At 70.8% G+C, this 41,099-nt stretch carries 36 protein-coding genes and 1 riboswitch; of the genes, 18 read left to right on the forward strand and 18 right to left on the reverse strand.

Features of this window, described 5'->3' with window-relative positions; all coding sequences use genetic code 11:
• The first annotated feature begins 566 nt into the window (after positions 1-566).
• Entirely contained in the window at positions 567-1,751 is a 1,185-nt protein-coding gene (locus AB0395_RS38210) for a xylan 1,4-beta-xylosidase (RefSeq protein ID WP_366289867.1), read from the forward strand.
• A gap of 85 nt (positions 1,752-1,836) precedes the next feature.
• Here the strand turns inward: AB0395_RS38210 and AB0395_RS38215 are convergent, their stop codons facing one another.
• The 8 genes from AB0395_RS38215 to AB0395_RS38250 all read right to left on the reverse strand — a co-directional run bounded on the left by AB0395_RS38215 (position 1,837) and on the right by AB0395_RS38250 (position 11,281).
• The gene (locus tag AB0395_RS38215; RefSeq protein WP_366289870.1) at positions 1,837-3,336 is read right to left on the reverse strand and encodes an FAD-dependent oxidoreductase; all 1,500 of its coding nucleotides are present in this window, start codon (positions 3,334-3,336) and stop codon (positions 1,837-1,839) included.
• Complete coding sequence (locus AB0395_RS38220; RefSeq protein ID WP_366289872.1) at positions 3,333-4,259, reverse strand: VOC family protein; 927 nt, start codon at positions 4,257-4,259, stop codon at positions 3,333-3,335. The genes AB0395_RS38215 and AB0395_RS38220 overlap by 4 nt, the downstream gene beginning before the upstream one ends.
• Before the next feature lie 45 nt (positions 4,260-4,304).
• The gene (locus tag AB0395_RS38225; protein WP_366289875.1) at positions 4,305-5,489 is read right to left on the reverse strand and encodes an acyl-CoA dehydrogenase family protein; all 1,185 of its coding nucleotides are present in this window, start codon (positions 5,487-5,489) and stop codon (positions 4,305-4,307) included.
• On the reverse strand, positions 5,486-6,517 hold the full coding sequence (gene dmpG, locus AB0395_RS38230) for a 4-hydroxy-2-oxovalerate aldolase (RefSeq protein ID WP_366289877.1): 1,032 nt from the start codon (positions 6,515-6,517) through the stop codon (positions 5,486-5,488). The genes AB0395_RS38225 and dmpG overlap by 4 nt, the downstream gene beginning before the upstream one ends.
• An 18-nt stretch (positions 6,518-6,535) precedes the next feature.
• A complete protein-coding gene (locus AB0395_RS38235; RefSeq protein WP_366289880.1) occupies positions 6,536-7,444 on the reverse strand; it encodes an acetaldehyde dehydrogenase (acetylating) in 909 nt (302 codons plus the stop codon).
• A gap of 198 nt (positions 7,445-7,642) precedes the next feature.
• Positions 7,643-8,677, reverse strand: coding sequence for a ferredoxin--NADP reductase (locus tag AB0395_RS38240; RefSeq protein ID WP_366289883.1), 1,035 nt, complete (start codon positions 8,675-8,677; stop codon positions 7,643-7,645).
• Between the two features lie 25 nt (positions 8,678-8,702).
• Entirely contained in the window at positions 8,703-10,415 is a 1,713-nt protein-coding gene (locus tag AB0395_RS38245) for an FAD-binding protein (RefSeq protein WP_366289886.1), read from the reverse strand.
• Positions 10,412-11,281 carry an alpha/beta fold hydrolase gene (locus AB0395_RS38250; protein ID WP_366289889.1) on the reverse strand — a complete coding sequence of 290 codons (870 nt, stop codon included), beginning with the start codon at positions 11,279-11,281 and terminating at the stop codon, positions 10,412-10,414. The genes AB0395_RS38245 and AB0395_RS38250 overlap by 4 nt, the downstream gene beginning before the upstream one ends.
• Positions 11,282-11,528: 247 nt before the next feature.
• Here AB0395_RS38250 and AB0395_RS38255 point away from each other — a divergent pair, with 247 nt between their 5' ends.
• The gene (locus AB0395_RS38255) at positions 11,529-12,107 is read left to right on the forward strand and encodes a flavin reductase family protein (RefSeq protein WP_366289892.1); all 579 of its coding nucleotides are present in this window, start codon (positions 11,529-11,531) and stop codon (positions 12,105-12,107) included.
• A gap of 32 nt (positions 12,108-12,139) precedes the next feature.
• On the opposite strand, the gene AB0395_RS38260 is transcribed toward AB0395_RS38255, so the two are convergent.
• Positions 12,140-13,030, reverse strand: a complete 891-nt coding sequence (locus tag AB0395_RS38260; protein ID WP_366289895.1) for an IclR family transcriptional regulator — start codon at positions 13,028-13,030, stop codon at positions 12,140-12,142.
• Positions 13,031-13,239: 209 nt separating this feature from the next.
• Between AB0395_RS38260 and AB0395_RS38265 the strand changes: the two genes are divergently transcribed.
• The 3 genes from AB0395_RS38265 to AB0395_RS38275 all read left to right on the forward strand — a co-directional run bounded on the left by AB0395_RS38265 (position 13,240) and on the right by AB0395_RS38275 (position 17,597).
• Positions 13,240-14,115: an LLM class F420-dependent oxidoreductase gene (locus AB0395_RS38265; RefSeq protein ID WP_366289897.1), complete on the forward strand. Its 876-nt coding sequence runs from the start codon at positions 13,240-13,242 to the stop codon at positions 14,113-14,115.
• Positions 14,116-14,156: 41 nt separating this feature from the next.
• A complete protein-coding gene (locus tag AB0395_RS38270; protein WP_366289899.1) occupies positions 14,157-14,699 on the forward strand; it encodes a nuclear transport factor 2 family protein in 543 nt (180 codons plus the stop codon).
• A 456-nt stretch (positions 14,700-15,155) separates the two neighbouring features.
• Positions 15,156-17,597: a M14 family zinc carboxypeptidase gene (locus AB0395_RS38275; protein WP_366289901.1), complete on the forward strand. Its 2,442-nt coding sequence runs from the start codon at positions 15,156-15,158 to the stop codon at positions 17,595-17,597.
• A gap of 178 nt (positions 17,598-17,775) precedes the next feature.
• Here the strand turns inward: AB0395_RS38275 and AB0395_RS38280 are convergent, their stop codons facing one another.
• Positions 17,776-18,930: a methyltransferase gene (locus tag AB0395_RS38280; RefSeq protein ID WP_366289904.1), complete on the reverse strand. Its 1,155-nt coding sequence runs from the start codon at positions 18,928-18,930 to the stop codon at positions 17,776-17,778.
• Positions 18,931-19,037: 107 nt separating this feature from the next.
• Here AB0395_RS38280 and AB0395_RS38285 point away from each other — a divergent pair, with 107 nt between their 5' ends.
• From AB0395_RS38285 to AB0395_RS38310, 6 genes are all read left to right on the forward strand, one after another.
• Positions 19,038-19,586, forward strand: a complete 549-nt coding sequence (locus AB0395_RS38285; RefSeq protein ID WP_366289907.1) for a hypothetical protein — start codon at positions 19,038-19,040, stop codon at positions 19,584-19,586.
• A 120-nt stretch (positions 19,587-19,706) separates the two neighbouring features.
• On the forward strand, positions 19,707-20,300 hold the full coding sequence (locus AB0395_RS38290; protein ID WP_366289910.1) for a copper resistance CopC family protein: 594 nt from the start codon (positions 19,707-19,709) through the stop codon (positions 20,298-20,300).
• Positions 20,301-20,389: 89 nt separating this feature from the next.
• Positions 20,390-20,962, forward strand: coding sequence for an MFS transporter (locus AB0395_RS38295; RefSeq protein WP_366289913.1), 573 nt, complete (start codon positions 20,390-20,392; stop codon positions 20,960-20,962).
• A 259-nt stretch (positions 20,963-21,221) separates the two neighbouring features.
• Positions 21,222-21,857, forward strand: coding sequence for a copper chaperone PCu(A)C (locus AB0395_RS38300; protein ID WP_366289916.1), 636 nt, complete (start codon positions 21,222-21,224; stop codon positions 21,855-21,857).
• Positions 21,857-23,092: a Dyp-type peroxidase gene (locus tag AB0395_RS38305; protein ID WP_366289919.1), complete on the forward strand. Its 1,236-nt coding sequence runs from the start codon at positions 21,857-21,859 to the stop codon at positions 23,090-23,092. The genes AB0395_RS38300 and AB0395_RS38305 overlap by 1 nt, the downstream gene beginning before the upstream one ends.
• 231 nt (positions 23,093-23,323) lie before the next feature.
• On the forward strand, positions 23,324-24,475 hold the full coding sequence (locus tag AB0395_RS38310; protein WP_366289922.1) for a cytochrome P450: 1,152 nt from the start codon (positions 23,324-23,326) through the stop codon (positions 24,473-24,475).
• Here the strand turns inward: AB0395_RS38310 and AB0395_RS38315 are convergent.
• Together AB0395_RS38315 and metE are read right to left on the reverse strand one after the other, a co-directional pair.
• Entirely contained in the window at positions 24,442-25,275 is an 834-nt protein-coding gene (locus AB0395_RS38315) for a (2Fe-2S)-binding protein (RefSeq protein WP_366289925.1), read from the reverse strand. The genes AB0395_RS38310 and AB0395_RS38315 overlap by 34 nt on opposite strands.
• Positions 25,276-25,503: 228 nt before the next feature.
• Positions 25,504-27,828, reverse strand: a complete 2,325-nt coding sequence (gene metE, locus AB0395_RS38320; protein WP_366289928.1) for a 5-methyltetrahydropteroyltriglutamate--homocysteine S-methyltransferase — start codon at positions 27,826-27,828, stop codon at positions 25,504-25,506.
• 152 nt (positions 27,829-27,980) lie between these two features.
• A riboswitch (cobalamin riboswitch) is annotated at positions 27,981-28,173 on the reverse strand.
• A 211-nt stretch (positions 28,174-28,384) separates the two neighbouring features.
• Between metE and AB0395_RS38325 the strand changes: the two genes are divergently transcribed.
• On the forward strand, positions 28,385-29,032 hold the full coding sequence (locus tag AB0395_RS38325; RefSeq protein WP_366289931.1) for a hypothetical protein: 648 nt from the start codon (positions 28,385-28,387) through the stop codon (positions 29,030-29,032).
• Positions 29,033-29,169: 137 nt separating this feature from the next.
• Positions 29,170-30,072 carry an AEC family transporter gene (locus tag AB0395_RS38330; protein WP_366289934.1) on the forward strand — a complete coding sequence of 301 codons (903 nt, stop codon included), beginning with the start codon at positions 29,170-29,172 and terminating at the stop codon, positions 30,070-30,072.
• A 26-nt stretch (positions 30,073-30,098) separates the two neighbouring features.
• On the opposite strand, the gene AB0395_RS38335 is transcribed toward AB0395_RS38330, so the two are convergent.
• The gene (locus AB0395_RS38335) at positions 30,099-31,340 is read right to left on the reverse strand and encodes an MFS transporter (protein WP_366289937.1); all 1,242 of its coding nucleotides are present in this window, start codon (positions 31,338-31,340) and stop codon (positions 30,099-30,101) included.
• Between the two features lie 86 nt (positions 31,341-31,426).
• Here AB0395_RS38335 and AB0395_RS38340 point away from each other — a divergent pair, with 86 nt between their 5' ends.
• Positions 31,427-32,098 (forward strand): TetR family transcriptional regulator, encoded by a 672-nt coding sequence (locus AB0395_RS38340; RefSeq protein WP_366289940.1) that lies wholly within the window; start codon positions 31,427-31,429, stop codon positions 32,096-32,098.
• A gap of 32 nt (positions 32,099-32,130) precedes the next feature.
• Here the strand turns inward: AB0395_RS38340 and AB0395_RS38345 are convergent, their stop codons facing one another.
• Positions 32,131-33,084: a glucosyl-3-phosphoglycerate synthase gene (locus AB0395_RS38345; protein ID WP_366289943.1), complete on the reverse strand. Its 954-nt coding sequence runs from the start codon at positions 33,082-33,084 to the stop codon at positions 32,131-32,133.
• Between the two features lie 129 nt (positions 33,085-33,213).
• On the opposite strand from AB0395_RS38345, the gene AB0395_RS38350 reads away from it, so the two are divergent.
• Positions 33,214-34,866, forward strand: coding sequence for a hypothetical protein (locus AB0395_RS38350; protein WP_366289946.1), 1,653 nt, complete (start codon positions 33,214-33,216; stop codon positions 34,864-34,866).
• Here AB0395_RS38350 and AB0395_RS38355 read toward each other — a convergent pair.
• A complete protein-coding gene (locus AB0395_RS38355; RefSeq protein ID WP_366289960.1) occupies positions 34,851-36,287 on the reverse strand; it encodes a helix-turn-helix domain-containing protein in 1,437 nt (478 codons plus the stop codon). The genes AB0395_RS38350 and AB0395_RS38355 overlap by 16 nt on opposite strands.
• 271 nt (positions 36,288-36,558) lie before the next feature.
• Here AB0395_RS38355 and aceA point away from each other — a divergent pair, with 271 nt between their 5' ends.
• Positions 36,559-37,851, forward strand: coding sequence for an isocitrate lyase (gene aceA, locus AB0395_RS38360; RefSeq protein ID WP_366289948.1), 1,293 nt, complete (start codon positions 36,559-36,561; stop codon positions 37,849-37,851).
• Positions 37,852-38,016: 165 nt separating this feature from the next.
• Here aceA and mihF read toward each other — a convergent pair whose 3' ends face one another.
• The gene (gene mihF, locus AB0395_RS38365) at positions 38,017-38,325 is read right to left on the reverse strand and encodes an integration host factor, actinobacterial type (protein ID WP_366289950.1); all 309 of its coding nucleotides are present in this window, start codon (positions 38,323-38,325) and stop codon (positions 38,017-38,019) included.
• 160 nt (positions 38,326-38,485) lie between these two features.
• On the opposite strand from mihF, the gene AB0395_RS38370 reads away from it, so the two are divergent.
• A complete protein-coding gene (locus AB0395_RS38370) occupies positions 38,486-38,659 on the forward strand; it encodes a hypothetical protein (protein ID WP_366289952.1) in 174 nt (57 codons plus the stop codon).
• Positions 38,660-39,070: 411 nt separating this feature from the next.
• Positions 39,071-39,358, forward strand: coding sequence for an HU family DNA-binding protein (locus tag AB0395_RS38375; RefSeq protein WP_271217174.1), 288 nt, complete (start codon positions 39,071-39,073; stop codon positions 39,356-39,358).
• 119 nt (positions 39,359-39,477) lie between these two features.
• Here the strand turns inward: AB0395_RS38375 and AB0395_RS38380 are convergent, their stop codons facing one another.
• Together AB0395_RS38380 and AB0395_RS38385 are read right to left on the reverse strand one after the other, a co-directional pair.
• Positions 39,478-40,293, reverse strand: coding sequence for an ATP-binding cassette domain-containing protein (locus tag AB0395_RS38380; RefSeq protein ID WP_366289955.1), 816 nt, complete (start codon positions 40,291-40,293; stop codon positions 39,478-39,480).
• Between the two features lie 80 nt (positions 40,294-40,373).
• On the reverse strand, positions 40,374-41,036 hold the full coding sequence (locus tag AB0395_RS38385) for a hypothetical protein (protein ID WP_366289958.1): 663 nt from the start codon (positions 41,034-41,036) through the stop codon (positions 40,374-40,376).
• Positions 41,037-41,099 lie beyond the last annotated feature (63 nt).

Here is a 41,099-nt window from a genome sequence, read left to right on the forward strand (position 1 = left end):
AGCCGTGGTCGAGCCCGGCCATCCGGATGACCTTGAGGACGGGCTCGGTGACGTCTCCATCGATTGTCGGCACGTTCCGGTGAACTCCGCCAACACTTGAACTCCGGTTTTAAGAACGGGCGCGAAACGGCTGATCGCCCTGGCGCGCCTCGGGATTCGGGGGGCTTCGGGGGGATTCGGAGCGTGTCCGCGCACGGCTTCGATCCGCCGGGCGGGCAGGCCGCGAGGCTCAACAGGTCGGGCCGAGTCGGCCATAACACTTGTCTGTGAACCATCCTCTTAATTCGCCTCTTTTGCCTCGCCCATGGAACGCTCTGAGCAAAACGAACAGTGAGAATCGGGTGGGGATCACGGTGTCATCGGGTAACACAGGGTCGGCGTGGCGACGCCCTGGTCGAGCGATCGCCTCAGCAGCGGGGGTCGTCGCGACCATGCTGGTCATGGCGAGCTGTTCCTTCGGCACCACCGCGGGCCAGGCGGCTCCCGCCACGCGGCAGTCCGCTGCTCCGTCATCCGCTGCTCCGTCAAAGGGAGCGTCCGACACCAAAATCCGGAAACCACCCACGGTGGACCCCGCATGGCCTCGCTGGGGATTCACTCACGCGGGGGTCAGCGCCAACAATGTCACCGAGCGCTTCGAGCAGGACGTGTCCCAGCGGCTCGCCCAGACCCCAATGCTGCAGAACCAGCACATCATGGGGTTCGGAGCGCTCAACCCGGAACCCCGCCCGCAGGAGTTCTTCTGGGAGGACCTCGACAGCCGGACGAACCTCATGAAGCAGTCCGGCGGCACACAGGTCATCACGCTCTGCTGCGCCCCTGACTGGATGAAGGGCGGTCCCGAAGGCCCGACCGAGGAGTCGGCCTGGGCCGAGCACCTGGAGGACGCCCCTTACCCCGAGCACTTCGACGACTTCGCCAAGCTGGCGGCGGCCGTCGCCTCGAGGTACCGCGACGTCAAGTACTTCATGGTCTGGAACGAGCTCAAGGGTTTCTGGAAAGACCACTCCCAGCCCGCGGACTTCAAGGGCTACACCGAGCTCTACAACAAGGTCTACGACGCGGTGAAGGCCGTCAGGCCGGACGCCAAGATCGGCGGACCCTACATCGGCTTCGACAGCAACAAGACCGGCGAGTCCGAGCTGCGGGGTCCGTGGGGAGTCGTCAACCAGAACGCCCTTGACGCCTTCGAGTACTGGTTCAAGAACAAGAAAGGCGCCGACTTCATCGTGGTCGACGGCGCCTCACCGACCGACGCCCACGAGTTGCTGCCCGACGCGTTCGGGGCGCTGAGCAAGTTCAGCGCGGTCACCACCTGGCTGCGCGACAGGACCGGCGACCTGCCGATCTGGTGGTCGGAGTGGTACTTCGTCCCCGAGGACGGCACCACGTGGCCCGAGACCATGCGGCTCGCCGTCCAGGCCGCCTCGATGATCGAGTTCGCCAGGAGCGGCGCCACCACGGCGCTTTACTGGAATCCGCAAACCAAGGGGGGAGCCTGCCAGGCCTGTATGTGGGCCCCGCAGACCGGTGCCGAGCTGCCGACCGGCCGCCTGATGAGCGACTTCGCCAGGTGGTTCCCCGCCGGAGCCGAGCTGCAGGACGTCGCCTCCTCCGACCCCGGAGTACGGGTGCTGGCGCAGCCTCAGCGACTGGTGATGGTCAACACCACCGACGGGCAGGTCACCACGACCGTGGACGGTAGGAAGTTCACCCTCAAGCCTTACGAGATCAAGTGGAGCGACCGCTGATCCCTCCCGCGCGGGCCGCCCGACGGTGCGACGTCCCGGCGAGCCTCCGCCGGTGACGTCGCTCAGGAGCCGAATCCTCAGGAGTTCACCGAACGGGGACCTGGAGCGGGGAGAGGCCGGTCTCGTGTGCTGCGGCCCGGCCCGCCCTGCGGCCGAAGAACGTGCCGTCACCCAGTGACGTCCCGCTGATGTAGCCCTCGCCGTGTATGCCCGAGCTGGCCCTGCCCGCGGCGTACAGGCCGAGGATCGGCTCGCCGGACAGGTTGAGCACGACTCCGTCGATCGTGGTGTGCAGACCGCCGAGGGTGAAGCCCGCGACGCCCGTGCCCGCGCCCGCGCTCTCCCTGCTACCGGTGTTGAAGCCCAGACGCGGGTCGATCGCCGCGAAGGGCCCCTTGAGCGGCCGCAGCCACTTGGCGTCCTTGTGGAAGTAGGGGTCCTCGCCCTGCTCCGCATGGCGGTTGTAGGTGGCGACCGTCGATTCGAGCGCCCCGGGAGGCATGCCGAGCGCGTCCTCAAGCTCGGCGAGCGTCTCCGCGACGTGCTCGGGATGAACTCCCCACAGGTCTCCCGCGGGAATGTCCTCGTAGCCCTCCTCGTCGATGATCGCCCAGTACGGTCCCGGCTGGTGCTGCACGGCGGCGACACTGACCAGGCCCGGGTAGACGTCCTCGTTGATGAAGCGCTGCCCGTGGGCGTTGACGAGCATGCCCCGCGTGATCATCGCGGGCAGCACGGTCAGCGCGATCTCGACGACCGACATACGCCGGGTCGCGGCGCCGATCGCGGCCGCCATCCTGATGCCGCCGCCGTCGTCGAGACCGTCGCTGACCTTGCCGTGCCCCAGGAGCACCGGGGCGTGCTGCTCGAGCATCTCCTCGGAGTCGACGAAGCCACCGGTGGTGAGGATGACCGCCTTGCGCGCGCGGTAGGTCACCCGCGTGCCGTACCGCCGCGCCACCACGCCGACGACGCGTCCCTTACCGTCGACCACCAGGTTGGTGGCAAGGGTGTCGGGGTGGGTGACGGCCCCGGCGGACGTGGCGGCCTCGACGAGCTTCTCCATGATCAGCCAGCCGCCGAAGTTCTCGGCGGCCGGCCGGTGACCCCGGGGGGCGGGCTTGGCGACGGTGTTGTACGGCCAGGCGTTCTCCCCCAGCCACATCAGGCCGTCGTCCGTCGGCGGCATCCAGCTCGGCGCGTCGTAGAGGCGCTCGTTGAAGGTCAGCCCCCGGTCGCGAAACCACTGGAAGTGCTCGACGCTGCCGTCGCAGTACAGGCGCAGCTTCTCCTCGTCCGCGTGCGGGCCGAGCGCCGCCCTGAGGTAGGCGAACATCTCGTCGGGGGTGTCGTCGAAGCCGCAGGCCTTCTGCACCGACGTGCCGCCGCCGAGGTAGAGCTCGCCGCCCGACAGCGCCGAGGATCCTCCTGGGCCACCCGCGCGGTCGAGCATGAGGACCTTCGCCCCCGCGACGGCCGCCTCGTAGGCCGCGGCCGCTCCCGCGCAGCCGAACCCGACGACGAGGACGTCGCATTCGTGGTCGTAGCCGGTGAGCGAGGCGGCGACCGGTTCGACCGGCCTCATGACGCCGTGGATGGGGTGAAGGCGGCCAGCGGCTCGGAGCCTGACCAGTCGTGACCCCAGTAGCTGTCGGCGGTGATCTCCTCCGCGGTGTAGTGCGTCTCGTCGACGAGCATGCCCTCGGTGCCGTACTCCAGGTCCCAGCCGCCGGGAGCCCGGACGTAGAAGGAGACCATCTTGTCGTTGGTGTGCCTGCCCAGTGTCGAGGAGACGGAGAAGCCGAGCCTGCGCACGTTGTCCAGCGCCCGGCCGACGGCGTCGAGGCTGTCGACCTCGACCATGAGGTGCACCAGGCCCGGGTCGCCGCCGTGCGGGGCGGGGCAGACCGCGAGGCTGTGGTGACGCCGGTTGACACCCATGAAGCGCACGCGCCTGGCGGGCCCGTCCCCCTTTCCGCCGCCGAGCCGGATGGCCCCGCGGGGCAGAAAGCCGAGCACCTCGGTGTAGAAGGAGACGGTCTCCTCCATGGAGGTGGTGGGCAGCACCACGTGGCCCATTCCCTGCTCTCCGGTGACGAAGCGCTGACCCATGCCGGTGAGCACCGGGCTGTGGTCGAGGACGGGGGCGAAGAAGACCTCGACAGGGGTGCCGGACGGGTCGTCGAAGGCGATCACCCGCTCGGCGTCGCGTTCTGCGGACTCATGCTCGGAGAGCACCTTGACCGCCGTGCCCGACGCCTCGACGGCCCTGCCGACGGCGGCGAGCGCGAACTGGTCGCGGACCTCCCAGCCGACGGCGAGGACACGGTCGGTGTCGCCGGGCAGCACGACGAGCCGTGCCCGGCGTTCGTCCATGCGAAGGTAGAGCCCTTCGGGGTCCGGTCCCGAGCCCTCGGCGAAGCCGAGGGCGTCGATCACCAGTTCGCGCCAGCGCGCGACGTCACGCGTCTGGACCCTCAGGTAGCCGAGTCCACGGATCTGCGTCATTTTCTCCACCCATTCGTTCGTTGGCGGGTTTCCTGCGACCGGGTTCTAGATCATCGAGCGCATGGGGCCCTGCGGGGGCTCGATGTCCAGCTGCGTCAGGGCGGAGGCGTGGAAGACGGAGCCGGGCACGTGGATCGCGTGCGCCAGACCCATGTGGGCGTCCCGCCAGAAGCGCTGGATGGGGTTGTCCACGCGCATCGCGTTGCCTCCCGAACGCGCCACGATCTCGTCGACCGCCCGCACGGCCCGCCAGGCCGCCTGGACCTGGACGCGGCGGCCTCTGGCGCGCTCGTCGAAGGTGATCTCCCGTCCGGAGGCGACGGCGTCGTACATCCGCGAGACGTTGTCGAGCAGCGCCGCCCGCGAGGCCTCGATGTCCGCGGCGGCCTCGCTGATCGCGTAGAGCACGTACGGATCGTCCTTGATCTTCGTGCCGGTGACCTGGACCCGTGTCCGCTGGTAGGCCAGGTGGTGGGCCAGGGCGCCCTCGGCGATGCCGATCACCGCGGAGGTGATGCCGAGCGGGAAGGCGCAGGAGAAGGGCAGGAGGTAGCCCGGGTCGGCCAGTCCCGCCTCGCGCTGCGCGCTGCCGTCGACGACCTTGGAGTACAGGAGGGTCCGGTAGGCCGGGACGAAGGCGTCCTTGACGACGATGTCCTTGCTGCCGGTGCCGCGCAGCCCGACCACGTTCCAGGTGTCCTCGACGATCTCGTAGTCCGAGCGCGGCAGGATGAGGTGCAGCGAGACGGGCGGCTGGACCGGCCTGCCCTCGTCGTCGCCGAGGAAGCCGCCCAGGAAGATCCAGTCGCAGTGGTCGGTGCCGGAGGAGAACTGCCAGCGCCCGTTGAAGACGTAGCCTCCGTCGACGGGACGGGCGACCCCCATCGGCGCGTACGGCGAGGCGATCCAGGTGTCCTGGTCCTCCCCCCAGATCTCCTGTTGCACCTTCGGGTCGGCGAAGGCCATCTCCCACGGGTGCACCCCGACGATGCCCGCGACCCAGCCGGTCGAGCCGTCAAGGCTGGCGATCTTCATCACCGTCTCGGCGAACTCCCTGGGGTGGACCTCGAGACCGCCGTGGGCGGCGGGCTGGAGCATCCTGATCGCCCCGGCCTCGCGCAACACCTTGGCCGCCTGGTCGTCGAGCCTGCCGAGCGCCTCGTTCGAGGGAGCCAGCGTGCTGATCTCCTCGGCGCGCTCCGTGATCGTGTCGAGTACCCGGTTGGTCATGGCTGCTGTCCCTTCCCCGCGAGGGCGACTGCGATTTCGATGAGCTGGTCCTCCTGGCCGCCGACGAGCTTGCGGCGCCCGGCCTCGATGAGGATCTCGGCGCCGGAGACGCCGTACCTCCTGGCCTGCCGGTCGGCGTGCTTGAGGAAGCTGGAGTAGACGCCCGCGTAGCCCATGGTCAGCGACAGCCTGTCGAGCAGGCACTCGCCGTCCATGATCGGCCGCACGACGTCCTCGGCGGCGTCGATGATCTTCAGGGTGTCGATGCCGGTGTGGATGCCGAGCTTCTCCGCGACCGCGACGAACCCCTCGACGGGGGTGTTGCCCGCGCCCGCCCCGAACCTGCGGGTCGAGCCGTCGATCTGGAGGGCGCCCGCTCTGACCGCGAGGACGGAGTTGGCGACGCCGAGGCCGAGGTTCTCGTGGCCGTGGAAGCCGACCTGGGCGTCCTGCCCCAGCTCGGCGACCAGGGCGGAGATGCGGTCCGAGGTCTGCTCCATGATCAGCGCACCGGCGGAGTCGACGACGTAGACGCACTGGCAGCCCGCGTCCGCCATGATCCGCGCCTGCTTCGCGAGAACCTCCGGCGGCTGGGTGTGCGACATCATCAGGAACCCGACGGTCTCCAGGCCGAGGTCCCTGGCCAGCCCGAAGTGCTGGGCGGAGATGTCCGCCTCGGTGCAGTGCGTGGCGATCCGGCAGATGCTTGCGCCGTTGTCCGCGGCCTCGCGGATGTCGTCCTGGACTCCGAGACCCGGCAGCATGAGGAAGGCGATCTTCGCCTGCTTCGCGGTCTCGACCGCGGCTTTGATCAACTCCTGCTCCGGGGTGTGGCTGAACCCGTAGTTGAACGAGGAGCCGCCGAGCCCGTCCCCGTGGGTGACCTCGATGACCGGCACTCCGGCGTCGTCGAGAGCGCCGACGATGGCGCGGACGTGCTCGACGGTGAACTGGTGCTGCTTGGCGTGCGAGCCGTCACGCAACGACGAGTCGGTGACCCGGATGTCCAGGTCGGCGCCGTGGGGCATGGGTGGATCTCCTTGTGACTAAGAGGAAACGCGCTCGGAGACGACGCGCTGCGCGAAGCCCTCGCCGACCTTGGTGGCGGCGGCGGTCATGATGTCGAGGTTGCCGGAGTACGGCGGGAGGAAGTCGCCCGCGCCCTCGACCTCCAGGAAGACGGCGACCCTGGCGAGCCCGCCGCTCACCGGCGTCGGGTCGTCGAACTGGGGTTCGGCGCGCAGCCGGTAACCGGGCACATAGGAGGCCACGTCGGCGACGACGTCCATGATCGAGGCTGCGATCGCGTCCCGGTCGGCGTCCTCGGGGATCGCGCAGAACACCGTGTCCTGCATGAGCATCGGCGGCTCGGCCGGGTTAAGGATGATGATCGCCTTGCCGCGCGCGGCGCCGCCGATCGTCTCGATGCCGCGGCTGGTGGTCTTGGTGAACTCGTCGATGTTGGCCCGCGTCCCGGGACCCGCGGACGGCGAGGCGACGCTGGCGACGATCTCGGCGTAGGCCACCTCGGTGATCCGGGAGACGGCGTGGACCATCGGGATGGTCGCCTGCCCGCCGCAGGTGATCAGGCTGACGTTCGGCGCGTCCAGATGGGCGCCGAGGTTGACCGCGGGCACGACCGCGGGTCCGATCGCCGCGGGTGTCAGGTCGACGGCCTGGATGCCGAGCTCCCGGTACCTGGGAGCGTTCGCCCTGTGCACGTAGGCGGAGGTGGCCTCGAAGACGAGGTCGGGAAGCTCGTCCTGGGCGAGCAGCCAGTCGACGCCCTCCGCGGAGACGACCATGCCCTCCGAGGCTGCCCGCTTCAGGCCGGGGCTGTCGGGGTCGACGCCGATCATCCAGCGCGGCTCGATGGCCTCTGAGCGGAGCAGCTTGTACATCAGGTCGGTCCCGATGTTTCCCGAACCGACGATCGCGGCGGTCGCCTTGGTCACTTGTCAACCTCATTCGAATCGGGCGGTCGCGGAGCCGAGTCCGGCGGCCTCGGCGCGAGGGTGTTGCGGGGCCCGGTGCCTGGCCGGGTCGCGCCGTGCTCTGGCCTGCGGGGCTCCCGAGTCAAAGATTTCAACGACGCCTCGTCGGGGGGTGGGCGTCTCCCGCTCAGTGGGAGTCCTCCTCTGGCCCCCTGAGGGTCAGCCGTCGTAGGTGATCCTGAGCCGTTCGCTGACCGGGATCGCCTGGCAGGCGAGGATGAGGCCGTCGGCGATGTCCTGCCTGTCGAGGACCTCGTTGTTGTCCATCGTGACCTCGCCCTCGACGAGGACACAGGCACACGCGCTGCACGCCCCCTCCCGGCAGGAGAACGGCGCGTCCAGCCCGGCGGCGAGGAGCGCGTCGAGCAGATGGTTGCCCCTGGGCCAGGAAACGGTCGTCGTCTCGCCGTCGAGCTCGACCTCGACCGTGCTGACCCCGGCCGAGGTGTCGAGGACGACCTCGGAGTCGGCGAACGGGTCGGCGGCGAGCGAGGAGAACCGCTCGACGTGCACCCGCTCGGGCGGCACGCCGAGACCGGTGAGCGTGGCGACCGCGAGGTCCATGAACGGGCCGGGACCACAGACGAAGGCCTGCCGTTCCGTGTACGGCCGGGCCAGGGCACGAAGCCCTTCCACCACCGGCAGGCCCTGTACGGACTCGAGCCAGTGCAGGACGGTCAGCCGCTCACCGTGTTCCCTGGTCAGCGCGATCAGTTCGTCCCGGAAAATCACCGAGTTCTCGTCCCGGTTCGCGTAAACCAGGGTGACGGCGCCGGTCCCCGCGTACAGGCAGGACTTCAGGATCGACATGACCGGCGTGATGCCACTGCCTCCCGCCATGAGCAGCAGGTCCTCGTCGAGCGTCGCCGGGGTGAAGGTGCCGGAGGGTCTCAGCACCTCCAGCACGTCGCCCTCGGTGACGTTGTCGCAGATCCAGTTGGAGCCGTAGCCTCCCCGGGTGCGTTTGACGGTCACCTTGAGCTTCTCGTCGCGGATCGGGGAGCTGCACAGGGAGTAGCAGCGCGCGGCCCCGCCAGGCCGGGTGGTCGGCACCCGGATCGTGAGGAACTGGCCCGGCCGGTAGCCGAACCGGTCGCGGTCCCCCTCTGCGGGTTCGAGCACGAGCGAGTGCGCGTCCGCGGTCTCGCGGACGACCTCGACGACGCGCACCTTGAGGGATTTCGGCTGCGTCACGGTTGTCTCCTGGATCTGCGGGCCGTCAGGCGGGCCGGGACTGTACGGGGCGCCCGCTCTGACCGGACGGGCGGGACGAGCCGGAGCCCGCGGCGGCGTGCCTGGCGGCGATGTAGCCGAAGACGATCGAGGGGCCGATGGTCGCGCCCGGACCGGCGTACTCGTTGCCCATGACCGACGCCGAGGTGTTGCCCGTGGCGTACAGCCCCTCGATCACCGATCCGTCGCCGCGCAGCACCCGGCTGCTCTCGTCACTGACCAGGCCGCCCTTGGTGCCGAGGTCTCCGGCCTCGATGCGGAACGCGTAGTACGGCGCCTTGTCGATCACGTCGAGGTTCGGGTTCCTCAGTGTGGGGTCGCCGTAGTAGCGGTCGTAGGCGCTGTCACCGCGGCCGAAGTCCTCGTCCTTGCCCGCGCGGGCGAACCCGTTGAACCGTTCGACGGTCTCGGCCAGCGCGTCGGCCGGGACGCCGATCTTCTTGGCGAGCTCGGCGACGGTGTCGGCTCTGTAGGCCAGGCCCTGCTCGTAGAACTCCTTGGGGATCGGCATTCCCGGGACGATCTGCGCGAACGGGTAGCGGGAGCGGGCCTTGGCGTCCATCACGAACCACGCGGGGACGTGGTCGCCGTCGAGCTGGTCGTGGACGAAGTTCACATACGGCGAGGACTCGTTGGTGAAGCGCCGTCCCGCCGCGGACACGATGACCGACGGGGGGATGCACCGCTCGGAGACCAGCGGGATGGTGGCGCCCGCGGGATGGCGCACCGCGGGCATCCACCACGCGTCGTCCATCAGGTCGAGGGCGGCGCCGATCCGCTCACCCGCCAGGATGCCGTCGCCGGTGTTCTCCCTGGCGCCCATGCTGAAGTCGGCCTGCCCGCCCTCGGGGAGGTAGCGGGCGCGCATCTCGGGATTGTGGTCGAAGCCACCGGTCGCGAGCAGGACGCCGCGCCTGCCGCGCAGCCGCAGAGTCTTGCCCTCGCGTTCGACGACGACGCCGGTGACGGCACCGTCGTCGCCGACGACGAGGTCGGTCATCGTCGTGTTGAGCCACAGCGGGATGCCCGCGTCCTTGAGCGCCATCCGCAGCCGCGCGACGAGGGACCGTCCGCCGGTCGCCATGTGGCGGCGGCGGACCACGTTGGAGGAGACCCGCCACGCCGCCACGACCGAGGCCCAGCGTCCGCGCCAGGTGCGCTTGACCATGGCCAGGTCGTGGTAGTCCTTGCCGGTGATCCACAGGCCCAGCGGGCCCTTCATGCTGTTGGGGCGCTGGTACTTCTCGTCGGCGCCGAGCTTGCGGGTGTCGAACGGCAGCGCCTCGACGGACCTGCCGAGCGGACGGCCGCCCTCGAGCTCGGGGTGGTAGTCGGCGTATCCCCTGGTCCAGAAGAAGCGCATCCACTTGCTCCTGCCGAGCAGTTCCATCGCGGCCGGGCCGTTGTCGACGTAGGCGTCGAGCCGTGCCGCGGGGACGCGTCCCTCGGTGAGCAGGTCCAGGTAACGGCGGATGGACTCGCGGCTGTCGTCGTGGCCCTTGGCGCGCAGCGTGGGGTTGTTGGGGATCCAGATGCCGCCGCCGGAGATGCCGGTGGTGCCGCCGTACATCGAGCCCTTCTCGACGATCAGCGTCTCGAGGCCGCTGTCGGCCGCGGTGAGCGCGGCGGTCATGCCGCCTCCGCCGCTGCCGACGACGACGAAGTCGAACTCGGCGTCCCAGGCCTGCCCGGCGCTCACGCCTCGTCCTTACGGGTGAGGAAGGCCAGCACAGCGCTCTCCCAGGCGGCCTTCTGCTCGATCATCACCCAGTGCCCGCAGTTGGGGAACACGTGCAACTCGACCTCGGGAATGGTCCGCATCGGCAGCAGCGCCATGTCGACGGGGCTGACCCGGTCGTCACGGCCCCAGGTGATCAGCGTCCTGGCCTTGACCTTGTGCAGCATCGCCCAGTACGGCGCGGCCTCGGACGCCGCCGCGGCGGCCGCGCGGGCGTTGAGCGCGGCCCTGCCGTACATCTTGCGGGCGCTGGCGAGGGTGGCCGGGTCGACGGCCTGCGCCCAGCGCTCCTCGATCAGTTCCTCGGTGACCAGGGACTGGTCGTAGACCATGGAGTTGAGCCACTGGACGAGCGCCTCGCGGGTCGGCTCCTCGGTGAACTCCACGAGGAGATTGATGCCCTCGGCCGGGGACGGCAGCAGCAGGTTCTTGCCGATCCCGCCGATGGTGACCAGCCTGCGGACGCGCTCGGGGTGGCTCATCGCGACCTGGGTGCCGACGATGCCGCCCATGGAGTTGCCGATCACGTCGACCTGGTGGAGGCCGAGGCCGTCGAGGAAGCGGACCACCGCGGCGGAGGCGTCGGCCATGGGGTGGCCGCCCGTCGGGTCGCTGACCCCGAAGCCGGGGAACTCCAGGACCAGGCAGCGGAAGTGCTCGGCGAAGACGGCGAGGTTACCCCGGAAGTTCCGCCAGCCGGTGACGCCGGGACCGGAACCGTGCAACATCAGCAGGGGCGGCCCCTGCCCGGCCTCGTGATAGCGCAGCACGCCCTGGTCTGTGGGGAGTTCGCGCAGCGTCGACTCGTAGCTCAGCTCCGTGGTCATCGTCCGCCTCAGTCGATAGGAATGTCAGCTTCGTAGGAACGTAGTCAGGGCGACCTCACGATCGCCGTGACGATCCCGATCAGCGAGACCGGAGGCGGTCCCGCCGGCGCCCGGGAACCGGGCCCGCCGATGCCGTCAAGGCCTTCCACTCAACGGGATCCGGTCTCCACCGGCGCACGCCGCGCGCCTTACGTTCGTCCCCTGAGCAGCCGCGACGCTACGGCCGCACGGATATCCGAGGTGAACCATGACCGCTGAGCCCGCCCTCGCGACGGACCCCGTCGATGTGGCTCCTCCGACTCCGCAGGAACTCAGACGCGCGATGAGCAGCTTCGCCAGCGGTGTCACCGTGATCACCGGCACCCACGACGAGGAGGCGGTCGGCTTCGCCTGCCAGGCGTTCGCCTCGGTTTCGCTGGAACCGCCGCTGGTGCTGTTCTGTGCCGACCACAACGGCCGCACCTGGCCGCGGATCCGCGAGTCAGGGCACTTCTGCGTGAACGTGCTGAGCGAGGAGCAGACCGACATCTGCGGCCGCTTCGGCTCCAGCAAGGGGAAGAAGTACGACGGGCTCGAATGGGACAGCTCCCGGTGGGGCACCCCTGCCCTGCGCGACGTGCTCCTGCGGGTCCACTGCGAGGTCTACGACGTGCACGTCGCGGGCGACCACGACGTGGTGATCGGCCGGGTCCTGGAGCTGGAGACGGTCACCGCACAACGTCCGATGATCTTCTATCGCGGGCAGTTCGGGATCGACCAGGACGAACCACCCGCGCAGTCGCACAACGGGCCGCCCCTGTGGGGATGGGGCGATCACTGGGGTTGAGGTGGCCGCGCCCCGGGACCTCCGGGGCACGGTCACATCCAGTCGCCGTTCTGGCTGGTCGCCAGGAGGCGGTTCATGGTCTCCGCGGACCACGTGCGGTCGGGCACCGCCATCATCCAGCGGGACCGTCTCGGTGCCTCCAGGTCGGGGAACAGGGCCAGCGAGGCCTGACGCGCGGCGTCGATCACCAGCGGCGCTACCTTCTCCAGCGGTGTCCTGGCGTCGCCGACCAGGGAGATGCCGGCCACCGGCCCCTCGTGTCCGCGGATCGCCGCGGCGACACAGGCGATGTTGGGGAAGCACTCCCCCCGCTCGAACGCCAGTCCCCTGCGCTGCCTGATCCGGTTCAGCTCCTGGTGCAGGGTGCCCATCTCGCCGATGGTGCGGTTGGTCAGCCTGCTGATGGCTCCGCCGATCTGCGCGTCGACCTGCTCGGGTTCGAGCCAGGCCAGCATCGCCTTGCCCAGTGCCGTCGAATGGGCCGGGGCCCGGCCGCCGACCCGGGAGGGAACGGACGCGGCGAACCGCCCGCCGACCTTGTCGAGGTAGAAGACCTCGGTGCCGTCGAGAACCGCCAAGTGAACAACCATTCCAGTTCTGATCTGAAGGTTGTGCAGCAGCGGCGCCGCGGCCTCGCGGATCTCTCCATGGCTTCCGTCGCTGCCACCGAGCCCGAGCGCGCGCCGCCCCAGGCTGTAGCCGAACGAGGTGTGGTCGAGCCACCGGAGACGCACCAGCTGATCGAGAATCCGATGTGCCGTTGAGCGCGGCAGATGCGTGCAGCGCGCGACATCCTCCAGCGTGAGCCTGGTGGAACGGCCCGCGAACGCGTCCATGATCAGGGTCATCCGCTCAACCATCGACGGCGGCAGTTCCCGACGCGCGGGCGCGGTCAGCTCCGGCGAAGAACTGGGAACGGTCATTGAGCCCTCCCGGCCAAAAACTGAAATGAATTCTTGTCGTGGAATGTAGCAGCGACATGGGTCACCCGGAAGGGTTCGGATGAGATTTGGAGTGATCCGGGACCCTCCCACCTCCCCGTTCCGGTCAGCGGGACGCCTTGTACGGCGCGCCTTCAGGCCCGGCTAGGAAGGGTTACAAAGATTTGGTCAAGGTGACGAGAGGTGTGCCGATGCAGATCGGGATCGTCAGTCCCGTGGTGGTGCGGCTGCCGGGCGCGCACTCGGAGTGGGAACGCACGGCGGGGATCGAGGAGCTCGGGAGGATCGCCGAAACCGCGGACCGGCTCGGCTACCACCATCTGACCTGCAGCGAGCACGTGGCCATCCCGGCCGCGGTGGCCCGGGAGCGCGGCGGCGTCTACTGGGACCCGCTGGCGACGTTCGGCTATCTCGCGGCGCGCACCACCCGAATCCGGCTGGCCACACAGGTGCTCGTGCTCGGCTACCACCACCCCCTGGAGATCGCCAAGCGCTACGGCACCCTGGACCGGGTCAGTGGCGGGCGGCTCGTCCTCGGCCTGGGCGTGGGCAGCCTCAAGGAGGAGTTCGAGCTGCTCGGCGCGCGGTTCGAGGACCGCGGCGCCCGCGCGGACGAGGCGATCGCCGCGCTGCGCGCCTGCCTGTCCCAGCGGACACCGGAGTTCCACGGCGAGTTCTACGACTTCTCCGGGCTCGTGGTCGAGCCGCACGCGCAGCAGGCGCGGGTGCCGCTGTGGATCGGCGGCAGGACAGGGCGCTCCCTGCGCAGGGCGGCGGCCCACGGCGACGGCTGGGTCCCGTTCGGTCTTCCCCTCGACAGGCTCGCGGAGATGCTCGGCGGGGCCGACCTGCCGGACGGCTTCGAGATCGTGCTGAGCGCGGGGCGCGCGCTGGACCCGATCGGCGCGCCGGACCTGGTCGAGCGCGCGCTGCTGCGCGTGCGGGAGGCGGGCGCGACGGTGACCGGGATCGGCCTGGCCGCGGGCTCGGCGGACCACTACTGCGAGCAGCTCGAGGCGCTGCGCGCGCTGGGCGACGGGCTGGGCGTCCGGTTCCAGGACCGATGACCGGCGGCCTCCAGGCAGGCGACCGACGTTTCGAGGATGAGATGACCGACGTTCCGGAGGATGGGATGACCGACATCGAGCAGCGGCTGGCGGGGCTCGAGAAGCGCCTGCGACATGTGGAGGACGAGCTGGCGATCACCCGCCTGATCCTCTCCTACGGCCCGCTCGTCGACAGCGGCGGCGCGGACGCCGTCGCCGCACTGTGGGAGCGAGACGGCGTCTACGACGTGGACGAGCTGGTGATGAACGGGCGTGCGGAGATCGCGGCCATGGTCAGGTCGGACGCGCACCAGGGCTGGATCTCCGGCGGATGCGCGCACGTCGTCGGCACGCCGCGGGTCACCGTGACCGGCGACGAGGCGGTCGCGGTCTGCTACTCGCTGATGATCCTGAACGGCGGGCCGCAGGGCGGGTTCACGGTGCGCCGTGCCACCGCCAACCACTGGCGGCTGCGCAGGGGCCCCCAGGGGTGGCTGGTCACCACCCGGACCAACCGTGTGCTCGATGGCCGCCCCGAGTCACCGAAGCTGCTCGCCTCCGGCTTCCCCGACCAGGGGGAACTCAAGGAGAACACGGTCCCGTGACGCGGTGAACGACCTCCCGCTCCGACAGGAGAATTGACAAGGCATGTTTTCCCAGCGTTCCACGCCTGGCCGCCCCAGGGCCACATGGCCGGCCAGGACATCCGGGACGCGCATTCCCCCACGAGGGAGCGCACCCATAAGTCAAGGGCGCATATCCCGGAAAATCCAACGAAGGGCGACGTTGACCTAGGGGAAAACAGCGGACGACCTGGCCAACCGCCGAGCGCACACACCTCAGAGCCCGCAGCCACCGGCATCCAGGCCACCCCAGATAACGCACTACAAACGACACATAATGAAATTTCACTTTTAATCGACGGGAATCATATAACCCTACGCCCTCCGAACTGGGGGGCTTGACGAAGATTATCTTATCGATCAAGATTTCTCTCCGATTGCGTGCTCATTCCGTGACACCCCCTACTCGGCCGAGCACGCCAACTGGAGGAATCTCGCATGAGAAGTTCTCTCAACGGCAGGAGGAGCGGCCGCGTCGTGGCCGCGCTCGTCCTGCCCGTCGTCCTGGCGCTCGGCGCTTCCCCGGTTCTCGCAAACCCCTCCCCCGGCGAGGTCACCCCCGACCGACAGCCGAGCACCTCGCAGGACGGGGTCGCCCTGCTGCGGATCGTCGTCCCCGACCAGGCGGGCCTCGACCGCCTCAACTCCCTGGGCGTCGACCTCGCGGAGTACCGCAAGCCCGTCGACGGCGGGATCGAGGTGCACGCCGTACTCAGCCCCAAGGAGACACAGGAGCTGCGCACGCGAGGATTCGACGTGCGCGACGCCATCTCCGACCAGGGCGACTTCGCGGCGAACCAGAGCGAGCGGCGGTCCGCGATGGCCGCCGCGGCCACGGCAACGGCGGCTACCGACACACTGACCCCGCTGCGCGCCGAGTGGTTCACCAGCCTCGACAACCGGCGCTTCCTGTCGGTCGAGGTGAAGTCGACCGCGACCGACGCGGAGACCGTGCTCACCGCCACCTGGGACTCCGGCCCGGGGACCGCCCCCGACTCGGGCGGCACGGCGACGATGTCGCGGTTCACCGACGCCGGCCAGTACATGTACCACCGATTCGACTACCCGCTGCCGGTGGCGGAGACCCCGACCAGGGTCACGATCAAGAGCAGCCGCGGCGGCTCGGTCACGGTCCCGGTGACCAAGTGGCTCGGGGCCAAGCGCAGGGCTCCCGGCAGGCACTACGTCTCCGACTTCGTCGACCACTACATGGACCCGACCGAGGTCACCGGGCGGATCACCGCCCTGGCCAAGGAGTTCCCCAGGATCGCGCAGGTCATCGACCTGCCCTACAAGACCAACGGCTACCGAAGGGCCGCGCAGGCGCAGTTCGGCACCGTCCCCGCGGGCACGTTCTACGTGACCTCGAAGGCGTACGGCTCGCAAGGCGGCAACGACGTCAGCGTGGCCCTGGTCAAGCCTGACGCCACCTCGGCCCCGCTGACCGTCTCGACCGGCGGCAAGGACGTGGTGGTCAACCTGGCGACGGACGGGTCCGGTGCGGTCGCCAGCACCACCCGCCAGGTGGTGGACGCGCTCAACGCCGACGCTGCCGCCTCCGCGTTGCTGACCGCGGCCACCTACCGCGACGAGGCGGGCACCGGCCTGGTCGCCGCGACCCTGGCGACGAGGCTGACCGATGGCCTGAAGGCGCCACAGAGCGTCTCGCGCGAGCCGTTCCAGGTGAAGGCGCTACGGATCGGCGGGAAGCGGGACGGCTCGAAGGTCGGCGTGTTCCTCTACTGCCAGGAGCACGCCCGCGAGTGGGTGACCCCGCTGGTCTGCGTGGAGACGGCGGAGCGGCTGCTGCGCAACTACGCCCGCGACGAGCGGACCAGGAAGCTGGTCGACGGCCTCGACATCTTCGTCCTGCCGACGGTCAACCCCGACGGCGCGCACTACAGCTTCTACGACTACAACATGCAGCGCAAGAACATGACCAACCACTGCCCGGCCAAGGCGGCGGACCCGGCCTCACGCAACTCGTGGGGCGTCGACCTGAACCGCAACTTCTCCGTCGGCTCCCTGTTCGACGGCTACACCGGCGCCTCCCAGGACTGCACGAGCGCCGTGTTCGCCGGTCCCGCCGAGCTGTCCGAGCCCGAGGCGCGCAACGAGGTCTGGCTCACCCGGCAGTACCCGAACATCAGGTTCGGGATGAACACGCACTCCTACGGCGGCTACTTCATGTGGCCTCCCGGCGCGTACAAGGCCGCGGGACGCGAGGTGCTGCCCCGGGTCGACCTGGGTACGGAGAACTACTTCTGGGAGTCCTCCCGCAACATCCTCTCCGCGGTGCAGGAACGGCGCGGCACCGCGATCTGGCCGGGCCGTACCGGGCCTGTTCCCGACGTGCTGTACTCGGCGGCGGGCAACAGCGCGGACGAGCACTGGTACAACCGCGGCATCATCGGCTGGGACTTCGAGGTCGGCGCCGACCTCTACGACCCGGCGACCAAGCAGTTCCAGCCGGTCGGCTTCCAGCCGCCGTTCGCGGAGGGGCACGAGGAGGCGCTGGAGTTCTCCGGAGGCCAGATCTCCATCCTGGAGGCCGCCAGGGCGTTCGCCGAGGACCGTGAGCGCCCCGAGTCGAAGCTGAAGGTGACCGGCAGGACCGACGCCTCGACCACGTTCACCTTCACGATCGACGAGCCCGCGAACATCTACTACACGCTGGACGGCAGCAGGCCGACGCTGAGCTCCCGCAAGCTCACCTCCTCTGGGGTGCGCGAGGGAACGCAGCAGATCACGGTCGACAGGACGACCGAGGTGCACTGGTTCTCCGTCGACATCGCGGGCAACGTGGAGCGGGGCTACCGGCCGGACGGCACGGACGGCAAGTACCGGAAGGAGAGAGTGGAGGTGCGCGGGAACCGCTGACCCGGGGCGGCAGACGTGCGGGCGGCCGCCGGTCCTCTGACCGGCGGCCGCTGCCGCGCGAGCCGTACGGAGCACACCGGCCCTGCGGTCCTCACGGGCCGTCACCACCGCGCGGAAGCCACGCGGGTCACGGAAATCCCCGCTGAGCCGTCCCCTGAGCCCGGGCCGCGGGGTGTCGTCAGTTCTTGACCGCCCGCAGGATGACGAATTTCGGGTCGCTCGCAACGACCTCGCAGTTGCCGAAGAGCCTGCGCAGCTTCACGTGGTATCCCAGATGCCGGTTGCCGATCACCCACAGCTCGCCGCCGCGGCACAGCGCGGCACGCGACCCGGTGAACATGCGCCAGGCCGTCGTGTCACTCGTCGTCCGCTGGGTGTGGAACGGAGGGTTGTTCAGCACCAGGTCAACCGACCCGGCAGGCGCTCCGGAAAGGCCGTCGCCCACCAGGAACTCCGCCTTGGCGGCCGTCGTGACGTTCGCCAGGAACGTGGCCTCCGCCGAGGCGACCGCCTGGTAGGACTCGTCGACGAACGTCACCTCGGCCTCGCCGTTGGCCAGCGCCGCCGCCATGCCGATCACCCCGTTGCCGCAGCCCAGGTCCACGACACGCTCCGGGCCGCCGCGCCGCGGCAGGTTCTTCAGGAAGAACCTGGTGCCGACGTCGAGGCGGTCCGCGCAGAAGATCCCCGCGTGGTTGGTGACGGTCAGGCCGGAGACCACTCCGACGTCGGCGGGCAGCGCGTAGCTCAGCGGCCACGGGTTCGCGGCCGGGACGGGCCGGGGATCCGGCGAGCAGAAGATGAGCCGCGCCTTCCTCTCCGCCAAGGACGTCCTGGTCGGCCCGAGGATCCGCTCGAACAGCCTCAGCGTCGAGGTGTGGATCTCGGTGACCATCCCGGTGCCGACGACGACGGTGCCCGCGTGCACGCGGGGCGCGAGGCGGTGCAGCTGGTCCTCCAGGAGCGCGAGGCTCTTGGGCACCCTGACCAGCAGCACGTCGATCCGGTCCGGGGGCGTGTCCCTGGTCGACAGGAGCCGCACCGCGTCCGCGTCGGCCCCGTTGCGGCTCAGGTTCGCCCGGGTCGCCTGCTGGGTGAGGAAGGAGTCGGTGATCTGCACGGGCCGGTGACCGGCGAGCACGGTGACCAGGGTGCCCCACCGGTCGCCCAGCACCACCACGGTGCCGGACAGGTCGACCGGCTCGCCGCCGCCTCCGTCGAGGTGCCGCAGGAGGTACTCATCGGCGGCGTCCCAGGCGCGAAGCGTCTCTCGTGGACTCTCGGGAAAACGGGCGAGGTCGAACTCACCTCTTGACGTCGTCAAACGGTTCATCGTGCCCTCAGGCTAGCCCAGCCGCGCCTTCCCTCAGGCAACACCTCGGGCGGCATCCCGGTCTTCTCCGCGGATCACCCGGCTGACAGGATGGCATCGTGGCCCCAGTGGCGTCAGCGCTCCGCCTGCCGCGAGCACTCGTCTTCGCGACGTTGTGTCTCGTGGCCTCCGGTGGTGGCCACGCCCTGGCCGGCGGCGGGCCGGTGCCCCCGCTCCTGGGGGCTCTCGGCGGGGTGATCGCCTTCTGTCTCGCCTACGCGCTCAACGGGCGTGAGCGCGGTCCCGGGGTCGTGCTTCCCGCGACCGCGGGCACGCAGGCGCTGCTGCACGATTTGTTCACCCGCGCCGCACCCGCGCCGCACCCGGCGCCCTCCCCCCTTCACGGCCATCCCGGCCTGGGCATGACGGCGGTCCATCTCGCGGTCGCCCTGCTGACGGGGTGGTGGCTGCAGCGCGGTGAGAGCGCGCTCTGGCTGATGATCCGCCTGTACGGCGTGCGGATACCGGTGGTCCGGCTGTTCGTCATCGCCGTCACCGGGCTGCCGGGGGCGGCTCCGCGAGCCGTACCCGCCTCGGACGTGCGCCCCTACGACGGCTGGGAGGCCTCACCGGTCCTGCGCAGGCGTGGGCCGCCCGCGCCCGCGCGCGTCGGCTGAGAGACCTGGGGGTCCGGCGGCCGACGTGCCCCGCGACCAGGCGCTCCCCTCCCCGGGAAGCGTTTCCGGCCTGCCCGGCCGTGCCAGGAGCACGATCCGGGAGTCTCCATGGAGTCCGTGATGGCGTATTTGCCGCGATTCATCCGCAGAACGGTCCTGGCGATGGTGTGCAGCGGGATTCTCCTCCTGCTCACCGCACCCGCCGCGCTCGCCCATGACCGCCTGAAGAGCAGTTCCCCGGCCCAGGGCGCCGTGGTCTCGTCCATCGAACGGATCGAGCTGGAATTCAGCGCCCACGTCCAGTTCCCCACCGTCGTCCTGCGAAAGGCGGACGGCACGCAGGCGGCGATCGGCAAGCCCGTCGCCGAAGGGCCGACGGTGACCGCCGAGGTCGCGGGACCGCTGCCCGCGGGCGGATACGTGATCGCCTGGCGGGTGGTCTCCTCCGACGGCCACCCCATCGAGGGCGAGATCCCCTTCACCGTTTCGGGTTCCGCGGCCTCGGCACCCACGGCGCCCACGGCTCAGGTCTCCTCGCCGCCCCCGCCCCCGCCCACGACGTCGCCGTCGGCGACCTCCGTGGCGGACGGCAGGGGCGCCTCACCGGGCGTCCCGTGGTGGATCTGGGGCGGCCTCGCCGCGCTGGCGGTGATCGGGGTGATCGTCTGGTCCAGGACCCCACGGCGTGACGATCCCCCCGCCGCCGAGGAGTGACCCTCCGGCACGGTCCTGGGGGCGGCGGTCACCCGCCGCCCCCTCCTCGATCACCGGGCGCCGGGGCGGCGTGCGATGATTGCCGCATCATGCCCGCGACCCTGCCGTTCCGTCTCATCCGCGCCACCGCCTTCGCCGCGGTCTGCCTGGGACTGAGCGTGACGGCGCATGTCTTCACCGGAGGGACGGTCTCCGCGCGAAGCGCGGTCCTCGCCCTCGCGCTGGCGTTCGTCGCGGCCCTCTGCGTTTCCGGGCGCGAGCGCACGCTTGCGGTGATCCTGCCGCTCATGGCCGGGCTGCAGGCCGTGCTGCACGTGGTTTTCTCCCTCGCGCACGCCGCATCCCCCGCCGCGTCCTCTTCTGCGGCCCTCGGGCACGTCCACTCCGGACTGGTGCCCGGCCTGGGCATGCTGGTCATGCACGGCTGGGCCATCGGGCTGACCTCGATGTGGCTGGCGCGCGGCGAGGCCGTGCTGTGGACGCTGCTGCGACGGCTCGGCGTACGGCTGCGCCACGTGCTCGTCGTGTACGTGGCACCACCGGCCTACACCTCGTTCCTCACCCCGCGCGCGATCGAGCCGAGGGCGCTGCGCTCGGCCGTACTTCGCCATGCCGTGAGCAGGCGCGGCCCTCCCGTGATCGTCACCGCCACCTCCTGCTGACCGTCCGGGCGCGTCGCGCCGGCCCTCGCATGACGAGGCGCTGACCCGCCCGAAGTCTTGGAGGCGTTTCCTCTTTTTCTCCCCGGCCCACGTGCCCAGGTTCTCCCCTGGCCCGCGTGCACGGGCCCGCGCCGACGCCGCCACCCGGCCGCTCGGCGAACCGAACCAGCGTGACAATCCCGGCTGCCCGTCCGGCATGGCCACATCAAGGCGGCATTGCGCCGCGGCCTGCCGGCTCCGCCGGAGGAAAGGCATCAACGTGTTCTCTCGTCCCATCGTCCCCGCCGCGATCCTGACCGCGGCCGTGATGGCGCTCAGCGGGTGCGGCTCGCAGGGCGCGACCGCACCGGCCGCCGTCGCCAGTCCCGCGGCGGCCACCGGCGCCGCCTCCCCCTCGACCGTTCCCTCCGCCGCCCCCTCGGCCACCGGTCCCGCGCTGACGATCACCGACCCGTGGGTGAAGACCGCGAAGAAGGGGATGAGCGCCGCCTTCGGCACCCTGGTCAACAACACCGGCGCCGAGGTGACCGTCGTCTCGGGAAGCTCGCCGCTGTCTCCGAGGATCGAGCTGCACGAGGTGGTCGACTCGAAGGGGAAGATGATCATGCGTCCGAAGGCGGGCGGGTTCGTCATCCCGGCCCACGGCACGCACCAGCTCCAGCCAGGCGGCGACCACATCATGCTCGTGGGGGTCGCGGAGGAGGTGAAGCCGGGCGCGCAGATCCCCTTCACCCTCACCCTCAAGGACGGCGGGACCCTGGAGTTCACCGCGGTCGGCAAGGACTTCGCGGGCGGCAAGGAGGACTACCAGCCCGGCATGGACGGCGGGAACACGAGCGGGGACATGGGCGGGGACATGGGCGGGGACAACGGCTCGGACGGAGGCAAGGGCTGATGCGCCAGCCCCGGCTGACCCGCAGGGGCCTGCTCGCGGGAGGCGCGGCGAGCGCGGTCGGCGCGCTGGCCACGTACGCCTCTCCCCGGGGCGCCGCGGAGACCTCGGCTCAGGCCCCCGCCGCGCCCTCCCCTCTGGCCGCGGCGGCCCCGGTTCCCGGTGGCTCCGCCCGCGAGCCCTTCCACGGCGTCCACCAGGCCGGGATCGCCACGCCCCCGCAGTCAAGCGCCGTGTTCGTCGGCCTCGACCTGCTGCCCGGCACGGGACGCGAGGCGATCGTCCGGATGATGCGCCTGCTCACCGACGACGCCCGCCGCCTCACCGAGGGCAGGCCCGCGCTGGCCGACACCGAGCCCGAACTCGCCGTGCTCCCCGCCCGGCTGACCGTCACCTTCGGTTTCGGTCCCGGCCTGTTCACCGCCGCCGGGGTCGAGGACCTGCGACCCGCGTCGATAGCGCCCCTGCCCGGCTTCGTCATCGACAAGCTGGAGCGGCGGTGGACCGGCGCCGACCTGCTCCTGCAGATCTGCGCGGACGACGCCGTCACCGTCGCCCACGCCCTGCGCATGACGGTCAAGGACGCCCGCGCCTTCGCCCGCGTGCGCTGGACCCAGCGGGGGTTCCGCAGGAGCCCGCAGACCCAGGTCCCCGGCACGACCCAGCGCAACCTCATGGGTCAGCTCGACGGCACCGTCAACCCCGCGCCGGGCACCCCCGACTTCGACCGGGCCGTGTGGGTCGGCGAAGGCCCCGGGTGGCTGCGCGGCGGTACCACGCTGGTGCTGCGGCGCATCCGTGCGCGGCTGGACAAGTGGGACGCCGCCGACCGGGTGGCCAAGGAGTTCGTCATCGGCCGCCGCCTGGACACCGGCGCCCCGCTGACCGGGCAGGCCGAGCACGACGAGCCCGACTTCGACAGGCTCAACGCGCTCGGCTTCCCGGTCATCTCCGAGTACGCCCACATCCGCAGAGCCCATGTGCGGGACCCCGGCATGCGGATCCTGCGCCGCGTCTACAACTACGACGAGGGACTCACCCCCGAGGGACAGCCGGACTCCGGGCTGCTGTTCGCCTCCTACCAGGCCGACATCGCCCGGCAGTTCGTCCCCGTCCAGCGGAAGCTGGCGGAGGCCGACCTGCTCAACGAGTGGACGACCCCCGTCGGCTCGGCCGTGTTCGCCATCCCGCCGGGCTGCTCCCCTGACGGCTGGATCGGGGAGACCCTTCTCGGCTGAAGGCAGTCGCCTTTTCCCCGTTCTATGGTGAAACCGCACCCGGTTTTCGCCCCGTTGACACCGGGCCCGGCCTCCACCGGGCCCGCTACGACCGCTCACACCGCAGGGCCCGCCGGGCCTGCCCCGGCGGGCCCGCGCGTCCGGCTCCTCGCAGGCCGGTTCCCGCTCCTGCGCCACGGCGCCCGCACGCACGACGACGAGGATCCGATGTCAGAAGCAGAGTTTCCCCTCATGCAGTTCACGCGCGAAGGCATGGACCCGGTGGCCGAGCTCGGCCGCGTCCGTGCCGAACAGCCTGTCTGCCCGCTGCCCATGCCCGGCGGCTCGACCGCGTGGCTGGTCACCCGCTACGAGGACGTGCGTTCCGTCCTCGGCGACACCGGCAGGTTCAGCAACGACTTCGGCAACGTGACGGCGGCCGGGTCCGTCCAGGAGGACCCCGGCGGCCTCGGTTTTCGCGACCCGCCGGAGCACACCCGGCTGCGCAGACTGCTCACCCCGGAGTTCACCGTACGGCGGCTGCGCAGGCTCGAACCCCGCATCAGGGCCATCGTGGCCGAACACCTCGACGCGATGGAACGGGAGGGCTCCCCGTGCGACCTGGTGCGGTCCTTCGCTCTGCCCATCCCCTCGCTGGTGGTTTGCGAGCTGCTGGGCGTCCCCTACGCCGACCGGACCGACTTCCTACGCCTGAGCACCGACCGGTTCGACCTGTCCGCGGGCCCTGAGGCCTCGCTCCAGGCGGTCAACGACTCGCTGGCCTACCTGACGGACCTGGTCGCCAGACAACGCCGGGCCCCCGGCGACGGCCTGCTCGGCATGCTGCTGCGCGAGCACGGGGACGAGATCGGCGACCGCGAGCTGGCCGGCCTGGCCGACGGGCTGCTCACGGGCGGCCACGACACCAGCACGAGCATGCTCGCCCTGGGCACACTGTGGCTGTTGCGGAACCCGGAGCAGTTCCTCCTGGTCCGCGAAACCGACGACCACATCGACGCTCTGGTCGAGGAGTTGCTGCGCTACCTCACGGTCGTGCAGGTCGCCTTCCCCCGTTTCGCCCGCGAGAACCTGGTCCTGGCGGGACAGCCGATCTCCAAGGGAGACATGGTGCTGTGCTCGCTGACCGGGGCCAACCGTGACCCGGCGCTCGGCCGGGACATCGACAGCGTCGTCCCTGGCCGGGAGGGCCTCTCCCACCTCGCCTTCGGGCACGGCGTCCATCGATGCGTCGGCGCGCCGCTGGCTCAGATGGAGCTGCGCATCGCCTTCCCCGCCCTGCTGCGCCGATTCCCCGCCCTACGCCTCGCCGTACCGGCGGAAGAGGTCGCCTTCAGGAAGATCTCGATCGTCTACGGGGTTGACTCTCTACCCGTCGAGTGGTGATCGCGGCCGGGCCGGGGACGTGCCAGGGCGCAGTCGCCGCACATACCTCCGCCCGGCACACGGTAGTAGAGGCAGCAACTGCGCCTGGCGAAGGAGAGCCGTCCCCGCGTCGGCCCGGCCAGCTCACCGGTGCCTTCGAGCACCCCGAGGGAGAGCAGCCCGCGCCCCAGCGCGACCGCCCTGGCCGCCAGCTCTGGCCGCTGCCCGGCGATCGTGCCGAGCGTCCCGGCCAGGGCCGAGGCCGCGTTCCCCCACAGCAACGCGGGAGCGATCTTCGTGGTCTCCTGTACGGCCAGCGCCAGCGGCTCCAGCAGCCCGGTCACCACGTTGTGGTACAGCGGTTCCACGACCTGGCCCGGCTCGGCGATCTCCCACCCCGGCAGATGGGGAGTCCACAGAGGAAGCGGCCCGGTCGGCTCGGGGCGCCAGTGGACGCGCTCCGGAGTCAGGTCGACGAAGAGGTCGCAGACGACGGCCGCGCCGACGGCCGGTGACCACAACCTCGCGGCCAGGCCCTGAAACAGGATCGAGGCGGCGACCCTGGTCTCCGTCGTGTTCAGGCGTCCCCGGAAGTTCGCGATCATGGCCGTCAGCGCGCCCAGGTCGGTGAACAGAACGCCGAACGGCCGCCAGGCCTGGCCGGTCCGGTCTTCGGGGTCCGTCGAGACCGCAAAGTAGGCACCGATCGTGGACACCTCGGCCATGACGCCGGCGACCAGCCCTGCGGGTGCGGGCCGTGACGCCGGCCAGGCTCCCCTCGGGCCGCCCGGCGCGGGGGCGTCATGCCGAAGGGGCCACATGACGTTCACCATCCTCTCCGTGAGATCCGTCCCCGGGCCCGGCACGTGCCGGGCCCGGGGAGACCACTGTCCCGCTTACTGTCCCGCTTACTGTCCCGCTTTCCGTGTCCGCCCGCGCGTCGTGAACGCTCCCCTCCGCGTCCGCCCGCGCGTCGTGAGCGCTCCCCCACCGGCCGGGAGCCCGGTGAGGGCACAGCGAGGACACAGCGGCGGGCCCGGAGCTGTCCGCTAGCCGATCGCGCCGGTCACCTCGGCTCGAACCTCGCGGGCCGCGGCGACCAGGTTGTCCAGGGACGCACGCACCTCGAGCCACCCCCGGGTCTTCAGGCCACAGTCGGGGTTGACCCACAACCGCTCGGCCGCGATCCCGTCCAGCGCCTTGCGCAGCAGGGACGCGATCTCCTCGACACCCGGGACGCGCGGGGAGTGGATGTCGTAGACCCCAGGCCCGGCCTCCCTGGGATATCCCGCCTCCGCGAGCTCATGGGCGACCTGCATGTGCGAGCGGGCGGCCTCCAGGCTGATCACGTCGGCGTCCAGGTCGTCGATGGCGGCCAGGATCTCACCGAACTCGGCGTAGCACATGTGGGTGTGGATCTGGGTCCGCGCCTGTACTCCGCTCGTGGCCAGCCGGAAGGCCTCGGTGGCCCAGGCCAGGTAGGCGGCCCGGTCGGCGGCGCGCAGCGGCAGGGTCTCGCGCAGCGCGGGCTCGTCGACCTGGATGACGACGGTGCCCGCCGCCTCCAGGTCGGCGACCTCGTCGCGCAACGCCAGAGCCACCTGGCGGGCGGTGTCCGCCTGCGGCTGGTCGTCGCGGACGAAGGACCAGGCCAGCATGGTCACCGGCCCGGTGAGCATGCCCTTGACGGGACGCCCGGTCTGGGACTGGGCGTACGTCGTCCAGCGCAGCGTCATCGGCTCGGGCCTGGAGACGTCCCCGGCGAGGATCGGCGGCCGCACATAGCGGGTGCCGTAGGACTGCACCCAGCCGTGCTGGGTGGCCAGGTACCCGTTGAGCCGCTCGGCGAAGTACTGGACCATGTCGTTGCGCTCCGGCTCGCCGTGCACCAGCACGTCGATGCCCGCCGCCTCCTGGAAGACGAGGACCGAGCGGATCTCTGAGGCGATCCGCTCGTCGTAGGCGGCCTGGTCGATCCGCCCGGCCCGCAGATCCGCGCGGGCCGCCCGTAGCTCGGCGGTCTGTGGGAAGGAGCCGATGGTGGTCGTGGGCAGCGACGGCAGGCCAAGAGCGGCGCGCTGCGCTGCGGCCCGCTCGGGGTAGGGCTGGGGACGGCGCGTGTCCTGCGGGGTGACCGCGGCGCAGCGGGACCGTACGGCAGGATCGCGGGTGAGCGCGGAGGCCGCGCGCGAGGCGAGGTCGGCCCGGTTGGCCGCCAGCTGCCCGGCAACCGCGCCGGTGCCCTCGCTCAGCCCCCGGGCGAGAGTGGCGATCTCGGCCGTCTTCTGCCTGGCGAAGGCGAGCCAGCGGCCGACCTGCGGGTCGATCCCGTGCTCGAGCGCGGTGTCCAGCGGAACGTGCAGCAGCGAGCAGGAGGCCGCCACATCCACCCGGCCCGCCAAGCCGAGGAGGGTGGCGAGGGTGGACAGCGACCTGCCCAGGTCGTTGATCCACACGTTGCGGCCGTCCACGACCCCGGCGATCAGGCGCTTGCCCGGCAGCCCGCCCACCCGGGCCAGGTCGTCCAGGTTCGCCGCGGCCGGGCCGGTGAAGTCCAGCCCCAGGCCCTCGATCGGCGCCTCGGCCAGGACCGGCAGGGCCTCGCCGAGGCGGTCGAAGTAACTCGCGACGAGGATCTTCGGCCGGTCGGCGAGGGTGCCGAGCTCGCGGTAGGCGCGGGCGGCGGCCTCAAGCACGGTCCGGGGCCTGTCCTGGACCAGGGCGGGCTCGTCCAGCTGCACCCACTCGGCTCCGCCGGCCCGCAGGGCGGCGAGCACCTGCGCGTAGACGGGCAGCAGCCGGTCCAGCAGGGTGAGCGGGTCGAAGCCGGGGTCGGCGCCGGGCTCGGGCTTGGCCAGCAGCAGATAGGTGACCGGGCCGACGAGCACGGGACGCGCGGTGTGACCGAGCTCGACGGCCTCACGCAGTTCGCCGACGGGCTTGGTGAGGTCGGCGATGAAGACGGTATCCGGTCCCAGCTCGGGCACCAGGTAGTGGTAGTTGGTGTCGAACCACTTGGTCATCTCCAGCGGGGCGACGTCCCGGGTGCCACGCGCCATGGCGAAGTAGCCGTCCAGGGTGTCGGCCTCGATGGCGGCCCGGTGGCGTCCGGGGATGGCCCCGACCATGACGCTGGTGTCCAGCACATGGTCATACAGCGAGAAGTCCCCGGTGGGAACCTCCCGCACGCCCGCGTCCGCCAGCTGCCGCCAGTTGCCGCGGCGCAGCCTGGCCGCGACGTCGCGCAGCTCTTCGGCGGTGACGCGACCGGCCCAGTAGCCCTCGATCGCCTTCTTCAGCTCACGGTCCGGTCCCTGGCGCGGATAGCCGTGGACGGTGGCGATCGATGAGGGGGTGGCGGAAGTCTCAGCCACGAAACTCTCCTTCGCGAGTCATGGAGGACCCCGGTGCTCCCGAGAGGCGCGAAGGAACGGCTGACCGGCGGGCACGTCGTGCCCGCCCGCACCGCGACCCGCCCTCGAGGTCACCGAAGTCACCGCGTACGTGGTCGCGCGCGGGCAGTGGCAGGTCTTCGGACTCGCGGGCACGCCATGGCGTTCTTCGCGCCTTGGCATCTACTGGCCGTCGCTTCCCCGATCCGGTGTCCGGATCCAGTGCGTATGACGGCGGTCGTTCCCACTCACCGCTGCGGGGCAGTCCCGGAATTGGCGAGCTCGCGAGCCAAACAGGCGAGCGCTGCCGCACCGGGTTCCCTCTTACGACGCGCCTGCCTGGCGGGCAGGGCGAACCGACTGCGGGTCCAGCCTAGGCGCATTCCGCGCCCCGGGCGACAGGAACTCCGTGTGGCGGTGCCATACGAACCGACGCGAAGCCGTACGAAACGGCGCGAAATGGCCGGTGCCGTCCCGAAGGCGGCTCCTCCTCCCCGGCGGCGTCGAACCATCACGCGGCGGGATACGTGGTGAGAGCATGTTGAGGCATCGAGTTCTCACCGTTCTCCTGCTGCTGGCCGCGACCGTCGTGATCACCCCCGGTACGGCATGCGCCTGCAGTTGCGCTCCGCTGGGACCTGCGGAGCAGGTCGGCAGGGCAGCCGCCGTCTTCACCGGGACGGTGGTCTCCGCCCGCCCGGCCAAGGGCGATCCGCTCGGCCCCAGGCCGCCGATCATCTACACCTTCAGGGCCGACCAGGTCTACAAGGGCAGGGCCGACGCCGAGTACCAGGTGGCCACCAACGCCGACAGCGCGGCCTGTGGCTACGGCTTCACCGTCGGTTCCCGTTACCTGGTCCTCGCCTCGGATGAGAAGACGGGCCTGTTCGACACCGACCCGGGCGTCCCGCTGCACACGGCGTTGTGCGACGGCAACCTGGCGGTCCGCGCCGGTGAGGGGCCGTTGCACGCGCAGGACGCGATCCAGAACGGGGAGCCGCTCTCCGCCGGACTCCTGTCCGCGCTCGGTACGGCCACCCGTCCCCGCCCCACCTCCTCTCCCGCCGCGACCCCCGTCTCCTCCCCCTCCGCGGCGATCTCCCCGTGGCTCTACGCGGTCGGAGCGGCGGCGCTCCTCGCTCTCGCCTTCGCCGGATGGCGGCTGTCCGGGAAACGCCGGATGTGAGGTTCCGTTCTCCGGCCGCCGAGTACGGCACAGCGCGCGGCCGGAGGAGTGCCGGCGGAACCCCCGGCTCCCGGATGTCAAGATCGGCCAGATACGCTCGAAGCCTGCCGGCACGAGGAGTCTGCGATGGCCCCCCATTGATCGCGGCCTTCGTCCCGATCTGGGTGCTGACGTTGCTCGGCTTCGTCGCCGGGCGGTTCCGGCTGCTGGGCGCGGAGGCCGACCGGGTTCTCGGTGGGTTCGTCTTCCATCTCGCGATGCCGGCCGCGCTGTTCTCCATCCTCAGCAGGACCCGGCTGTCGTTCAGCGGGCCCGCGCTGGGCGCCTTCGCCGCCAGCACCGTCGTGACCATGGCCCTGGGCTTCGCGCTGAGCCGCCACGTTCTCGGCAGGAAGCCCGGCGAGGCCACGATCGGCGCGATGGCCGCGGGCTACGTGAACTCCGCCAATCTCGGCATCCCGGTCACGCTGCAGGTGCTCGGCGACGCCACCTTCCTGACCGGGGTCCTGCTCTTCCAGCTTCTGGTGATCACTCCGGTCGTGCTCGTGGCCTTGGACCGGAGCGCGGAGCGCGGGCTCAGGCCCGCCCGGCTGGCGAGCCTGCCGCTGCGCAACCCGGTGATCCTCGGCCTGGCCGCGGGTGTGCTCTGCTCCGTGCTCGGCTGGCGCCCGCCACCGTTGATCGCCGAACCGCTGGCCCTGCTCGGCGGCGCGGCCGTACCCGCCGCGCTGGTCGCGCTCGGCCTCTCGCTGACCGTGCGCGGCCCCGACCTGACGGGCGAACGGACCGAGGTGCTCGCGCTGTCGGCCATGAAACTGCTGGCCCAGCCGCTGCTGGCCTACCTGTTCGGGCTGCTGGCGCGGCTGAGCCGCGCCGAACTGCTCGCGGTGGTCGTCTGCGCGGCCTTGCCGACCGCGCAGAACGCCTACGTCTACGCCCGCGAGTACGGCCAGGCCGACTCGGTCGCCCGCGGAACCGTGATCACCGGCACCGCGCTGTCGATGCTCACCCTTGCGGCGATCGGCTGGCTGCTGGGGTAAGCGGCGCCTTGGCCATGGCGAGCGATTCACGAACCGGTCACCCGGCCGGTGTGTGTCGCGGCCAGCAGGGCCAGTACGCCGAGGAGCAGGATCCCGGCCAGGCCGTACATCAGCGCACCGAAGCCGCCCGTGATGAAGGCCGTGGCGAGTTGCGGGCCGAGGCTCCCGCCGAGGAACAGGGAGAAGGTGAACAGGGCCAGCGCCGTACCGCGCGCCTGCCCGGCGATCACGCCGATGTTCTCGTTCAGCGCGGGGGCGCCCGCGGCGACGCCGAGCACGTAGACGGCCAGGAGCAGGGCGAGGCCGACCAGGCCAGGGCGGATCACCGCGACGGCGGCGAGTGCGAGGGCCGCGAGCGCGAGCAGGTACGCCGCGCGCCGGGAGGCGGCGATCCTGCCGAGCAGCGGCGTCAGCAGCGGAACGACGATCATGGACGGCAGGCCGCTGATTCGCAGGGCCATCAGCGCGTCGGGGGAACCAGCGACGCCCACGGGACCGCCGAGCTGCAGTCCGGTGTACACCGCGACGAACGTGGCCAGGATGGTGACCGTCGCGGCGTAGCGGAGCAGCAGCGCGGGAGTCGCCAGCAGGGCGGGCACCGCGCGGTAGGCGGACAGGAACGAACCGGAGAGCTCGCGCGAGGGGTCGGGCAGCATCACCGCGGCCGCGGCGACGGCAGCCACCGCGAACGCCACAGCGGAGATCAGGAAGATGCCGCGCCAGCCCACAATCGGGCCCAGCGCCTGAGCCACGACCTGGAACAGCACGGCCGCGGCCAGGAACCCGCTCGTCACGGTGGCCAGCGCGACCATCCGGTGGCGCGGCTCGATCCGCTCCGCCATGTAGGCCATCGCGGCGGGCGGGAAGATCGCCACGGTGACCCCCTGCAGCACCCGGAACGCGATCGCGATCTCGGGTCCCGGGGCCACGGCGACCAGGGCCGTGGCCACCGCCGCGATCGGCAGGCCGAGGCAGATCAGGCGCTTACGCCCGTACCGGTCGGAGAGCGGGCCGAACAGCAGGAACCCGGCGGCGTATCCGACGCCGAACGCGGTCACGAGCCAGGTGAGACCGCTCTGCGGGGTCTGCCATCCGGCCGCCATGCCGTGCAGCAGCGGGATCACCACATAGAGCTGACCGCTGGACAGCACGGCGGTCAGTGTGAAGACCGCGAGGGTGCGCCAGAGCGGCGCGCGCCTCTGGGGAAGGGCCTGTGGGAGAGAGGCAGGGGGTGCCGTGAGAGACGGCGCGGGGGAGATGTCGCTCATGGCAGGACCGTAACCAACTATCTAGTTGGAAGTCAACCAACCGGTTGGTAGAGACAACCAACTGGTTGGTCCACTACACTTGCGCCATGTCGAAGGAAGCCACGAGGGACGCGCTCCTCACCGCCGCCCGCAGCGAATTCGCCGCCTACGGGATCGCCGGCGCCAGGGTTGACCGGATCGCCGAGCGCGCCGGGGTCAACAAGGAGCGCATCTACGGATACTTCGGCAGCAAGGAGAAGCTGTTCGACCAGGTGATGGAGTCCGTCCTCGACGAGATGGCCGAGGTCGTCGCCATGCCCGGCGACGACCCCATCGACTACGTCGGCAAGATCCACGACTTCTACCTCGCCAACCCCGAGCTGACCCGGCTGCTGATGTGGGAGTCGCTGCACTATCGCGAGGACGCCCTGGAAGGACAGCACCGGCGGATCGCCCGATGCGCAGCGAAGGCCGAGTCGCTCGCCGCGGGCCTGGGACGCGAACCGTCCCCCGAGGTCTCACGCACGATGATGACCCTGATCGGGCTGGCCGCATGGCCGATGGTCATGCCCAGGCTCGGCCGCATCGTCGTGGGTGAGGAGTTCGGCACCGAGGAGGGGCACCGGCGGATGCGCGAGCACCTGGTCGACTTCGTGCGCACCGCCCTGAACCACGCCCCGCCCGGCGCCGCCGACGGTGAAACCAGGGAGAACACCGACGGTGAACCCGGCGGGAACGCCGAACCCGTCTCGGGCCGGGGCACGGCGCGCGAGGTGTGACAGGGCCCGCTCCGATCGGCCTCCTCCACGGGTCAGTCTCCGGTATGGCGGCGCCCGTCGACGGTGACCATCGGGGGGCGTTCGGCGACGGCCACGTCGCGCACGGTCACCTGGTGCCCGTCCGCGCCCCTGCGGAACTGGGCGAGACGGGGAGAGGGCGTGTGCAGCGAGACCATCTTGTTGTGGCGTTCGAGGCGCGACCACGAGGTCTGCAGGATCTGGGCGGCCATCCCGCCGAGCGCCTCCGTCGACTGGTGGGAGTGGACACGGCGGCCCAGGTCGACCTGGGCGAGGGAGTCGAGCCCGACGAGCTCGAGCAGGTCGACCAGCAGAGCCAGCTCGACCCCGTAACCGGTGACGAAGGGGATCCGCTCCAGCACGGAGCGCCGTCCGGCGTACTCACCGGCGAGGGGCTGCACGAACCCGGCGAGCTGTGGCCAGTGCAGGTTGAGCAGGGGCCGCGCGACCAGCTCGGTGACCCGCCCTCCCCCGCTCTGCACGTTCTGCAGCGGCCGGTCGTAGCAGCCCTTGACGTAGACCACGCCGGAGTCGTCGAGCAGCGGGCCGAGCAGCCCGGTCACGAACGAGGTGCGGAACTCGCGCAGGTCCGCGTCGACGAAGACCAGCAGGTCGCCGGAGGTCACCGCGAGGGACTTCCACAGCGCCTCCCCCTTGCCGTCCAGCGGTTTCAGGTCCGGCAGGATCTCGTCCTGCGCGACCACCCTCGCTCCGGCCTGCGCGGCGCGCGCGGCGGTCTCGTCGACGGATCGGGAGTCGATGACCACGATCTCGTCGACGAGCGGGGCCTCCTCCATCAGGTCGCGCCGGATCGCCGCGACGATCTCCCCGACCGTCTCCGCCTCGTCGCGTGCCGGCAGCACGACGCTGATCGTGCTGTTTCCCTTGGCCCGCAGCAACCACGGCAACGGCCAGTCATCCGACGACGAGGTGCGCCTGCCCAGCCATGCCTCCACTTCAGGCAGCACAGCCCATCCTTCCCCGCACCTCGGAAATCACGGGTATCACCCTATGCGGCTCTGATTCTCGGCGAGTACGGGCTCTCGTACCCGTCACGTAGTGGGAAGATCGGCTCAAAGCAGCGAGGAGGGGCGGGTATGGACCCGGTGGCCGTGATGAGGGCGGCGCGCACCGTCCGTGACGAGCTGGACCGCATGCCCGGCGACACCTCGGCGGAGCTTCGCGACCGGCTCGACCTGCTGCTCGCCGAGGAAGGTGGACAGCCGCCCGGCCCGCTGGCCGAGGCCGTCACCTCGCTTCTGTCCCAGTACGGCCCCGCGTGGGAGCGGTTCTGCCTGCTGCTCGGCCAGGAGGGGCCCGCCCCTGGCGAGCTCACGCCGGAGCGGTCCGCCCCTGCCGAGCGTGCGCCGGAGCGCGGCCCCTCGGTGATCGGCAGGCTGACCGGGGCCTTCCGGAGGCGGCGTAGGGAGGGCGGGGAGCGTCCCGCGGCCTCGGGCGGCCAGGAGCCGCGGCTCCTGCCGCTCGTCGAGGCACCCGGCGAGGTCGTCGCGGGCTGGGGCGCCGAGGTCGAGGTCGGCCTGACGGCGGAGGAGGCGTCCGGTGGCCAGGCCGCGCCGTACGCCGCTCACGAGCCCGTCGACCTGAACATCCAGATCATCGCCGAGGGGTTCGAGGCGCCGGGCGGGTGGCGGGTGCGGCTGCGCGTGGACGAGGCCTCGCCGTACCCCAGGGCGCAGGTCGGCCTGGTCGCCCTGGCACAGGAGCAGCCGGTCACCGCCAGGCAGATCCAGGTGATCCACGCGGTGCGCGGCCAGGTGACCGGCTTCGGCGTGCGCGCGCTCGCGGTCCTCGACTCCCCCGGCCTGCTCGGCCAGGAGAACGCCCCGCATCCGGTCGCGGGCACCCCGGTACGGCTGGCGGGCACCGGGGAGGCGCCGGACGTCACGGCGGTCGTCGTGCACGGCGACCGGCCGGGGCGGCTGTGGTGGGCCTACCAGTCTCCGCACTTCGTCACCCCCGACCAGGCGGAGGCCTGCGAGCTCGGCATGCGGGTCTCGGAGTTCGGGCGACGCCTGGCCGAGCAGTCCCTCCCCCTCGAGGAGGTGGGAGGGCAGGTCACGGCGCGGATACCCGCGGGCTTCTGGGAGCTGCTGAACGCGGTCGCGGGGCGAATCGCCCCGCGGCGCCCGAGCGTGCTGATCCTGTCCCAGGAACCGCACGTCCCGTGGGAGCTGGCCACGCTGGAGCATCCGTTCGACCGGTCCCTGCCCGGCTTCCTGAACTGCCAGACGGTGATGGGGCGCTGGCCGCTCGGCGGGCGCCGTCCCGAGCTGCCGCCGCCCGTGCGGGCGGGCGGCTCCGGCATGGCGGTCGTGTACGGCGGGCCGCACCCGCACCCGCTGGTCTCCGCCTTCGGCGCCAGGCAGGTGAGCCCCGCGCTGGGCGACGTCCTGGCGCTGCTCGGCGACCCGCCGGACGTGGTCCACTTCGCCACCGGCGGTCCGGCGCCCGAGTCCCTCGGCCGCGGCATGGGGGGTGGCTCGTTCGTCTTCCTGGACGAGCCCGGCGACTGCCAGCCGTTCCTGCTCGCGGGCGCGAGCGGGGCCGTCGCCCCGTTCAGGCCCGTCGGCGACGGCCTGGTCGAGGAGTTCTACCGCCGCGCCCTGGGCGGCGAACCGCCCGCCGAGGTGCTGCGGTCCCTGCGCTGCATGGCCCCGGCGACCGCGCCCGCCTACCAGTTCTTCGGCCACCCCGCGCTCACGCTGGCCCGGGATCACCCGACGGCGTGACGCTCCAGGAAGGTGTAGACGTCGGCCTCGTCCACACCGGGGAAGGATCCGGGCGGCAGCGCGGCCAGGACGTGGGAGTTGCCGCGCGCCGACGGCCAGGCGTAGCCCTCCCAGCGCTGGGTCAGCTCGGCGGGCGGCCGGCGGCAGCAGTCGCCGGTCGGGCACCCCGACCTGGTGCGGTTGGTGGTCTCCCTGCCGCGGAACCAGCGCGACTCCCGGTACGGCACGCCGAGGGTGATGGCGAAGTCCCTCTCCCGTGAGGGGTCCACGTGGGCGACGCAGAAGTAGGTGCCGGTCGGCGAGTCGGAGTACTGGTAGAAGACCGAGAACCTGTCCGGGGAGCGGAAGACCTGCCGCCCCGACCACTGCAGGCACATCCGCTGCCCCTCGATCGCCCCCTGCTCGTCCGCCGGAAAGACGATGCCGTCGTTCTCGTACGCCTTGAAGATGATCCCGCCCGCGTCGTTGCGGACGAAGTGGCAGGTCAGGTCCAGGAAGTGGGTCGCGAGGTTGGTGAAGCGGTGCGCGGCCATCTCGTAGGAGACGGCGAACACATCCCTGAGGTCCTCGACGCTGAGCGCCCGGTCCTGCTTCGCCTCCCTGAGGTACGGCACGGCGGTGGCCTCGGGCACCAGCACGGCGGCGGCGAAGTAGTTGGCCTCGGTCCGCTGCCGGAGGAAGTCGGCGAAGTCACGGGGCTTGTGGTGGCCGAGGGCGAGGTGGCCGAGGGTCTGCAGCAGGATCGTCCTGGGGGTGTGCATACCGAGCTGCTCGTGCTTGACGTAGATGCGCCGGTTGCGAAGGTCGGTGATGGAACGCACCGTTCGAGGCAGGTCCTGGACCGTCTGCACCGTGTAGCCGAAATGGGTGACCAGGGCCTGGACGGTGCTCTGCGACAGCGCGCCGGTACGGTAGCCGACCGCGGAGAGCGCCTCGGCCGCCGCCTTCTCGATCTCCTCGAAGTAGTTGCCCCGCTCGCGCTGCATGCGGCGCAGCTCGGCGTTGGCGACGCGCGCCTCCTCCGGGGTCGCGGTGCCCTTGGCCTGGCGTGAGCGCAGCTCACCGTAGAGGCCGAGGATGTGTTCGAGCACGTCGTTGGGGACGCGGGCGGAGACCTTCAGCCTGGCGAGGCCGAGCCCGGCGTACAGCGGGTCGCGCTGGGCCTCCTCGAGCGCCATCTCCAGCTGCGCCCTCCTGTTGGGCGCCTGACGGCGCAGCAGTTCCTCGACGGGGACGTTGAGCGCGGCGGCGAGGGACTTCAGCAGCGACAGCTTGGGCTCACGCTTGCCGTTCTCGAGCAGCGAGAGCTGGCTCGGCGCGCGGCTGACGCGTTCGCCGAGGTCGGAGAGGGTGAGGCCGCGCTGCTTGCGCAGGTGTCTTAAGCGCTGGCCGAACGCGATGAGATCGAGCTCCTGCGTCAAGGACAGCGGTTCTTCACCGACCAACGATGCCATAGCACGATGCTAAACGAAATTTCGAGGGATATTTCAAGCACCCCCGGAGTCCGTGACCGACACGACTCGGATTGGTCTAGTCCATAGCGAAAACTATGAATTTCTTCTGCCCCGAATACCGACAACTGTTCCCGTTGAGAGAAAAAACGTCGTTCTTTCGTGGAGATCGACCTTGTTTGCCCCTTTCGTCCGGGCACACACTCGAACCAAGGCACCCAGGGGACGACAAGGAGTCACGATGAACGATCGCCTCAAGGGAGCCGCAGACGAGCTGCGGCGGGAGTGGCAGACCAACCCTCGATGGGTGGGAACCGAGCGGACCTATACGGCCGAAGACGTGGTTCGACTCCGGGGATCCATCCAGGAGGAGCACACTCTCGCCCGGCTCGGTGCCGAACGACTGTGGGATCTGTTGAACACCGAGGACTACGTGCACGCCCTCGGCGCGCTGACCGGAAACCAGGCCGTGCAGCAGGTCAAGGCGGGCCTGAAAGCGATCTACCTGTCCGGCTGGCAGGTCGCCGCCGACGCGAACCTGGGCGGGCAGACCTACCCCGACCAGAGCCTCTACCCGGCCAACTCCGTCCCCGCTGTGGTGCGTCGCATCAACAACGCGCTGCTGCGCGCCGACCAGATCACCTGGTCGGAGGGCGAGCAGGCCGCCCCCCACTGGCTGGCCCCGATCGTGGCCGACGCGGAGGCGGGTTTCGGCGGCGTGCTCAACGCCTTCGAGCTGATGAAGGGCATGATCACGGCGGGTGCCGCGGGCGTGCACTGGGAGGACCAGCTCGCCTCGGAGAAGAAGTGCGGCCACCTGGGCGGAAAGGTGCTCATCCCGACCAGCCAGCACATCAAGACGCTCAACGCGGCCCGCCTCGCGGCCGACGTCGCGGGTGTCCCCTCTGTGATCATCGCGCGGACCGACGCACAGGCCGCGACACTCCTGACCACCGACGTCGACCCCCGCGACCGGGCCTTCACCACCGGCGACCGCACGGCGGAGGGCTTCTACCGCGTCCGCAACGGCGTCGCCTCCTGCATCTCGCGCGGCCTCGCCTACGCCCCCTACTCCGACCTGCTGTGGATGGAGACCTCGACCCCGGACCTGGACGTCGCCCGCGAGTTCGCCGAGGCCGTCAAGGCCGAGTATCCCGACCAGATGCTCGCCTACAACTGCTCGCCCTCCTTCAACTGGAAGAAGCACCTGGACGACTCGACCATCGCCAAGTTCCAGCGTGAGCTCGGACACATGGGCTACAAGTTCCAGTTCATCACGCTGGCGGGCTTCCACTCGCTCAACTACTCGATGTTCGACCTGGCAAAGGGATATGCCGAGGAGGGCATGACCGCCTACGTCGAACTTCAGGAGGCAGAGTTCTCCGCGGAACCCCGCGGCTACACCGCGACCCGCCACCAGCGCGAGGTCGGCACCGGATACTTCGACCTGGTCAGCACGGCCGTCGCGCCGGACTCCTCAACCACTGCGCTCAGGGGCTCCACGGAAGAGGAGCAGTTCGAAACGGCTCACTAACCCTTCGGACAGAGCTCGCCCGGATGCTTCCAGGGCATGGGACCGCTCCCCGGGCGAGCTCGACGACCAGGTCGTAGAAGGCCCCGCCGTACGGATCTCCCCTCTCCGTACGGCGGGGCCTTTCTCCGTCGGCCGTCTTCTGGCCGGTCAGGCGCGCTCCCGGCCTCAGCTCGTGACAGCCTGAATCAGCTTGCGCCGCTGCTGGGCTCCCAGGCCGCCGAGACGGCGAGTCTCGTCGACCTCGGCCCGCTCCATGAGCTGGGCGGCCTTCACGTTGCCGATCCCCGGCAGGGCGCGCAGCGCCTGCGAGACCTTGATGCGCCTGGCAATCTCGTCGTCGCGGTCGAGCAACTGCTCAAGACTTATCGACCCGGCCTTGACCTCGGCCAGGAGCTTGGCCCGAGCGATACGGGTCTCGGCGGCCTTGGCGAGGGCGGCCTGACGCTGTTCGGGGGTTAGCTTGGGCAGAGCCATGTTGATTTCTCCCTGATTACTTGGATTATGACGGTCTGTTACCCGGAGCGCACCCGCTAATCATCGCCAGGGAAGGAGAAACCGCGCAGCTTACGGGGGCCATCACGATATGCCCGGTTAGTTACCCCGGCCTTACCTGACTGTTCGTAGCCTCGATTCCATGGGGATCTGGCAAGGGCCGGACGGCATCGAGGTCGAGGCGGTCGTGCTCAACGACCGTCCATGCCTGCGCGTGACCAGGCGGATCGGGGAACGGCGGGTTCTGCTGGCGTACTGCCTCGACGTACGCGAGGTCGGCGAGCACGTCGACCTGGCCAAACTCGTCGCGACCTAGGAACGGCCCATGACTCGCAGGGAAACAGGGGGCGCGGGACCCTGTCATGCGGGATGATCAATTTTGGGTCACGGCCACGTCCGATCCGGTATCGGTGTGAACTTTCGCGGCTCGTGGGACGTCCGAGTAGTAGGAGGCCCGAATGGAAGTTCTGGACGGCCTCGTCGACGAAGACCTCCGCCTGGAGCTCATCCTCGTCGAGGCCCTGTACCGGGAAGCGGAACGACTGGCCGCCCAGTCCGACCACTGAACGGTCCCCAGATGCCTGCCGCCTCACGGGAGACGGCAGGCATTGCCCCCACTCCCGGCGGGCGGAGAGGACCTCTCCTCCGAACGGACCGCTCCCCTTCCACACCGGGCAGGGCGGGACGGGACTCGATGAACACCTCGGCGATGCCGTTAACTGTCTTCATGAACAAGCGCGAGCTGATCGAGAAGGCCGCGGCCGAGGCGGGACTCAGCAGGAGGCAGACCGCTGCGGCCCTGGAGGCGATCCTGGGAACCATCCAGACAGCCGTCGCGGCCGAGGACAAGGTCGCGATCCCCGGTTTCGGATCCTTCGAGATCGTCCACAAGCCTGCACGGACCGGACGCAACCCGCAGACCGGCGAACCCCTGGAGATCGCCGAGACCTGGACTGCCAGGTTCAAGCCGAGCCCCGGGTTCATGGGCCTCATCCGCCAGCGCAAGAAGGACTGACCAGCCCCGGGCTCACCCGGGACCGGCCGCGCCTGTCCACGCCTGTCCGCGCCTGTCCGCGCCCGCCCACCGTCCGGGGCCGTCCACGGTGGGCGGGCGCGGACGCCGTACAGAACCGCTCAGCCGCGCACGGCCATGGCCGACCAGCGCCCGTCGTGACGGCCGATCCGCAACGGCCTGCCGAAGCAGCCGGACAGGTTCTCCTCCGTCAGGACCTCCGCGACCGGCCCCGACGCGTGGACGCGGGAGTCGCGCATCAGCAGGGCGTGGGTGGTGGTCGCGGGCACCTCCTCCAGATGGTGGGTGACCGTGACCGTGGTCAGCGCAGGGCGGGTCTCGGCGAGATCCTCGACCGCGGTGATCAGGTCCTCCCTCGCGGGCAGGTCGAGCCCGGCGAAGGGCTCGTCCAGCAGCAGGACCACCGGATCGGCCATCAGCGCCCTGGCGATCCGCACCCTGGCCCGCTCCCCCTGCGAGCAGACCCGGAAAAGCCGGTCCGCGAGCTCCTTGCATCCCATGTCCGCCAGCAACCGGTGGGCGCGATCGTGCTCCTCCTGCCGGTACCGGTCCCAGAGCGGGGCACTCGTCCCGGTGTGACCGGTCAGAACAACCGTGTGAGCGGTCGCCCCCTCCTCCTCGAGCAACTCCTCGTCGACAAGCCGCTGGCTGGCGGCGACCAGACCGATGTGGCGGCGAAGCTCACGCAGGTCGACACGGCCGAGCCGCTGGCCGAGCACGGTGACACCGCCCTCCGTCGGGTGCCGTACGGCTGCCGCCAGCGAAAGGAGCGTGGTCTTGCCCGCCCCGTTCGGCCCGAGCACCACCCAGTGCTCGCCATATCCGACCCGCCAGTCGACCTCGGCCAGCAGCGTCCTGCCGACCACACGGACCCCGACACCATTCAGCTCAACCGCACCGGGCGCGAGCTCGCCCATAGGTCTCCCCCTCCGACTCGACATGCGCCGATCACCCTAACGGACGCGGCGCCGCGCCCTCCTTCCCCCCGGCGCCCGGGTCAATCTCCGAGCTGTAGTGAGGGGCCCGCGCTGGGCGAGGGCGCGGGGGTGGCCGACGACGCGGACACGGCCGGCGACGGGCCGGTGCTCTCGCCGTCTCCGGTCTGCGGGATCTGGGTGAAGGAAGGCTTGGGGTTGCCGGGCGTCGCCGGGCAGTCCTTCCCGCCCTTCGCCGTCGTGTCCGCGCAAGGCTGTGGCTCGTCCTCGCCGGACGGGTTCTCCGCTCCCTGCGGAGCGTGCGGGGGATGCGGGTGCTCTGGCCGGGGTTCCTCGTACTCGCCGTTCACCTCGGGGACCGAGACGGTGCGGGTCGCGGTGACCAGGACCGTGGCGGGTGTGATCGGCGTCGTCGTGCCCCTTGGCACCGCCCGTGGTCCCACGCCCCGCGGGATCGTCTCCCTCGGGGAACGCCCGCCCACGGTCTCGTGGATCGGGGCCACGGCCGGCGTCTGGCCCCGCACCTCGGGGTCGGCGTGCAGGCGAGCCCCGCCCCTGGCCGCGGCGATGACCGTCATGGCCGCCATGGCGATTGTGGCGAGCGCCGCGAACCCCGCCTGCGACAGATGCGCCCGCCGGTGCGCCGCCCTGCGGGAGACCCTGGCCGGAACGGAGGGCTCGTCGTCGAGCGGATGGGGGAAGCGGTCACCGGCCGGCTCCCGCATCGGCCTCCCCGCGGCGGGGGGGGGGGGCCGGGGGGGGGGGGGGGGGGGCGGCCCGCGGGGCGG

The organism is Streptosporangium sp. NPDC051023, assembly GCF_040689595.1.
Classification (GTDB): domain Bacteria; phylum Actinomycetota; class Actinomycetes; order Streptosporangiales; family Streptosporangiaceae; genus Streptosporangium.

What these genes read in the sequence shown, in the direction of transcription:
- AB0395_RS38255 (WP_366289892.1), top strand. Translation starts at nt 11,529, where the DNA reads ATGACCGCTGAGCCCGCCCTCGCGACGGACCCCGTCGATGTGGCTCCT.
- AB0395_RS38225 (WP_366289875.1), bottom strand. Translation starts at nt 5,489, where the DNA reads ATGACCAACCGGGTACTCGACACGATCACGGAGCGCGCCGAGGAGATC.
- AB0395_RS38215 (WP_366289870.1), bottom strand. Translation starts at nt 3,336, where the DNA reads ATGAGGCCGGTCGAACCGGTCGCCGCCTCGCTCACCGGCTACGACCAC.
- AB0395_RS38305 (WP_366289919.1), top strand. Translation starts at nt 21,857, where the DNA reads ATGCGCCAGCCCCGGCTGACCCGCAGGGGCCTGCTCGCGGGAGGCGCG.
- AB0395_RS38280 (WP_366289904.1), bottom strand. Translation starts at nt 18,930, where the DNA reads ATGAACCGTTTGACGACGTCAAGAGGTGAGTTCGACCTCGCCCGTTTT.
- AB0395_RS38290 (WP_366289910.1), top strand. Translation starts at nt 19,707, where the DNA reads ATGGCGTATTTGCCGCGATTCATCCGCAGAACGGTCCTGGCGATGGTG.
- AB0395_RS38375 (WP_271217174.1), top strand. Translation starts at nt 39,071, where the DNA reads ATGAACAAGCGCGAGCTGATCGAGAAGGCCGCGGCCGAGGCGGGACTC.
- AB0395_RS38315 (WP_366289925.1), bottom strand. Translation starts at nt 25,275, where the DNA reads ATGTGGCCCCTTCGGCATGACGCCCCCGCGCCGGGCGGCCCGAGGGGA.
- AB0395_RS38295 (WP_366289913.1), top strand. Translation starts at nt 20,390, where the DNA reads ATGCCCGCGACCCTGCCGTTCCGTCTCATCCGCGCCACCGCCTTCGCC.
- AB0395_RS38325 (WP_366289931.1), top strand. Translation starts at nt 28,385, where the DNA reads ATGTTGAGGCATCGAGTTCTCACCGTTCTCCTGCTGCTGGCCGCGACC.
- AB0395_RS38310 (WP_366289922.1), top strand. Translation starts at nt 23,324, where the DNA reads ATGCAGTTCACGCGCGAAGGCATGGACCCGGTGGCCGAGCTCGGCCGC.
- AB0395_RS38385 (WP_366289958.1), bottom strand. Translation starts at nt 41,036, where the DNA reads ATGCGGGAGCCGGCCGGTGACCGCTTCCCCCATCCGCTCGACGACGAG.
- AB0395_RS38275 (WP_366289901.1), top strand. Translation starts at nt 15,156, where the DNA reads ATGAGAAGTTCTCTCAACGGCAGGAGGAGCGGCCGCGTCGTGGCCGCG.
- AB0395_RS38335 (WP_366289937.1), bottom strand. Translation starts at nt 31,340, where the DNA reads ATGAGCGACATCTCCCCCGCGCCGTCTCTCACGGCACCCCCTGCCTCT.
- AB0395_RS38350 (WP_366289946.1), top strand. Translation starts at nt 33,214, where the DNA reads ATGGACCCGGTGGCCGTGATGAGGGCGGCGCGCACCGTCCGTGACGAG.
- AB0395_RS38250 (WP_366289889.1), bottom strand. Translation starts at nt 11,281, where the DNA reads ATGACCACGGAGCTGAGCTACGAGTCGACGCTGCGCGAACTCCCCACA.
- AB0395_RS38260 (WP_366289895.1), bottom strand. Translation starts at nt 13,030, where the DNA reads ATGACCGTTCCCAGTTCTTCGCCGGAGCTGACCGCGCCCGCGCGTCGG.
- AB0395_RS38370 (WP_366289952.1), top strand. Translation starts at nt 38,486, where the DNA reads ATGGGGATCTGGCAAGGGCCGGACGGCATCGAGGTCGAGGCGGTCGTG.
- AB0395_RS38380 (WP_366289955.1), bottom strand. Translation starts at nt 40,293, where the DNA reads ATGGGCGAGCTCGCGCCCGGTGCGGTTGAGCTGAATGGTGTCGGGGTC.
- aceA (WP_366289948.1), top strand. Translation starts at nt 36,559, where the DNA reads ATGAACGATCGCCTCAAGGGAGCCGCAGACGAGCTGCGGCGGGAGTGG.
- mihF (WP_366289950.1), bottom strand. Translation starts at nt 38,325, where the DNA reads ATGGCTCTGCCCAAGCTAACCCCCGAACAGCGTCAGGCCGCCCTCGCC.
- dmpG (WP_366289877.1), bottom strand. Translation starts at nt 6,517, where the DNA reads ATGCCCCACGGCGCCGACCTGGACATCCGGGTCACCGACTCGTCGTTG.
- AB0395_RS38265 (WP_366289897.1), top strand. Translation starts at nt 13,240, where the DNA reads ATGCAGATCGGGATCGTCAGTCCCGTGGTGGTGCGGCTGCCGGGCGCG.
- AB0395_RS38270 (WP_366289899.1), top strand. Translation starts at nt 14,157, where the DNA reads ATGACCGACGTTCCGGAGGATGGGATGACCGACATCGAGCAGCGGCTG.
- AB0395_RS38220 (WP_366289872.1), bottom strand. Translation starts at nt 4,259, where the DNA reads ATGACGCAGATCCGTGGACTCGGCTACCTGAGGGTCCAGACGCGTGAC.
- AB0395_RS38340 (WP_366289940.1), top strand. Translation starts at nt 31,427, where the DNA reads ATGTCGAAGGAAGCCACGAGGGACGCGCTCCTCACCGCCGCCCGCAGC.